The sequence below is a fragment of the Alkaliphilus pronyensis genome (assembly GCF_009017275.1).
In the GTDB taxonomy this organism is placed as follows: Bacteria; Bacillota; Clostridia; order Peptostreptococcales; family Natronincolaceae; genus Alkaliphilus_C; species Alkaliphilus_C pronyensis.
This window is the reverse complement of record NZ_WBZC01000056.1, coordinates 1-49,478: the sequence shown is the minus strand read 5'-3', so window position 1 is coordinate 49,478 and position 49,478 is coordinate 1. Positions and strand designations below refer to the sequence as shown.

General features: G+C 34.8%; 52 protein-coding genes. 43 read left to right on the top strand and 9 right to left on the bottom strand.

Annotated elements, in window-relative coordinates:
- Window positions 1–184 precede the first annotated feature (184 nt).
- The 15 genes from F8154_RS12750 to ade (F8154_RS12680) all read left to right on the top strand — a co-directional run bounded on the left by F8154_RS12750 (window position 185) and on the right by ade (F8154_RS12680) (window position 14,225).
- Window positions 185–1,543, top strand: a complete 1,359-nt coding sequence (locus tag F8154_RS12750; protein WP_151862006.1) for a UbiD family decarboxylase — start codon at window positions 185–187, stop codon at window positions 1,541–1,543.
- 15 nt (window positions 1,544–1,558) lie between these two features.
- On the top strand, window positions 1,559–1,825 hold the full coding sequence (locus tag F8154_RS12745; RefSeq protein ID WP_151862005.1) for a BMC domain-containing protein: 267 nt from the start codon (window positions 1,559–1,561) through the stop codon (window positions 1,823–1,825).
- A gap of 13 nt (window positions 1,826–1,838) precedes the next feature.
- Complete coding sequence (locus tag F8154_RS12740; protein ID WP_192930298.1) at window positions 1,839–2,246, top strand: hypothetical protein; 408 nt, start codon at window positions 1,839–1,841, stop codon at window positions 2,244–2,246.
- A 24-nt stretch (window positions 2,247–2,270) separates the two neighbouring features.
- Window positions 2,271–2,669 (top strand): BMC domain-containing protein, encoded by a 399-nt coding sequence (locus F8154_RS12735; protein ID WP_151862003.1) that lies wholly within the window; start codon window positions 2,271–2,273, stop codon window positions 2,667–2,669.
- An 11-nt stretch (window positions 2,670–2,680) separates the two neighbouring features.
- The gene (gene pduA / locus F8154_RS12730; RefSeq protein WP_151862002.1) at window positions 2,681–2,956 is read left to right on the top strand and encodes a propanediol utilization microcompartment protein PduA; all 276 of its coding nucleotides are present in this window, start codon (window positions 2,681–2,683) and stop codon (window positions 2,954–2,956) included.
- Between the two features lie 44 nt (window positions 2,957–3,000).
- Entirely contained in the window at window positions 3,001–3,795 is a 795-nt protein-coding gene (locus F8154_RS12725) for a flavoprotein (RefSeq protein WP_151862001.1), read from the top strand.
- A gap of 26 nt (window positions 3,796–3,821) precedes the next feature.
- Complete coding sequence (locus F8154_RS12720) at window positions 3,822–4,109, top strand: EutN/CcmL family microcompartment protein (protein WP_151862000.1); 288 nt, start codon at window positions 3,822–3,824, stop codon at window positions 4,107–4,109.
- Between the two features lie 17 nt (window positions 4,110–4,126).
- A complete protein-coding gene (ade, locus tag F8154_RS12715; protein WP_243141250.1) occupies window positions 4,127–5,941 on the top strand; it encodes an adenine deaminase in 1,815 nt (604 codons plus the stop codon).
- A 108-nt stretch (window positions 5,942–6,049) separates the two neighbouring features.
- Window positions 6,050–7,381, top strand: coding sequence for an NCS2 family permease (locus tag F8154_RS12710; protein ID WP_243141249.1), 1,332 nt, complete (start codon window positions 6,050–6,052; stop codon window positions 7,379–7,381).
- 148 nt (window positions 7,382–7,529) lie between these two features.
- Window positions 7,530–8,867: a 5'-deoxyadenosine deaminase gene (locus F8154_RS12705; RefSeq protein WP_151861999.1), complete on the top strand. Its 1,338-nt coding sequence runs from the start codon at window positions 7,530–7,532 to the stop codon at window positions 8,865–8,867.
- A gap of 64 nt (window positions 8,868–8,931) precedes the next feature.
- Window positions 8,932–9,798: an FAD binding domain-containing protein gene (locus F8154_RS12700; protein WP_151861998.1), complete on the top strand. Its 867-nt coding sequence runs from the start codon at window positions 8,932–8,934 to the stop codon at window positions 9,796–9,798.
- 15 nt (window positions 9,799–9,813) lie between these two features.
- Window positions 9,814–10,296, top strand: a complete 483-nt coding sequence (locus tag F8154_RS12695; RefSeq protein ID WP_151861997.1) for a (2Fe-2S)-binding protein — start codon at window positions 9,814–9,816, stop codon at window positions 10,294–10,296.
- Window positions 10,293–11,549: a xanthine dehydrogenase family protein molybdopterin-binding subunit gene (locus tag F8154_RS15565; RefSeq protein ID WP_151861996.1), complete on the top strand. Its 1,257-nt coding sequence runs from the start codon at window positions 10,293–10,295 to the stop codon at window positions 11,547–11,549. The genes F8154_RS12695 and F8154_RS15565 overlap by 4 nt, the downstream gene beginning before the upstream one ends.
- Window position 11,550: 1 nt before the next feature.
- A complete protein-coding gene (locus F8154_RS15560; RefSeq protein ID WP_151861995.1) occupies window positions 11,551–12,495 on the top strand; it encodes a xanthine dehydrogenase family protein molybdopterin-binding subunit in 945 nt (314 codons plus the stop codon).
- A 5-nt stretch (window positions 12,496–12,500) separates the two neighbouring features.
- Complete coding sequence (gene ade, locus F8154_RS12680; RefSeq protein WP_151861994.1) at window positions 12,501–14,225, top strand: adenine deaminase; 1,725 nt, start codon at window positions 12,501–12,503, stop codon at window positions 14,223–14,225.
- A 539-nt stretch (window positions 14,226–14,764) separates the two neighbouring features.
- Here the strand turns inward: ade (F8154_RS12680) and F8154_RS12675 are convergent.
- Window positions 14,765–15,355, bottom strand: coding sequence for a hypothetical protein (locus tag F8154_RS12675; protein WP_151861993.1), 591 nt, complete (start codon window positions 15,353–15,355; stop codon window positions 14,765–14,767).
- A gap of 238 nt (window positions 15,356–15,593) precedes the next feature.
- Here F8154_RS12675 and F8154_RS12670 point away from each other — a divergent pair, with 238 nt between their 5' ends.
- Both F8154_RS12670 and F8154_RS12665 read left to right on the top strand, forming a co-directional pair.
- Window positions 15,594–16,199 (top strand): DUF3137 domain-containing protein, encoded by a 606-nt coding sequence (locus F8154_RS12670; protein ID WP_151861992.1) that lies wholly within the window; start codon window positions 15,594–15,596, stop codon window positions 16,197–16,199.
- A gap of 69 nt (window positions 16,200–16,268) precedes the next feature.
- Window positions 16,269–16,481 (top strand): alpha/beta-type small acid-soluble spore protein, encoded by a 213-nt coding sequence (locus tag F8154_RS12665; protein ID WP_151861991.1) that lies wholly within the window; start codon window positions 16,269–16,271, stop codon window positions 16,479–16,481.
- Between the two features lie 52 nt (window positions 16,482–16,533).
- Here the strand turns inward: F8154_RS12665 and F8154_RS12660 are convergent, their stop codons facing one another.
- From F8154_RS12660 to F8154_RS12645, 4 genes are all read right to left on the bottom strand, one after another.
- Entirely contained in the window at window positions 16,534–17,820 is a 1,287-nt protein-coding gene (locus F8154_RS12660; RefSeq protein ID WP_207706886.1) for an ABC transporter permease subunit, read from the bottom strand.
- A 1-nt stretch (window position 17,821) separates the two neighbouring features.
- Window positions 17,822–18,862, bottom strand: a complete 1,041-nt coding sequence (locus F8154_RS12655; protein ID WP_151861990.1) for an ABC transporter permease subunit — start codon at window positions 18,860–18,862, stop codon at window positions 17,822–17,824.
- 1 nt (window position 18,863) lies between these two features.
- Window positions 18,864–20,468, bottom strand: a complete 1,605-nt coding sequence (locus tag F8154_RS12650; RefSeq protein WP_330577911.1) for a sugar ABC transporter ATP-binding protein — start codon at window positions 20,466–20,468, stop codon at window positions 18,864–18,866.
- An 87-nt stretch (window positions 20,469–20,555) separates the two neighbouring features.
- Window positions 20,556–21,740: a DUF3798 domain-containing protein gene (locus F8154_RS12645; RefSeq protein ID WP_151861988.1), complete on the bottom strand. Its 1,185-nt coding sequence runs from the start codon at window positions 21,738–21,740 to the stop codon at window positions 20,556–20,558.
- Between the two features lie 366 nt (window positions 21,741–22,106).
- Here F8154_RS12645 and F8154_RS12640 point away from each other — a divergent pair, with 366 nt between their 5' ends.
- Window positions 22,107–22,961 carry a CvfB family protein gene (locus tag F8154_RS12640; protein WP_192930297.1) on the top strand — a complete coding sequence of 285 codons (855 nt, stop codon included), beginning with the start codon at window positions 22,107–22,109 and terminating at the stop codon, window positions 22,959–22,961.
- A gap of 26 nt (window positions 22,962–22,987) precedes the next feature.
- Here the strand turns inward: F8154_RS12640 and F8154_RS12635 are convergent, their stop codons facing one another.
- Complete coding sequence (locus tag F8154_RS12635) at window positions 22,988–24,037, bottom strand: tetratricopeptide repeat protein (RefSeq protein WP_192930296.1); 1,050 nt, start codon at window positions 24,035–24,037, stop codon at window positions 22,988–22,990.
- A gap of 239 nt (window positions 24,038–24,276) precedes the next feature.
- Here F8154_RS12635 and F8154_RS12630 point away from each other — a divergent pair, with 239 nt between their 5' ends.
- From F8154_RS12630 to F8154_RS12560, 15 genes are all read left to right on the top strand, one after another.
- Window positions 24,277–24,801, top strand: a complete 525-nt coding sequence (locus F8154_RS12630; RefSeq protein WP_151861985.1) for an ECF transporter S component — start codon at window positions 24,277–24,279, stop codon at window positions 24,799–24,801.
- A gap of 154 nt (window positions 24,802–24,955) precedes the next feature.
- Window positions 24,956–26,563, top strand: coding sequence for a peptide chain release factor 3 (locus F8154_RS12625; protein WP_151861984.1), 1,608 nt, complete (start codon window positions 24,956–24,958; stop codon window positions 26,561–26,563).
- 18 nt (window positions 26,564–26,581) lie between these two features.
- Window positions 26,582–27,523 (top strand): phosphoglycerate dehydrogenase, encoded by a 942-nt coding sequence (locus tag F8154_RS12620; RefSeq protein WP_330577910.1) that lies wholly within the window; start codon window positions 26,582–26,584, stop codon window positions 27,521–27,523.
- Between the two features lie 97 nt (window positions 27,524–27,620).
- Window positions 27,621–27,806 carry a DUF378 domain-containing protein gene (locus F8154_RS12615; RefSeq protein ID WP_151861983.1) on the top strand — a complete coding sequence of 62 codons (186 nt, stop codon included), beginning with the start codon at window positions 27,621–27,623 and terminating at the stop codon, window positions 27,804–27,806.
- A gap of 180 nt (window positions 27,807–27,986) precedes the next feature.
- Entirely contained in the window at window positions 27,987–28,229 is a 243-nt protein-coding gene (locus F8154_RS12610; RefSeq protein ID WP_151861982.1) for a carboxymuconolactone decarboxylase family protein, read from the top strand.
- An 18-nt stretch (window positions 28,230–28,247) separates the two neighbouring features.
- On the top strand, window positions 28,248–28,514 hold the full coding sequence (locus F8154_RS12605) for a carboxymuconolactone decarboxylase family protein (RefSeq protein ID WP_151861981.1): 267 nt from the start codon (window positions 28,248–28,250) through the stop codon (window positions 28,512–28,514).
- A gap of 109 nt (window positions 28,515–28,623) precedes the next feature.
- Entirely contained in the window at window positions 28,624–29,397 is a 774-nt protein-coding gene (safA, locus tag F8154_RS12600) for a SafA/ExsA family spore coat assembly protein (protein ID WP_207706885.1), read from the top strand.
- A 174-nt stretch (window positions 29,398–29,571) separates the two neighbouring features.
- Window positions 29,572–29,958 (top strand): adenine nucleotide alpha hydrolase family protein, encoded by a 387-nt coding sequence (locus F8154_RS12595; RefSeq protein WP_151861979.1) that lies wholly within the window; start codon window positions 29,572–29,574, stop codon window positions 29,956–29,958.
- Window positions 29,959–30,040: 82 nt separating this feature from the next.
- Complete coding sequence (locus F8154_RS12590) at window positions 30,041–31,324, top strand: MFS transporter (RefSeq protein ID WP_151861978.1); 1,284 nt, start codon at window positions 30,041–30,043, stop codon at window positions 31,322–31,324.
- Window positions 31,299–32,282, top strand: coding sequence for a TIGR01212 family radical SAM protein (locus F8154_RS12585; protein WP_192930295.1), 984 nt, complete (start codon window positions 31,299–31,301; stop codon window positions 32,280–32,282). The genes F8154_RS12590 and F8154_RS12585 overlap by 26 nt, the downstream gene beginning before the upstream one ends.
- Before the next feature lie 48 nt (window positions 32,283–32,330).
- Entirely contained in the window at window positions 32,331–32,753 is a 423-nt protein-coding gene (locus tag F8154_RS12580) for an ATP-binding protein (protein WP_151861977.1), read from the top strand.
- Window positions 32,754–33,010: 257 nt separating this feature from the next.
- Complete coding sequence (gene gap / locus F8154_RS12575) at window positions 33,011–34,021, top strand: type I glyceraldehyde-3-phosphate dehydrogenase (protein WP_151861976.1); 1,011 nt, start codon at window positions 33,011–33,013, stop codon at window positions 34,019–34,021.
- 167 nt (window positions 34,022–34,188) lie between these two features.
- Window positions 34,189–34,992, top strand: a complete 804-nt coding sequence (locus tag F8154_RS12570; RefSeq protein ID WP_151861975.1) for a GTP pyrophosphokinase — start codon at window positions 34,189–34,191, stop codon at window positions 34,990–34,992.
- Between the two features lie 22 nt (window positions 34,993–35,014).
- Window positions 35,015–35,710, top strand: coding sequence for a metallophosphoesterase (locus F8154_RS12565; protein ID WP_151861974.1), 696 nt, complete (start codon window positions 35,015–35,017; stop codon window positions 35,708–35,710).
- Window positions 35,711–35,915: 205 nt separating this feature from the next.
- Window positions 35,916–37,385, top strand: a complete 1,470-nt coding sequence (locus tag F8154_RS12560) for a carbon-nitrogen hydrolase family protein (RefSeq protein WP_192930294.1) — start codon at window positions 35,916–35,918, stop codon at window positions 37,383–37,385.
- 13 nt (window positions 37,386–37,398) lie between these two features.
- On the opposite strand, the gene F8154_RS12555 is transcribed toward F8154_RS12560, so the two are convergent.
- Complete coding sequence (locus tag F8154_RS12555) at window positions 37,399–38,559, bottom strand: MFS transporter (protein WP_151861972.1); 1,161 nt, start codon at window positions 38,557–38,559, stop codon at window positions 37,399–37,401.
- Window positions 38,560–38,687: 128 nt separating this feature from the next.
- Window positions 38,688–39,617: a class II fructose-1,6-bisphosphate aldolase gene (gene fba / locus F8154_RS12550; protein ID WP_151861971.1), complete on the bottom strand. Its 930-nt coding sequence runs from the start codon at window positions 39,615–39,617 to the stop codon at window positions 38,688–38,690.
- A 329-nt stretch (window positions 39,618–39,946) separates the two neighbouring features.
- Between fba and pssA the strand changes: the two genes are divergently transcribed.
- The 8 genes from pssA (at window position 39,947) to F8154_RS12510 (ending at window position 46,168) form a co-directional block, all read left to right on the top strand.
- Window positions 39,947–40,465, top strand: coding sequence for a CDP-diacylglycerol--serine O-phosphatidyltransferase (gene pssA, locus F8154_RS12545; protein WP_151861970.1), 519 nt, complete (start codon window positions 39,947–39,949; stop codon window positions 40,463–40,465).
- Window positions 40,466–40,627: 162 nt separating this feature from the next.
- Window positions 40,628–41,179 carry a DUF6648 family protein gene (locus F8154_RS12540; RefSeq protein WP_151861969.1) on the top strand — a complete coding sequence of 184 codons (552 nt, stop codon included), beginning with the start codon at window positions 40,628–40,630 and terminating at the stop codon, window positions 41,177–41,179.
- A gap of 15 nt (window positions 41,180–41,194) precedes the next feature.
- Window positions 41,195–41,524: a DUF1904 domain-containing protein gene (locus tag F8154_RS12535; RefSeq protein ID WP_151861968.1), complete on the top strand. Its 330-nt coding sequence runs from the start codon at window positions 41,195–41,197 to the stop codon at window positions 41,522–41,524.
- Window positions 41,525–41,666: 142 nt separating this feature from the next.
- Entirely contained in the window at window positions 41,667–42,383 is a 717-nt protein-coding gene (locus F8154_RS12530) for a pseudouridine synthase (protein WP_151861967.1), read from the top strand.
- 74 nt (window positions 42,384–42,457) lie between these two features.
- Window positions 42,458–43,222, top strand: coding sequence for a class I SAM-dependent methyltransferase (locus F8154_RS12525; protein WP_151861966.1), 765 nt, complete (start codon window positions 42,458–42,460; stop codon window positions 43,220–43,222).
- 234 nt (window positions 43,223–43,456) lie between these two features.
- Window positions 43,457–44,818, top strand: a complete 1,362-nt coding sequence (gene rlmD / locus F8154_RS12520) for a 23S rRNA (uracil(1939)-C(5))-methyltransferase RlmD (RefSeq protein ID WP_151861965.1) — start codon at window positions 43,457–43,459, stop codon at window positions 44,816–44,818.
- Window positions 44,819–45,116: 298 nt separating this feature from the next.
- Complete coding sequence (locus tag F8154_RS12515) at window positions 45,117–45,752, top strand: Vat family streptogramin A O-acetyltransferase (protein WP_151861964.1); 636 nt, start codon at window positions 45,117–45,119, stop codon at window positions 45,750–45,752.
- Between the two features lie 50 nt (window positions 45,753–45,802).
- Window positions 45,803–46,168 (top strand): DUF4180 domain-containing protein, encoded by a 366-nt coding sequence (locus tag F8154_RS12510; protein ID WP_151861963.1) that lies wholly within the window; start codon window positions 45,803–45,805, stop codon window positions 46,166–46,168.
- 72 nt (window positions 46,169–46,240) lie between these two features.
- Here the strand turns inward: F8154_RS12510 and F8154_RS12505 are convergent, their stop codons facing one another.
- A complete protein-coding gene (locus F8154_RS12505) occupies window positions 46,241–46,456 on the bottom strand; it encodes a hypothetical protein (RefSeq protein WP_207706884.1) in 216 nt (71 codons plus the stop codon).
- Window positions 46,457–47,265: 809 nt separating this feature from the next.
- Here F8154_RS12505 and F8154_RS15200 point away from each other — a divergent pair.
- Together F8154_RS15200 and F8154_RS12500 are read left to right on the top strand one after the other, a co-directional pair.
- A complete protein-coding gene (locus F8154_RS15200; protein WP_192930293.1) occupies window positions 47,266–47,433 on the top strand; it encodes a hypothetical protein in 168 nt (55 codons plus the stop codon).
- Window positions 47,434–48,247: 814 nt separating this feature from the next.
- Window positions 48,248–48,745, top strand: coding sequence for a GNAT family N-acetyltransferase (locus tag F8154_RS12500; RefSeq protein ID WP_151861962.1), 498 nt, complete (start codon window positions 48,248–48,250; stop codon window positions 48,743–48,745).
- The last annotated feature ends 733 nt before the right edge of the window (window positions 48,746–49,478 follow it).

The window sequence follows — 49,478 nt, the reverse complement described above, 5'->3', positions numbered from 1 at the left end:
TCCTTCTCTAATGAAGCAGGGTTGGAAGTTAAGAGTTAAGAGTTAAGAGTTAAGAGTTAAGAGTTAAGAGTTAAGAGTTAAGAGTTAAGAGTTAAGAGTTAAGAGTTAAGAGTTAAGAGTTAAGAGTTAAAAATGAAAAGTGAAAAGTGAAAAGTTAAGAGTACTTATAGAAAGGAGGGAATAGATGGAGAGACAAATGCTTAGGGCTGCAATGGAACAGTTAAAAAGAAAGGGATATCTGCAAGAATGTAATGTTGAGGTTGACCCGAAATTCGAGCTGGGAGCAGTCTTAAAACACTATAAAAATGAAGTTCCTATCCTGTTTAATAAAGTAAAAGGCAGTAAAATGCCTGTAGTTGGAGCTCTTTTTGGCGAGAGGAGCATATACTACGAAATGCTGGCTACAACCCATGAAGAAAGGGTTTTTAAGCTTATGGATGCAATTGCAAATCCAAAGCCCACTAGAGTTTTAAATAAGGGACCTGTTATGGAAAACATAATTACTAGAAATATTGACCTTCAAAAAATGTTCCCTATACCTACTTTTCATGAGAAGGATTCCTCAAGCTATATAACTGCTGGTCTAGTGGTATTAAAGGACCCAGAAACAGGCCAGAGTCATGTTTCTGTAAGAAGGCTACAGGTTAATAAAGGAAATGAAATCAGCATACTAGTTGCTTCACCTCTAGCAACAAGACAATTTCTTGATATGGAAAAGCAAAATAAACCATTGGAGGTTGCAATTGTTCTAGGATATGACTATAGCCTATTATTAGCTTCTCAAATAAGTAGTGAAGTCTATGGGGTAGATAAATATGAAGTTGACAGTGCCTTAAGGGGAGAGCCAATAGAGCTTGTAAAATGTCACAGTATAGATGTAGAGGTACCTGCTTATTCAGAAATTGTATTAGAAGGAATTATGCCACCAAACAAAAGAGAAATAGAAGGACCTTTTGGAGAATTAATGGGCTATTATGGTGCCGTAGGACCCCATCCTATTGTTGAAGTTAAAACAGTAATGCATAGAAATAATCCAATATTCCAAACTGCATTTCCCTGTAGAGAGGAACATCTATCAAATGGTTTAGTTAGGGAAATAGAGTTATATAGCTCAGTTAAAGGACTTGTTGATGTTAATGATGTAAACGTAACTGTTGCTGGCGGATGTAGATTCCATGCCTTTGTTTCAATTAATAAAAAGACTGAAGGAGATGGCAAGAGTGCAATAATAGGTGCCTTAGCCAGCAGTAAAGATGTTAAGCACGTGGTTATTGTAGACAATGACGTCGATATATTTGATCCAACCGATATAGAATGGGCTATAGCTACAAGAATGCAGGCATCAAAGGATTTAGTTATTATCCCTGGAGCATTAGGGTCAGGCCTAGAGCCATCCCATACTGTTAAAGGGGTGACGGATAAGGTTGGAATAGATGCGACTAAGCCTCTTGGAGAACTAGCAACAAGATTTGAGAAGGCTATAATTCCTGGATATGAAAATATAGATATTAGTAAATACCTTCCAGGGTTTAAATTAAAGTAAGGGTGGTAATGCAGTATGAGGCAAGCACTGGGATTTATAGAAACACGTAGCTTAGTAGCTGCAATACAAGCTGCCGATACAATGGTTAAGTCTGCCGACGTAAAAATTACCGATTTTAACTATGTTGGCTCAGGTATTGTAGCGGTTGTTGTGACGGGAGAAGTAGCAGCTGTTAAAGCAGCAGTTGCCAATGGATTAGAGACAGCTGGTCAATTAGCAGAAATTATCTCATCCAACGTAATTGCAAGACCCCATGATGAGGTAGACAATCTACTGGACTAAGTAACTAAAACAAATGGTGGTGATAGGTTTGGCAAATCCATTAACAAGGGTTATAATGAATAACATTGCCAGTAAGAGCTTAAAAAAAAGCAATAATTATAGTGATCCACAGCAAACAAGTAATTTAAAGGAACAAGAAGAGAGATTATTAATTGACCTGATGTATAAAGGCAAGAAGGCTGAAGGCTTTAGGGATAAGGGACCTTCAGTAAGCAAAAGCTATAGCACTAAGCATACTTCATTGTCTGAGCTTGCTGCTAAGTCAGGTAAAGTAATAGAAGAAAGAGAAGATTATAAAAAGGCCAATAATAATAATCCTCCTGAAAAGAAAGAGGCTTATGTAAAGAAACATGTAAATACCGGTACCTTTATTGACTTGAAGTCTCTTAATTTCCTAGGAAATAAGGGTTCTTCTAAATAGGGACTGTAAATAGGAGGTGTTTCAATGAGGGCAGCATTAGGATTGATAGAAACAGTAGGTTTAACGGCTGCAGCAACAGCCCTTGATGCAGCAAGTAAGGCTGCAGATGTAAAGCTTGTTGGGTATGAAAAAGTGATTGGAGCAGGTAAAGCTGTAAGTGTTACTGTTCAAATTGCTGGCGAAGTAGCAGCAGTTAAGGCAGGGGTAGAAGCCGCAGAGGCAGCAGCAAGAAGGATAGGAGTGGTTTTATCCTGTCACGTAATTCCAAGACCCCATGAGGAGGTCGACTTGCTAATCAAGACCTTTGAAAAAAACATAAAAAATAAAAAGCAAGCTAATAAAAAGCAAACTAATACTAAGACAGAGAATACAAAAGCTACAAAAGTGGAAAAAACAGAAGCAAACAAAGAAATTAAAAAATAGGAGGAATTAAAATGAGTCAAGCATTAGGCATGGTTGAAACAAAAGGATTAGTTGGAGCAGTAGAAGCAGCAGATGCAATGGTTAAGGCTGCAAATGTTACATTAGTTGGTTATGAAAAAATAGGTTATGGTCTTGTTACAGTTATGGTTAGAGGTGATGTAGGAGCTGTTAAGGCAGCAACAGATGCAGGAGCAGAAGCAGCTAGAGTAGTTGGAGAGCTTCATTCAGTACACGTAATCCCAAGACCTCACACAGAAGTTGAGAGAGTATTATTAAAGGGAGAATAATTATTGTTAAAAGAGCTTCCTACCAATAAATAGGGAGGGAAAAAATGAATAGATATAATCATACTCAAAGGATTATTGAGCATTTAATGATAAAAAATATTAACTCCCTCCAATCTACTGGAAACAAACATCTATTAGTTGCTTTAACTGGTACCAATATAGGTTTGGAAAACTCTATTAAGGAATTAGTTGCCCTGAAGGAGCACGGCTTTACAATGGATATTGTCGTATCCAATAGTGGAGAAAAAATCTACAATGTAAAGGAAATATCTAGGCTACTAATGCCAAAGGAAGTCTATACAGAAGACCTTGATTTAGTCAAGGAGGAGTTTATAGAAGCTATAGATGGAATATTGGTACCTTTAGCTACACAAAACACAGCCTTTAAACTTGCATCAGGAATACAGGATCAGCTAATACCTAGGCTATTATGGCAAGCACTATGGCAAGAAAAGCCTATATGGATGAATCTAAAGGATTTAATGCAGTATAAAGGAAAAAAAACTAATAATTTGTTTTTGCAGGAAAAGATTAGAGAAGTCATTAAGCAATTAGAAGGCATGGGAGTTAAAGAATTCAAAACACCACTTATTGCAGAAGCGCTTTTATCTGAAGTAGAGGATAGGACAAGCAATATAAAGTCACTAAAAAAAGTTGAAAAGATTGATTTAGGTAAGGAAGATGTAAAGCTAGACAAAGGTCGAAGAGTTATAACAGAGAAGGATGTTTTAGCAGCTAATACATCTAATGGAGAAATGATTATTCCTTTGGGCTCAATCGTTACTCCCTTAGCAACAGACACTGCAAAGGCAATAGGAGTAAAAATTATTAAAAAATAACACTCCATTTAAAAGGAGAGGGTACAATGAATATCGGCCGAGTCATTGGAACTGTAGTAGCTACGCGAAAGGATGAAAGATTAATTGGCTGCAAGCTTATGCTTACTCAACCAGTTAATGTTAATGAAGAGACTGTTGGCGAGCCATTAGTAGCAGTAGATACTGTAGGTGCAGGAATTGGAGAGCTTATAATATATACAAAGGGAACAGCAGCTAGACATGCAGCAGAAAAGCTTCAATCCCCTATTGATGCAGCGATTATAGGCATAGTTGACAATATAGATTTATATAGAGACTTAACAAACAAAAAATAAAGGAGGGGGGACAGAAATTGTTAGATGCAAAAAAAATAAAACAAGCTATGGAATATAGAGAATTAATTGATGTTTTAATGTCTGACAAGCATTTTGCAGATATAGTATTGTACCAGGGTAATGTAATTAATGTTTTAACAAGAGAGATATACAAGGCGGATATTGCCATTAAAGGTAATTATATATTGATGGTTGGAGATGCAGATAAATTGATTGGACCTGAAACCATTGTAGTCGATGTGAAGGGCAAATATTTATCACCTGGGTTTATTGATTCCCATATGCATTTTGAAAGTAGTATGTTAACAGTTACAGAGTTTTCTAGACTATCAATTCCCTCTGGAACCACTACATTAGTTGCTGACCCTCATGAAATAGGTAATGCACTAGGCCCTATTGGAATGAAGGCTATGGCAGAGGAGGCTAGCTTGGTACCTAATCATGTACACCTAGTTGTACCTGCCTTAACACCTGATTGTCCAGGCCTTGAGACAGCTGGCTATGATGTAACCTCTAAGGACATGGCAGAAATATTAAACTACCCAAATGTTATAGGAATTGGAGAATTACAGGGCTTCAGTAATGCTAAACACGTATATCGAAATACACCAGAGGTAATAACAGACCTATTAGCATCAACAGTTTATGCAAGAAGCATTGGTAAAATAGTTGATGGAAATGCTCCAGAGCTTTTTGGAAATGAATTGGCGGCCCATATTATTTCAACTGCAGGTGAATGCTCCTGTCATGAAACTACTACTAAGGAAGAATGTGTTGAAAAGCTAAGACAAGGAGTATATGTCTTCATGAGGGAAGGTTCTACCCAAAGAAATATGGCAGAATGTATTAGGGCAGTAACCGAGGAAGGACTAGATTCAAGAAGATGTATTTTAGCAACAGATGATATGGTGGCAGAGGACTTAGAAAAGCTAGGACATATGAATGAAATAGTAAAAAGAACCATTGCAGAGGGTGTTAACCCAGTAGAAGCTATTCAAATGGTTACTATAAATCCTGCAACCTATTTTGGATTAAAGGATAGAGGAATTTTGTCTCCAGGAAACCTAGCTGATATAGCAGTAATAAGTGACCTAAATGAAATGAAGGTTGAAGCAGTGTTCTTAGAAGGTAAATTGGTTGCATCACAAGGTCAGCTACTGATAGATTTACCAAAATACACATACCCAGATAATGTTAAAAACTCAGTTAAATGTAAACCTTTAAAGGAAGAGGACCTAAAGATTAGTGCATCAGGAAATGAAGCTACTGTAAGGTGTATAGGTTTAATTCCAGATCAAAATTTATCTGAAAGTTTAGAATTAAGGGTAAAAACACAGCAGGGTGCAGCAATGCCTGACGTTAAACAGGATGCACTTGAAATTGTTTGCGTTGAGAGATATGGTAGAAATGGCAGTATAGGAAAAGCCTTTGTTAAAGGCTTTGGACTAGAACAGGGAGCTTTTGCCGAAAGTGTTGCCCATGACACCCATAATATTATGGCAGTAGGAACCAACTTAAAAGATATGGTTGCAGCAATTAATCATGTTATTGAAATAGGTGGAGGAATTGCAGTCGCAAAAAATGGTAGAATTATCGAAGATTTAAGACTACCAGTTGGTGGATTAATTACTGATGAACTGACAGGTCCTGAGGTGAGTAAAAAGATTGCCACCTTAGAAAACACAGTGAAAGAGCAGCTAGGTTGTAAAGTCCACGCTCCATTTATGCATTTATCATTTTTGGCTTTATCAACAAGTCCAAAATGGAAAATAACAGATCAAGGATTAATTGATGTAAATAACTTTGAGATTTTACCTCCAGTTGTTGAATAAGGAGGTAAAGGAAGGGGGGAGAAATAAAAATAACAGCTATTCATAAAGTCAGACAGCTTGGTGGGCATAATTGTTTTTTATCATTGTAAACCAAAAGGGGGCTTTAAAGTGAGTACAAAGTTACAAACGGAAAATAGCTTTTTAGAAAAGACCTTTAAGCTGAAGGAAAATAAAACAAATGTTAAAACAGAAATTTTAGCTGGTGTTACAACATTTATGACAATGGCGTATATTTTAGTAGTTAACCCAGACATTCTAAGCGCCACAGGTATGGATTTTAATGCATTGTTTACTGCTACTGCATTGTCTGCTGCAATTGCAACAATTGCTATGGCTTTTCTGGCAAATTATCCTTTTGCTTTAGCTCCAGGTATGGGTCTAAATGCATTCTTTGCCTTTACAGTAGTAATTGGTATGGGATACTCTTGGGAATTTGCTCTAACTGCAATTTTAATTGAAGGTATTATTTTCTTATTATTGACCTTCTTTAATGTAAGAGAGGCCCTTGTAAATAGCATACCACTTAATATCAAGCATGCTGTAAGTGTTGGTATAGGTTTATTTATTGCTTTAATAGGCTTCAAAAATGCAAAAATTGTAACAGCATATGAATCTACGCTAGTTACTCTAGGAGACTTAGGGAGTCCAGGTGTTTTACTTGCATTAGTTGGTCTTGTAATAACTGGTATTTTATTAGCTAAAAAGGTTAAGGGTGCTTTACTTATTGGTATCGTAGCCACAACTGCTATAGGTATTCCTTTAGGAATAACTCCAATGCCTAGCCAAATAATAAGTGCACCTCCTTCATTAGCACCAATTTTCTTTAAGTTTGATTTTAGTCAAATTTTTTCATTAGATATGCTTATAGTAGTATTTACCTTCCTATTTGTTGACCTGTTTGATACTTTAGGTACTCTTGTGGGGGTAGCTTCTAAAGCAGATATGCTGGACAAAGACGGAAAATTACCAAAGGCAAAGCAAGCTTTGTTTGCAGATGCTATTGGTACAACTGTAGGGGCCTGTTTAGGAACAAGTACAGTTACAACCTATGTAGAAAGTGCATCTGGTGTTGCTGAAGGTGGAAGGACAGGTTTAACAGCCTTAACCTCTGGTGTATTATTTGCATTATCATTATTCTTAGCTCCACTGTTTCTAATTGTTCCATCAGAAGCAACTGCACCAGTACTTATTCTTGTAGGATTATTTATGATGACACCTATTACTAAGATAGATTTAGAAGATTACACTGAAGCAATACCTGCTTTCTTAACAATAGTTATGATGCCATTTACCTTTAGTATCGCAGAAGGTATAGTATTTGGTATTATGTCATATGTATTCTTAAAGCTATTTACTGGTAAAGGTAAAGATGTATCTATTATAATGTACGCTTTAACTGGAATCTTCATATTAAAGCACTTTGTAGAAAAGCTAATATAATATAATATATGCTCCCATCCCTTGATGGGAGCATATAAATAGCATTATGGGTAGCTATTAAAAACAGCTGCAAAAGGCAAATGTAAACAGCTGTTTTTAATAAGTACCCATATAGAGGGGGATACATTACACAGGGAGGACCTAACTCATGAAGAAAAAACTAATAAAAAATGGAACTATTGTAACTATGAATGAAAAGAGAGAAATAGTTAAAGGAGATATTCTAGTAAACAAAGATAAGATTGAAAAAATATCTCCCCACTTAAATATTGAGGATGCTGAAATTATTGATGCTGAAGGAAAAGTTGTTATACCTGGCCTTATCCAAACTCATATTCACTTAACCCAAGCCCTATATAGGGGTCAAGCAGATGACTTAGAGCTACTAGACTGGCTAAAGGAAAGGGTGTGGCCCTTAGAAGGCTCCCATACAGCAGAATCCAACTATGTGTCTGCAAAGCTAGGCATTGCAGAGTTAATTAAAGGAGGAACAACATCAATTATTGATATGGGCACTGTAAACCACACAGACTCAATATTCGAAGCTATTGAAGAGGGTGGACTTAGAGCCCATGCAGGTAAATGCATGATGGACTATGGCGCAGGGGTGCCAGCTACATTAATGGAGGATACAGAAGAATCTATTAAGGAAAGTGTTAGGCTTTTGAAAAAGTGGCATGGTAAAAGTAACAATAGAATTAACTACGCCTTTGCTCCACGATTTGTTGTATCCTGTACAGAGGAATTACTTGTTAAGGTTAGGGATTTAAGTAAAGAGCACGGAGTAATGATACACACCCATGCTTCTGAAAATAGAGGGGAAATAGAACTGGTCCAAAAAGACAGAGGCATGAGGAATGTTATTTATCTCCATAAGCTAGGACTAACAGGCGAAAAATTAATTTTAGCCCATTGCATATGGCTTGATGAAGCGGAAATGAAAATATTAGCAGAAACAGGAACAAGAATCTCCCATTGTCCAAATTCTAACCTGAAATTGGCCTCTGGCATTGCAAAAATACCAGAATTGTTAGATATGGGTGCGGTAGTCTCAATAGCCGCCGATGGTGCTCCATGTAACAATAACCTAGATGTGTTCCAAGAAATGAGAAGCGCAGCACTAATACAAAAAGCAAGATTATTGAGTCCTACTGTAATGCCTGCCCATCAAGTATTTGAATTGGCTACTATTGGTGGAGCAAAGGCAATGGGCTTATCAGATAAAATCGGTAGCCTAGAGGAGGGTAAGAAGGCAGATATAGTCATAATGAATCTTGATAAATTACACTCCTTCCCAAGTGAAGAGGTTGATATAGTATCTAGGCTAGTGTATGCTGCACAATCGTCTGACGTTGAAACTACAATTATTGATGGGGAAATTCTCATGAAGGACCGTAGGCTATTAACGCTAAATGAAAAGGAAATATTAAAGGATGCAAATAGATTAATTAGTCAACAAATCAAGCTGGCAAATGTTAAAAAATAACTAATTTATATTTTAGATCATAAGGAAGCAAAGCTTCCTTTTCTTATAAGGAGGAATGATAATTATGGAGATAAATGAAGTTTTTAAGCCCAGTAAAGTTGAAGAAGCAATTAAACTTTTAGACCATTATCAAGAGACCTCAAAAATTATTGCAGGTGGAACAGACTTAATTATAAGCCTTAGAGAGGGTAAAGAATCGGCTTCAGTTATAATAGATATCTCATCAATTAAGGAGCTAAAAGAAATAACTAAAAGAGAAGACTGGATAGAAATAGGAGCAGGTGTTACCTTTACAAAGGTTGTAAATGCTACAATGCTACAGGAAAAATACAAAGGCTTAATTGATGCAGCGGCTTCAGTTGGTTCTCCACAGATAAGGAATGCAGCAACTGTTGGAGGCAACATATGTAATGCATCACCTGCAGCAGATTTTATTCCACCACTTTTAGCATTGGAGGCAGTTTTGGTTATTGCAGGGAGTAATGGCATAAGGGAGATTAAGCTCAATGACTTTATTACGGATAAGGGTAAGGTTGCATTGAGTAAAAATGAGCTACTAGTAAAGGTAAAGTTTAAAGAGCTTAAGAGAAATCAAGGGCTAGGATTTAATAAGCTTGGTTTAAGGAAGGCTTTAGCCATTTCAAGGATTTGCACATCAGTATATTTAGAAATATCAGAGGATTCAAAATGTAGGGATATGAGGATTGCAAATGGTTCACTTGGTAGACACGGATTAAGAGAGAAGGTAGTAGAGAACTATTTTAAAGGAAAACCCTTAACCAGCGAGACAATTGAAATAGGTAGCCAGCTTTTAGAAGAAGAGGTAAATAATCGCCTACAGGGTCGCTCAAGTGCAGAGTTTAAAAGAGAAGCAGTGAAGGGAGTATTTACAGTAGCACTTAACAAAGCCATAGAAAATTCTAGGCTTTAGAAGGGAGAACCTATAATGAAGAAAATAGCATTAAACATAAATGGTGAAGAATATGTAGTAGATATAAATGAAGATATGCGTCTTATAGATTTATTAAGGGATAAGCTTCATTTTACTGGCACTAAAGAAGGCTGTGGTGAAGGAGAATGTGGTGCCTGTACCGTTATTATGGACGGAGAAACGGTAAACTCCTGTATGGTTTTAGCCTTTCAAGCAGAGGGTAGAGAAATAATTACTATTGAAGGGGTAGGCAATGGTGAAGCTCTACACCCCATCCAAAAAGCTTTCCTAGAAGAGGGTGCAGTTCAATGTGGCTTCTGTATCCCGGGAATGGTACTATCGGCAAAGGCTTTACTTGATAAAAAACCTGCACCAACCAGAAATGAGATACGCGAAGGTATATCTGGAAACCTTTGTAGATGTACTGGCTACAATAAAATAGTAGATGCCATTGATAAAGCTTCTAAATATCTTAAAGAAGAGGGGGAGACAAAATGAAGCTAGAAACAGTTGGCAAAAACATAATAAGGGTTGACGGATTAGCTAAGGTAACGGGAAAAGCCACTTATCCTCAAGACCTGTACATGGACAATATGTTATATGGAAAAACTCTTCGATCAACAAAGCCCCATGCCAATATAAAGGTTGATACAAAAAAAGCAGAGAAAATACCAGGGGTAATAAAAATACTAACCTATAGGGATGTCCCCTATAATCATCATGGGGTGCTTTTTAAGGATCATGAGGTTTTTTGTGCTAAAAAGGTTAGGTCAATTGGTGACCCAATCGCTTTTGTTGTGGCAACATGTGAGAAGACAGCTACTAAGGCATTAGAAGAAATTGAGGTAGAGTATGAAGAACTGGAGGCAGTTTTTGACCCAATAAAGGCAATGGATGAAAAAGCACCAAAGGTCCACGATAAAAGTAATATAATATACAAATACCAGTTAAGAAGGGGAGATATAGAAGAGGGCTTTAAGCAGTGTGACGTTATTGTAGAGGAGGAGTACAAAACCTCAATGGTGGATCATGCCTTTTTACAGCCAGAGGCTGGTATTGCATATCTTGAAAACGACACAGTAGTAGTATGTGTATCAACACAATATCCCCATTTTGATCAACTGGAAATAGCAGAGGCACTTAAAATACCATTAGATAAAGTTAAGGTTATAAACCCTGCAGTGGGAGGAGCCTTTGGTGGACGTGAAGACATAACAATGCAGATTCACTTAGCTCTGGCTACAAGACTTATCGGAAGACCAGTTAAGGCAATATATACCAGGCAAGAATCCTTTGTTGCCCACTCAAAAAGGCACCCAATGATAATGAGGTATAAAACTGGTGCCAATAGGGCAGGAAGGCTTATAGCAATGGAGGCTACAATAGTTGGAGATACTGGAGCATATGCATCTTGGGCAATAAACATTCTTAGAAAATCTGGTGTTCATGCAACTGGGCCCTACGAGATACCTAATGTAAAGGTAGATAGCTATGCTGTTTATACAAATAATCCATTTGCTGGTGCAATGAGGGGCTTCGGTGCAACGCAGGTTCCTATTGCCCATGAACAACAGATGGATATACTGGCAGAAAGGCTAAATATTGATCCTATTAGGTTTCGTTTGGAAAATTGCTTTAAAAAGGGCTCAACTACAGCAACAGGACAGATACTTGAAGAAAGTATACCCCTAGAAAGAACCATAAAAGAGGTTGAAAAGCAGATGAAAAAATCCGTTGTAGGGGGTGTTTAAATTGAAGAAGCGAGGAATAGGCTATGCAAGTACATTTTATGGAACAGGATATGGAAATGGATTTCCTGATATTTCAAGAGCAATTGCAGAATTGGGTACAGATGGAAATATATATATATATGTTGGAGCTACAGAGGTTGGTCAAGGGGCCAAAACAATACTAAGCCAGATAGCAGCAGAGGCATTAGGAGTTGATTTCAGTAGCATTGTCTTTATCTGCGAGGATACAAGTATTACTCCCGATGCTGGAACTGCCGCCGCCAGCCGACAGACCTACAACACTGGAAATGCAATTAAGCTGGCATCAGAAAAACTAAGAAATGAAATAATTAATATATTAGAAAAAAGATATGGAATAAGTACAGAAAATATAGAAGACTATCTATTACAGGTGGCTAAGTTAAATGGCGACGAAGCCCTTAGAATGGATGGGATATTTACCGCCTCCACAACGGAGATGGATGCAGAAACAGGGCAAGGAAATCCATATTATCCCTATACCTTCTCAGTTTATGGTATTGAGGTTGAGGTTGATACAACAACAGGTATTGTAGAGGTAACTAAAGCTGTCTGTGGTCAGGATGTTGGAAGAGCCATTAATCCTAAGCTTATTGAAGGGCAGATAGATGGTGGCTTCTCTATGGGCTTAGGCTATGGAATAATGGAAGACATAAATCTACAAAGTGGAAGGATAAAGCATGATAGATTTACAAGCTACTTAATTCCCACTGCTTTAGATATGCCAGATATAGATAAAATAATTATTGAAGAACCAGAAGCTACAGGTCCCTATGGAGCAAAAGGAATAGGAGAGCCTGTATTGGTTGCAGTAGCACCTGCTATACTAAATGCCATATACAATGCAGTAGGAGTTCGTATGAAGGAGATACCTGTTACTCCTGAAAGGCTACTAAAGGCATTAAAAGTAAAAGAGAGGGGTGTGTAGTAAAAATGAAGGAAATGATCAAGAGAAGAATTGATGTTGCAGCAGGTAGAGAAAAAGCCCAATTAGTATTAAAAAATTCTAAGGTTGTAAATGTATTTTCCCACGAGATAATCGAGGGAGATGTAGCAATAGATAATGGATTTATTGTTGGAATAGGTTCATATGAAGGTGTAGATGAGTATGACGTTAAAGGAAAGTACCTAGCACCTGGTTTAATAGATGCTCATGTACACATTGAATCATCCATGGTAACACCGGGACAGTTTGCTCGGGCAATAGTTCCCAGAGGTACCACAACAATAATAGCCGATCCCCATGAAATAGCCAATGTATGTGGAATTAATGGGATAGAGTTTATTTTAAAGGCAAGTGAGGGTTTACCACTTAACGTATTTATTATGCTTCCCTCCTGCGTGCCAGCAACCTCATTTGAAAATGCTGGAGCAGTTTTAGAGGCTAAAGAGCTTGCAAAACTAATAGATAATGATAGAATACTAGGCCTAGGGGAGCTTATGGATTATCCTGAAGTAGTGTCAGCCAATAATAAAATATTGGATAAAATCATTACTGCCGGTGATAAGATGATTGACGGTCACGGCCCTAACATAGATGGAAAAGCTTTAAATGCATATGTGGCTGCAGGTGTAAGAACAGAGCATGAATGTTCAACATTAGAAGAAATGAAAAATAGACTTGAGCTAGGTTTATATATTTTAATAAGAGAAGGCTCGGCAGCAAGAAACCTAGAAACCCTCGTAGCTGCAGTTACTAAAGAAAACTCAAGAAGATGCTTATTTTGTACAGACGATAAACACCCTGATGATATATTAACGGGAGGACACATTGATAATAACCTTAGATTAGCTGTAAAGAAAGGTATACACCCCATAACAGCTATTCAAATGGCAACAATTAATGCTGCAGAATGCTATGGGCTAAAAAATATTGGGGCTATAGCACCAGGATATAAGGCAGATATCATTGTATTGGAAGACCTGCATAGCTTTAAGGTTAGTAAGGTATTTAAAAATGGTAAGCCTGTAGCAGAAGATATGGGAGCAACCTTTGACGTAGTCCCTCAGAATTACTCAGATGTTATAAATACTGTAAAAATGAAGGAGATAAATAAAGAGGATTTAAGGCTAGAGGTTAAATCAGATATAGTTAATGTAATTAAGCTATTACCCCATAGTCTTGTAACAGAAAGGGCTGTTAGAAAGGTAGAAACAGAAAATGGAGCCTTTAAATATCACAAAAGCTTAGATATTTTAAAGCTGGCAGTAATAGAAAGACATAGGGCTACTGGAAATATTGGCTTAGGATTAGTGGAGGACTTTAAGCTAAAGGGCGGGGCAATAGCTTCAACAATTGCCCACGACTCCCATAATTTAATTGTTATAGGAGATAACGATGATGATATACTACTGGCTATAAAAGAAGTAGAGGAATTAGGGGGAGGTATTACTATAACCTCAAATGGACAGGTTTTAAAATCCCTGCCATTACCTATAGGGGGATTGATTTCTGATGGAACTATGGAGGAGGTTAATCTTCAATTAAACCAAATGCTGGATATAGCATATAATAAGCTAGGGGTTAGTAAAGATATAGACCCCTTTATGACCTTATCCTTCTTAGCACTTCCAGTAATACCCGAAATAAAGCTAACAGATGTAGGCCTGTTTGATGTAAATGAGTTTAACTTTATAGATTTAAGTGTAACTGAATAAGTAATACTTTAAAACAAAAACACCCCCAAGTTTCACTGGAAATTGGGGGTGTTTAAGTCTAATATAATATGAACAAATTAGCTTATAAAGAAATTTAGATAATATTTGACTGAGGCATTAGAAGTACACATTGACGACTATTCAATTAGCGTAATTTTGCAGCATGGAGGCTGCAAAGCTGAAAACTAAGACAGGATGTTGCATTTTTCAGGTAGCTAATTTAATACAAAGTCAATGTAAAGTACTTCTTGACGAAGGAGGCTATTATAAGATATTTCTTTTAAGCTTGTTAGATATATAATTAGTTAAACCAAAAGCTCTAACATATTCTCTTAGTTTCTTATAATCCTTTTAGTAATATAGAAGGATTTTGAAGGTAACAAAGTACTTCTTGACGAAGGAGGCTATTATAAGATTTTTCTTTTAAGCTTATTAGATATATAATTAGTTAAATTAAAAGTTATAACATATTCTCTTAATCTCTTATAATCCTTTTAGTAATATAGAAGGATTTTGAAGGTAACATTGTGATTAGGAGATTAAACATCCTTAAAATGTAAAATCATCAATATATCACCATATACCTCACGCACTAATATGTAGTTATCAAATAGCCTTTCAACAGCACTAATAATTTTACCCTTACTATTGTTGTGAATATCATTTTTTATTTCATATACATCCACATGAACCCTATTCCAATTTAATCGCTTCAAGATTTTTATCTGTTCTTCATCATTTATAAGGGCTAATGGAAGGGTGGCGAATATATTACTACCATATACCTCATGGGCTTTCCAAAATCTATTATGAATATCTAAAACACCTGCTGTTTTCAAGTCAGAGGTTCTTATCATAGAGAATCTTTCTAGGTAATCACCCTCATATACGTCCTTAGCCATAACAGACTTGTATAGAAAGGTTTCCTCAGAAATCTTTTCGGTTATAATGTTTAAATCACCTGCACTATTAAATCTTAACTGATTGGTGGTTGGCATATTCATTAAGGTCTTTTTATAAGCTTCTGCCTCATTTACTAAATCCTGTAGTAGCTGTAGCTTTTCATTATTGCTTATGTTCTTTTCTAAATTATATACTACTGTTTTTATTCTATATAATTCATTAGTCAATTTAGTCACCATCCTAATAGCTTTTAGCAATGCTATTTACATTATAATACAAATTACATATTAATAAAATATGATATATGTCGCAATTTATATAATGCAATAGAGTTAAGAGTATATTTGTCATTGTATAGGTTGATTGATAAAAGCTATTTAATATTTTAGTAAAATAATGTATCCTAATGATATACTATAATAAAGTAAAGCTAATAAACAAAAATTAATATACAGGGGTGATAATATGGGCTTTTTAAAAGGGATTTTTGGATCAAGTAAAAATGAAGTATGGAAGCAATTAGCAGAAGAGCTAGGGGGAGAATTTATAGAAGGTGGATTTTTTAAAACTGATAAAGTAAATGCTAATATGAGGGCATGGACTATAACCCTAGACACCTATACAGTAAGCCATGGAAAAACTAGTTCTACCTATACAAGAATTATAGCACCTTTTGTTAATAATAAAGATTTTAAATTTAAGGTTTATAAAAAGGGATTCTTTAGTGATGTAGGTAAAATGTTGGGTATGCAGGATATTGAGATAGGTATTGAAGATTTTGATGAAAATTATATTATAAAGGGCAATAATGAGGGCTTAATAAAAGAATTATTGTGTAAAGAAGATGTTAGACTACTTATTACACAGCAGCCTAAAATATCTATAGAGATAAAGGATAAATTGGGTTTTTTCGATAAAACACCGGAGGAGGCTGATATACTATATTTTGAAGAAGCAGGAGTATTAAAGGATTTAGAGAGATTAAAAAAGATATTTTTACTATTTGCTTCAATATTAAATAACCTTTACTCATTAGGTGTAACAAGTGAAGAAAATCCAAATATTAAATAAAAACAGGAAGTATGATAATTAAAGAAAATCAAAAAATAATAGTACCTTATATGAAAAGAGGTGATATTAATGGCTGTTGATCCAAATGCAATGAGGGCCCTAAGAGATTTAAAGATTGAGATTGCCAACGAGCTTGGTATTAATAGCGAGTTTCCCTACCCTAGAGGCAATTCTACTTTAGCAACAAAAAACATATTTGATGGTGGCAAAATAGGTGGAAATATGACAAAGAGAATGGTTGAGATGGCAGAGAGGGGCTTAAGGAATAAAACAGATCTGTAGGTAAATTAAAGGATGTCTATAACTAGACATCCTTTAATAGTATTAATAGTAATTAAAGCTTCTTACCTTGAAGCTGCTTTTTCCATGCATGCATACCTAATGATAAGCCTATTACACCATAGGCAACAAAGGCTCTAAAGTATTCTCCTAATTGTGCATCTCCAAATAAATTTTTTCCAGCTATAGGAGATACAATAAACAGAGTGTGGAATAAAACGGTACCTAAAAGGGCGTGGCCTATATTGGCCTTAGTAACAGAGGCACCACCAATCAACAGTGCTGCGATAGCAAACATACCAACCTGTTCATGACTGCCATAGGTACTTAGAGTTCCTAGGTTTTGCAAGAAGAACAGCTGCCCCCAAGCGGCTAAAAGTGTTGAAATAACAATTGCTGTTACCCTTATTTTGTCTGATTTTATACCAGACACAGTTGCCACGTGCCTATCTTGGCCTACCGTTCTAAAGTCTTGACCAATTTTGGTTTTAGAAATAAATATATTAAATAGGCAAAGGAGTCCAATAATTACCATAGTTACAATGGGAACCCTAATATTATTAAGGAGAGAGCTGCCGTTGGTAATTACAAAGGAGTATATAACAAAAGCAAGTCCTGCTATACTATAGTTAATCATTCTTAGCTTTACTTTACTCTTCAAATAATTAGGAACCCCTTTAGTATATTTATAGATATTAAATCCTCCAATTAATATAGATACACATCCAATCATCATAAGGGTTCTAGGAAGGGTCCACCTTATTAAATCATCAATTGCATATTTTAATCCCCCAGTTAAATCTATTGAAACCCTTAAGCCAACCCCAGTACTAAGAAGTAAAGTTTCATTCTCCATAGGTATAATACTTCCAACCATTATTAAGAAAACCAGCTGATATAGGCCGTTGGCAAAAAAACCAAGAATAAGGCTGGTAATCATTTCTTGTCCCTTAGTCTTGTTTAAGAGCTTACCAGTTAAATACCCAAATATAATGGCTATGGGGGCTGATATTACAACACATATTAAAAAGCCCTGCCAACCAACAATACCCCAGTGGGTTACCATTATGATTGCCACCTGTCCCGCCATTGCTCCAAGAACAATTGCAAAGTTCAAGCCCATACCCGCCAATACTGGAATTATTAAGGCTAAAACAAGAAAGGCATTTCTTGCTATTCTTGTAATTAAATCATTAACAAAAAACGCAAAGGATAACTCAGAGTAGTAAAAACCAATATAGCAGATAATTACAAACATGATTGTTACCATATTGTTAAGGGAAAACCTCTTAATTTTATCCCATATTGTAGCTTTTTTATTTACTCCAATTAATTCTGCCATATTATTCTCCACCTCCCACCTGTGTCAATGCATATAGAATTATACCATTACTCACAATGATTCTAGTTATTTCAGCTAAGCTTCCTGCAGTTAACATTTTGTTTGCAACAGGTAGTGCTACAACAAGCAACCCTTGAAAAAGGAAGGTACCAATAAACACATGGGATATGGAGGCCTTTTTTACTGTTGCACCACCAATTAGGATGGCAGCCACAGCTGAAAAGCCCATAAACATTGGAGCCTGATAAAGCTGAATAAAGCCAAAGCTTTGGCTATAAACTATAATTCCTATTGCACCTAAAACAGTAGATAAAATTGAACCAAAGGTTCTGTATTTATTAACATTTAAGCCTGCTGCTGTTGCAAATCTCGGATTATCACCTACCGCCTTCATTGCAATTCCCGCTTTACTTTGAAGTATAACCCATACTATAAGATTCATGGCTATAAGGAATAATAATAGGCCTGTGGGAATAGTTAAATTACCAATGCTTATGGCGGCAAAATCATTTAGTATTTTATCATATCTTCCAGTAAGGGTTATTGTTGTTCTTAAGCCTCCCCCTATAATCCAGGCTATTTCATCACTCTTGAAGGGTAAGATCATCCAGCCAATACTCATTAAAGATACTGCTGAAAAGCCTGCGTATGTGGCAATTGTCATTTCAGAACCCTTAACCCTATTAAGTAAAACACCATAACCCCAACCTACTACAATCGCTATTGGTATTGATACAAGAATAGCAGTAGTAAAAGCTGGAAACCCTACTAAATCAAGCTCTATACTAACAAGTCCACCAATAAGACCACAAAGTATCCCTAAAGGCAAACCAAAGTTCAAGCCTATTCCACATAAGATTCCTGGTACCATTGCCAATACCAAGACTCCATGCATACCAGTTCTCACCAGTGTATCTGAAAGAAGACCTGCAATAGATAAATTATATATTACCGCCAGTACACAAAGAGATAGAAGGAAGGTTACTATAATAATCCGAGGCAATCCAAACTGCTTTATATATACATGTAGTTTATCCTTCATATTAAATTACCTCCTTACTCTTGAGTTTGTTATATTCACCTGACATCATTAGACCATAATCAGTATCACTGGCATCTGGCATAAGGATTCCTTCAATTTTACCCTCACTTACTATGGCAATTCTATGACAGATAGATCTAAGCTCAGCCAATTCGCTGGAGGTTATTATGATGGTAATACCCAGCTCCTTGTTTAGCTTAATAAGTGTATCTAAAACCAGCTTCTTGGCGCCTATGTCAATTCCCCTTGTAGGCTCTGAAACTAAAAGTATCATTGGATCAAGGGTTAAGGCTCTGGCGATACATACCTTCTGCTGATTACCACCACTTAATCTTCTAACAATTTGCTCAGGTCCAGTACAACGTATATCCAATTGCTTAATCATATCTAAGGCATGAGTTCTAATCTGCCTATGACTCTTCTGACTAAAAAGCTTATAATCCCTTAAAAATTTATTTTTGTTTTGCATAGCTGTTATGGCAATATTCATTTCAATAGATGTATCCAATAGAAGCCCAACACCTCTTCGATCCTCCGATACAAAGGCTAGGTTCCTTTTTATAGATTCCTTTGGGTTATTTAATGCTAAGGGCTGACCATCAATTAAAACATTACCCCGTGAAGGATATAGACCCATTATTCCATTGGCTATACCAATTTTCCCTTGCCCAGCTAAGCCCCCTATTCCAAAGATTTCTCCTTTGTAAATATCAAGATTTAAATCCCGTACCTCTTCACCTGGCATAGCTACATTAAACTTCCTTAAGGATACTGCAACTGGTTGATTCTCAATGTCTTTAGCCTCATGCTTTGCCAAGCTTTCTATTTGTCTACCAACCATTAATTCTGCCATTTCAAAGACGTTTGTATCATCCTTACTTTTTCTAGTTATAAATTGGCCATCCCTCAAAATTGTAATATTATCTGCCACCTCCATAACCTCGTCTAATCTATGGGTTATGAATATTATTGCAATTCCAGAGCGGGCTATTTTCTTCATGGCCTTTAGTAGGTTGTCGGCCTCGCTTTCAGTTAGCACAGCAGTAGGCTCATCGAAAACTAAAACCTTTATGTTTTGCTTATCAATTTCACGGGCAATTTCAATAAATTGCATATATCCAACAGGCAGTCCTGCAACCTTAATCCATTCCTCAATACCAATATCTAAGGTATCAAGGGCTTTTCTTGCTTCTTTATTCATTTCATCAAGGTCTATTTGCTTCAAGGATGTGGGCATTAAATTATTTATAAAGTCCTTTTTTATTAATTCTCTGTTGAGCTTTATGTTTTCAGTAATAGTATAGCCAGGTATAAGCATAAATTCTTGATGAACCATGCCAATACCCAAATCCATAGCCTGTAGAGGCGAGTTAATGTCTACTTTTTCACCATCCAGCTCTATTTCACCATCAAAGCCGCCTGTGGAATGAATAACAGACATTCCAAATAGTATATTCATAAGGGTAGATTTACCCGCACCATTTTCTCCAAGAAGTGCGTGAATTTCACCTGCCCTAATCTCTAAGTTAATGTTATTTAAAACCCTTGTGCCATAATATTCCTTTGATATGTTACTCATCTTCAAGACACTTTCCTGTGATTTCAAAGGGATACCTCCTTCAATAGTATTACTATTTTTAAAAATGCAAGGTTGCATATTAAGCAACCTTGCATAAAAAACATATTTTTGATACTAGAATATTATATGGTCTGATAGGTATAAGAAATAGTTGTCATAATCACCGTACTTGCTTAACTGTACCTTACCACCTGCAATGCTTTCTAGGATTTCAACTAATTTAGCTTCATCAACCTTATCACTGGTATTACCTTCTAGGTAGGCTCTAACGTATTCAACACCAGCTTCTATATACATCATATTAACTGGAACTGGCCATGTTGCAACTCTACCACCAGCACCTGCCGCCTTAATTTTACTCTCTAGCTCAGATCTAATAAAGTCAATGTCACCCTTCTTATCATCAGGAATGGAAACACCAAGGGCTGCAGGTAGAGCATGATATGGTGATGGACAACATTGAACTGGGAAGATTGCTCCTTCTTCAATTGTTGCTCTAATCATTGGTTCCATCATAGCACAATTGGTTCCAAAGAAGGCTGTATTCTTACCGAACTCCTCTACCTTTCTTGGTAGATCTTCAAGGATAAACTGCTGTGTTCCAGGAACTCCTGCATCGCCTGTTGGATCTGGAGCATCTGCTTCAACAAATGTTAAACCAATTTTTTCTGCTTCTTCCTTCATCATGTCTCTTCTCTTAGACAGCATCTCATAGGACATATGTCTTGGGAATGAATAATGGACTAGAACTTCAGCTCCCATTTCCTGAGCATGCTTAGCTATTTGTGGACCTCTTGCCAGGTCATTTGTTTGAAGAATTATATCTCCCTTGCTGGCTATCATATCTGGGTCTTCACCAGGAACCCCTAGGAAGAAGAAGATATCAGGTCTTATTTCTCTAACTCTATCTATAGCAGCCGCAGCACCAGGAACGGCCTGAACCATAACAATAGCTTTAACATCGGGGTCAGAAGCCATGGCCATCATGTTAGTAATGGTGGTTTCTTGCTCCTGCATAAATCTATCAGGATAAGTGGCAGTAATAATCATGTCTCCATACTTTTCCTTCATTTTTTGAGCCAAGCGGAACTCCTCTTCCCCTTGACTTACAGTACCAGTCATGATACCGATTTTGTATGCTGTTGCTGCTCCTTCTCCGTGCTTACCATCTTCGCAACAAGCATCTTCACAAGCACCCTCAGTTTCTTGATTTTCAGGAGCAGTTGCTGGTGCGCCACATGCTGCTAATCCAAGAACCATTAGTAAGGACAAGGTAATTACTAATAATTTTTTCATCATACTTAATTTCCCCCTTTAAATTTTTAAAAAAAGTTTATAATTTAAAATAACCACCCTTTTAAAAGGTTGATTTTTCAGAAACTAAAATCGTTTCTGAATTTTTAAATTAATAAACACTACTAATAATTATATAATTAGTTATATTAATAGGCAAGCTAATTTTATGCAGGAAAATGTATTAAAACACATAAAAAAAAATTAATACAGTTTACAAAATGTTAATAAAATATTTACAAATAAGTAATATCAATGGCTTTATATCCCTATAAATGTTACAAAAATGTAATAAATTTATGGATTTAATAGAATGCTATAGCCAATAGTGTGGTAGAATTAAGTTAAAAGAAAACGAATGAGGTGCTAAAATTGGGTTTAGAAATTGGAAAAATAAATCTATTAACAATTGATAAAATAACAGAGGAAGGTGTTTTGCTAAAAGCTGGTGGTGGAGTTAAAGAAACCATCAAGTTAAGTAATGATCAGTTTCCTGATGATAAAAAGGCAGGAGATACAATAGAAGTTTTCATTTACCGTGATTCTCAGGATAAAATTGCTGCCACGACAAGAAAACCATATGGTCTAGTAGGGGAATTAGCATATCTTAAAGTTATTGACATTACACCTATAGGTGCTTTTATGGATTTGGGACTAGAAAAGGATTTATTTCTGCCTAAAAGTGAACAAACTACTTCAATAGCTAAGGATAACAGATATTTAGTCAAAATATATGTAGACAAAAGCAATAGATTATGTGCCTCCATGAGAATAGACGATGATTTAAAATCAGGAGGAGATTATAAGCCTGGAGAAATGGTAAAGGGTACAGTCTATGGAGTTAATCCAAGGCTAGGTGTGTTTGTGGCGATTGACAACTTGCATTATGGGTTTGTACATATTTCGGAAAACTATAAAGGCTATAAAATTGGTGATAAAGATGTTTTTAGGGTAGTTAAAGAGCGTGAAGATGGTAGAATAAATTTATCCACAAGAAAGCTTGCCTATCAACAAATAGATGAAGATGCTAATGAAATTGTAAAGCTAATTATTAAAAACAAAGGCTTCTTACCATTACACGATAAAAGTACACCAGAAGAAATAAAGGAATATTTAAATGTAAGTAAAAACGCATTTAAAAGAGCAATAGGAAAGCTTTTAAAGGAGAAGATAATAACTCAAGATGAGTATGGAGTTAAGTTTACTGAAGGTAATAAATATAATTAACATAAAAACTAACCAAGTTTATTTGGTTAGTTTTTAGTCATTATTATGTCAATAATACTTTCTCCTTCAGAAATTCTATTCATTATTTCTCCTATGTTTTTATATTGGGTATTGGCACTATAAACCCTTTGAAAACGCTTGTTAGCCAAGGTAGACTTACCTAGATAAGTATATGCAACCCCCATAAAGTAGTGGCAATCAATAAAGGGCTCATCCATATTCCGCCTTTTACCGACAGCAGTTTGAAAAGCCTGTACAGCAGCTTCATATTGTTGTAAACCTAAAAAGCATAGGCCCTTAAAATAATTCTTCCATAATCTAAAATCTGTGTTTTCACCGGAGTTAGGAAAGCTTTCAGCAATCAGCAATGCTAAATCATAATTATTATTCTGTATAGATAATAAAATAGCATTTGCTTTAGGAGACCAGTATGTTATTGAGTCTAAGCTTACTGGGTCAATTTCATTGAAGAACTTAGCATATAATTCATAGGCTTGGGAAGGCTTATCTAGCTCCAATAGGCATTCTGCCTTAACTAATTCCAAGGCTGGATCAGCTTTAGGGTGCTTTAAGACAATATTTAATGATTCGATGGCTTCTTGATATTTTTTGCTATTAAACTCCTTATAGGCATTTTTGTATGCAACTAAAGCAGGGCTTGTTTTCTTTCTCCATATGTGATGTATGAATATTATTAATCCACCAATAAAAAGAAGTAACAGATCAATAAAACTAAGAAAAACAAACAATATACCAATAATTCCTAAAATAGATTGTAAAGGGTAAACCTTTGATTTTAGTTCAGAGGGTATGTCCCTTTTAAAGAATGGATGCACAGTGTTTTTAGAAACAATTTCAATTCTTTCTTCCTCATTTTCCTTCTTTTTAACAGGAAGTGGGAGGTTTTTTGAGAAGGATAAACCGGTTTTGCCTAAATAAGCAGTGGCTTTTATACCCCTTTTATTGGCATTTATTCGTATTTTCCCTACCCCCCCCTTTATAATAGGTCCGTTTTTTCCTAATTGTAATTCTAGTCCCTTACCTAAATGAATGGTTTTATTAAATCGCAACCCCATTTGAAGCACCTCCATTACCTAATTTTACATTTACATACATTATAGTCATATCATTGGGCAAAATCAAATTTTTTGTTCTTTTTAAGCAAATAATAGCGATGGGCATAATGAAAAATTGTATCGATACAAACAGTGTCAAACTATTGAAAAATAGGGATTTACATTTAATAAAAAAGATAGTATAATATTATTGTACCTAAGCATACATACAATGTAAATACAATTAAGGGGGATTAATTATGAGAAATGAATCACTTCAAAACCTAACAATTATAGGATTATTAACTGCACTTATAGCTGTTTCCACAATGATAATAACAATACCTATACCTGCAACAGAAGGATTTATTCACTTGGGAGATAGTATGATTTTTCTGGCAGCTATTTTGTTTGGAAGCAAAAAGGCAGGTCTATCTGCCGGTATAGGGTCAGCAATGGCTGATGTTCTACTTGGATATACCCATTGGGCATTACCAACCTTGATAATAAAAGGATTAATGGGATATGGTGTTGGAGTTATTGCAAATCAAGAAAATGATAATATTCTTAATACCAGAAACATAATAGCTTTAACCTTTGGAGCCCTATGTATGGTAACAGGATACTTCTTTACAGGTGCAGCCCTTAAAGGGAGCTTCGCAGTGGCACTAGCCAGTGTACCAGCCAACCTTATTCAGGGCTTTGGTGGAGCAATACTTTTTTTACCTTTAGGGATAGCATTAAAAAGAACTAAGATTATAGATAAGTATGCGATAAAGCAATAAAGGAAATACTCTTAGTCATAAGTCTTAGGATATGGTAGAAGCCATATCCTTTTTAACGCAGATTTTTTCCTGCATGATTGACATAGTACCTACAATAGGTTAAAATTTGAGGTATTGAAAAACAATAGATATAATACAAAGAAAGAGGATAAATATGACACAGCAAGACTTATCAAAGCAAATAAAGAGAAGAAGAACATTTGCAATTATATCACATCCAGATGCTGGAAAAACAACCTTGACTGAAAAATTATTACTCTATGGTGGTGCTATTAGATTAGCAGGCTCAGTAAAATCCCGTAGAAGCCAGAAACATGCTGTATCCGATTGGATGGAAATTGAAAAGCAAAGAGGTATATCAGTAACATCTAGTGTATTGCAATTCGAGTATAATGGGTATTGCATTAATATTTTAGATACCCCTGGACATCAGGATTTCAGTGAAGACACATATAGAACTCTAATGGCAGCCGATAGTGCAGTGATGGTAATAGATTGTGCTAAAGGAGTTGAGGAGCAAACTAAAAAACTATTTCATGTATGTAAGATGAGGGGGATACCAATATTCACCTTCATTAATAAGTTAGATAGAGCAGGCAAGTCTCCCTTTGAGCTAATGGAGGAAATTGAAAAGGTACTAGGAATTAAATCCTATCCAATGAATTGGCCTATAGGAACAGATGGTGATTTTAAAGGTGTTTATAATAGAAGCAAATCACAAATAGAGCTATTCAGCGATGGTAATCACGGTCAGTCGGTGGTATCCTCCATAGTTGGGGATGTAGGTGATGTAGCCTTTAAGGAGCATTTAGGGGAACAGCAGCATCAGCAATTAATGGAAGAAATTGAGTTGCTGGATATGGCAGGTGATGAATTTAATTTAAACAAGATTTTAAATGGACAGCTAACTCCAATATTTTTTGGGAGTGCCATGACAAATTTTGGGGTACAGCCCTTCTTAGAATCATTTTTATCACTTACAACTCCTCCAGCAGGAAGAACAAGTAATATAGGTGAGATTGATCCACTCTCAAATGAATTCTCGGGGTTTATATTTAAGATACAGGCAAATATGAATCCAACACATAGGGACAGAATAGCATTTTTAAGAATATGCTCTGGAAAGTTTGATAAAGGGATGACGGTTAACCATGTTCAGGGTAATAAAAAGGTTAGATTATCTCAACCTCAGCAATTTATGGCACAAGATAGAGTAATTGTTGAGGAGGCATACGCAGGAGATATTATTGGTATCCACGATCCAGGCATTTTTAGGATAGGAGATACTCTATGTCATCTGCAGGATAAAATAATGTATGAAGGAATACCAGTTTTTGCTCCTGAGCATTTTGCAAAAATATATGCCAAAAACTCACTAAAACGAAAACACTTTTTAAAGGGAATATCTCAAATAGCAGAAGAAGGAGCTATACAGGTTTTTAAACGACCACAGCTTGGTGTTGAGGAACTGATAGTAGGAGTTGTAGGAGCCTTACAGTTTGAGGTTCTGGAATATCGTCTTAATAATGAGTATGGTGTAGAGGTTGTTATGAATCAATTGCCATACAAATATATTCGTTGGGTTGAAATGGAAAACTTTGATGCCGATAGCTTTGGTGTTACAATGGATACCTTAATAGTAGAGGACGAAGACCAGCAGCCAGTTTTATTATTTCAAAATGAATGGTCAATTGATAGGGTCAAGGAACGTAATCCTAAGGCAGTATTAAAGGACATTTCATCAAGAAGAATAAACATATAAAATTGAAGGGGGGATATTGTGAAGGCTTTATTTACCTATGATTATGGCAAGGAAAGCATGGATAAAATCCGAAAGCTAGGCTATGATATATTAATTACTAATGAAAATGAAGCGGTTTTTACAAATAGCTATAAAGATGTTGAGGTGTTGGTTTGCTATAATCCATTCTCAACCCTAGACATCAGCTTAATGGAGCAGTTAAAATGGATACAGCTATCAAGCATTGGCATAGACCAGGTTCCTAATGATGTTGTACAAAATAATAGCATTGTTGTAACTAATAATAGGGGTGGCTACAGCATTCCTATGGGGGAGTGGATAGTATTAAAGCTTTTAGAAATCTATAAAAACAGCTATGGCTTTCACCAAAGAAAGCAAAAAAAGGAATGGTTTTTAGATAAGTCTCTCCTAGAGCTTTACGGAAAGAAGATTTTATTTATTGGAACAGGAACAATAGCTCAAGAGGCGGCTAAAAGATTACAGGGCTTTGAAATGGAGATACTAGGGATTAATACCAATGGAGAAAATGCCCCCTGGTTTAATAAGTGCTATCCTACTAATATGATGGCAGAAACAATTGCTAAAAGCGATATTGTTGTATTAACATTACCCTATACAGAAAAAACCCATCATATTATCGACTCAAATAGTTTAAAAATGATGAAGGATAATGGAGTACTTATCAATGTAAGTAGAGGAAGCATTGTTGATGAAGCAGCATTAATTGAGCATCTAAGCAATGGACATTTGATGGGAGTAGCCTTAGATGTATTTGAAAGGGAGCCACTTCCTAAAGAAAGCCCCTTATGGGACATAGACCGTGTATTAATTAGCTCCCATAATTCATGGATTTCAGAGATGAGAAATGCCAGAAAATATAAAATGATCTATGACAATATGAAAAGATTTATAGAAGGTAAAGAGCTATTGAACAAGGTTAATGTTAATAGGGGCTATTAACTTATTTAAGAAGTTAGTACCCATAAAGGTATATTAATAGTTATCTCCTCATATATATTGAAAAAGGGTCTTAGCCATTTTTAAGGAGGGGAATACTTTGTTTACATGGATAGCTTTAATACTTATAATTGTGGGTGCTATAAACTGGGGATTAGTAGGATTGTTTGATTTCGATTTAGTAGCATCAGTATTTGGAGGAAGAAGAAGCCCCTTAGCTCGACTTGTATATATTTTAATTGGGCTGTCGGGGATATTTACAGCAATAATGTTGCTTTTTAAGTGATCAAGCTTCTGGTTAAGTAGTATGGATTTATTCTATACTGCTATTTTTTTTGTTTAAAGCTGTTTATTTAAATAACACTATAGTAAAAATAAACTATAAAGCCTTTAGCAATAATAATGGTAAAGAATGCTATAATAGAAAAAAGTCAACTTTAATATGATTTACAAAGGAGAGATTAAAATGGCAAAAATTAAAGCCTTAGAGGTAAATGAAGTGGATGATAAAGCCAAAAGGATTTTTGATGAGTTTATGGAGCAAAGAGGAAACATACCTAATATGTTCAGAACACTAGCCTACAGACCTCAATTATTAGAAACGGCCTATGATCACTTCAAAGCCATACTATTTACAGGTACAGTAGATATTAAGCTGAAAGAAATGCTGGCAGTAAAGGTGTCAGTAATGAATGAATGTCAATACTGACTGGCTTCCCATACTGCTTTGGCAAAGCGGTTCGGAGTTTCTGAGGAATCAATTAAAGATCTTTTGGAGGGCTTAAAGAACCCCCAAAGCTTTACTGAAAAAGAGCTGGTGGCTTTAGAGTTCGCAGAAGTAATGTCAAAGAATCATAAAATGCCTAACCAATTATGGAAAAGGCTTAAAGACTTCTTTGAAGAAGGAGAGATAATTGAGATTACCTGTGTAGTAGGTATTTTTAACTACTTCAATAGGTTTAACAATATACTTGATGTGGATGTAACTAAGTAAAAGCCTGTTAAACTATCCCCTTTTCTAATGCCAATTATTTTTACAATCCTTTAACCAAAGAAAAGCATTCTCATATAATGTAATGAGTGAAAAGAAAAGGAGGATTAACATGTACTATAACTATAAAAGACAGAACCCTGTAAATAATTTTCCACCTCCACCCCCCTGTATCGGTGGAACTATTTATACGGTTAGACCAGGAGATACTATGTTTCGTATAGCCAATGAGTATGGAATAAGCCTACAGCAGCTTATCGAAGCAAACCCCCAAGTACAAAACCCCAATATAATAACTCCGGGACAAAAAATATGTGTACCAAGCAAAATTGTTCCACCTCCACCCCCAGAGTTTTGTACCGATGGGACCATTTACATTGTTCAACAAGGAGATTCAATGTTTACAATTGCCCGTAGGTTTGGTGTAACACTTCAAAGACTAATTGCTGCTAACCCACAGGTGGCTGATCCAAACGTAATCGAAGTAGGGCAACAGATTTGCATCCCAATACCAGATTTACCCCTTCCCGAAAACATATGCAAAGCAGAACTAAGGCCCTTAAGGGAAGGTGTTTTAGGTGGAACAGCCTTTATAAACGAGGCCACTCCAACGCTATGGATAACAACCTTTGGATTACCTGCACCAGCAGAAATTGATTCATGCTATTGTGTTTATGTTGCTTGGGTATATAATCCTGTGGCTGATGCATACGTAAAGACTAAGCTACAACCCACTGGCCTGTCAGGAATAGAAGGAGGTTATTCAACCTTCCCAAGTCTTATAACCTTTGAAGGTTATAAAGAAATAATTGTTACAGCGGAGCCAAGAAATATACCGGCAAGACCTAGTGGAGAAGTAGTATTATCAGGAGTAATTATTTGCTAATGAAGCCCTGCAGCATTAAAGCTGCAGGGTGACTAATGTAAAAGATTAAAGATTTTTCACATTTAATGATATTGAGCAATTTATTTCAAAATATAGTATAATAAAAATGTAGGTCTTTTCAGGGCACATAAAAAGTATAATAAATCATTAATATACACAGAAAGGGGCCCGCATATGAAGAATAAAAAGAATGTGATGGTTTGTGTTACACAGCAGGTTACTTGTGAACGTTTAATTAAGATAGGAGCAGATTATAGAGGTAAGGATTTAGGCAATCTTTATGTAGTACATGTTGCACCAGAAGGAGTAAATTTTTTGGGTAACTCAAAAGAGGGAGAGGCACTAGATTACCTATTTGAAATATCAAAGGAGGTTGATGCTGACATGACAGTATTAAGATCCTCTAATGTTGTTAAATCTATAGTTGATTTCTGTCAAAAGAATAATATAGGGAGAATTATTTTAGGTGAATCACTTGAAACCTCTTCAGAAAACAGTGTAATTACGAAGTTAAGTAAAAAGCTATGCAAAAATGTAGATATTACTGTAATTCCTACTTAAAAAAAGGAGATTTCTATCATAGATAGGAATCTCTCTTTATAAAGAAAACTAACACTAATATACTGTAAGGAGATAAACGGCAATGAGTAAAAATAATCCTATGAGAAGATGGAGCATTTGGTTTACATTAGTTTTGGCATTTGTAACAGTTTTTTTTCATCGTCTTGCCATTGGTGTTGTAGCAGATGACCTTTCAATAGATTTAGGTCTAACGGGGAAAAGCCTAGCTAATTTAACCTCCATGACATTTTATGCCTATGCTTTAATGCAAATACCAGTGGGAATAATGGTGGATTCAGTTGGAGTAAGAAAATTCTGTGCTTTGGGTACACTATTAACAGGTGTAGCTTCAATTATGTTTGGCTTATCATCTAACCTTGTTGTTAGCTATGCTGCAAGATTTATGGTGGGCTTAGGAACCTCTGTTATAATTATATCAATACTTAAAATTCAAATGACTTGGTTTAAACCAAAGCAATTCTCAACTCTCTGTGGGCTTACCTCCTTATTCGGTAATATGGGGGCTTTTTTAGCAACTTTACCACTGGCATACTTAGTAATTCAAGTTGGATGGAGAAATAGCTTTCATGTTATGGGGGCTATATCAATTTTACTATCATTGCTTATTTGGATTATAGTTAGAGACCATCCTGAAGGCTTAGAACCTGAGTATAAGTCCAGTAGAAATATGTTGGAGGGTATAAAAAAGGTACTGTTAAACCCTTATACATGGCCACCCTTTGCAATTATGTTTTTTATGGTGGGCTCCATGACTGCAATTCTTGGACTATGGGGTATTCCCTATCTGATGCATGTATATGATATATCAAAGGCCCATGCAGCAGGCTATTTATCCTTTGCATCTATTGGCTTTATGGTGGGTGGACCAATTGTAGGATGGCTCTCTGACCTATTGAATGGTGAAATAAAAAGAATATTGGCAGTTGCTATTTCAATATTTACAGGTATATGGATATATATGACTATAGCTGGAGGAAAGCCGCCAGTACAGCTACTGCCAATCATATTTTTCATGTTGGGATTCACAACTATCTGTCACATATTATCCTTTACCAATGTAAAAAATGTAAATGATCCTGCTTATACAGGAACTGCAACAGCAATAATAAACGTTGGTGAGTTTATAGGTGGCTCACTATTAAGCTTTAGTATAGGTGTATTCCTAGATTATGGCTGGACTGGTGCAATAAATAGTGGAAATCGAGTTTACGAGGCTACCCAGTATCAATATGTTTTTGCCTTTATCAGCTTGTTATCATTATGTAGTTTAGCATCACTTATATTTATGAAGGGAAAGGAAGCAAAAAGGAAGGATCTAAATGAAAAAAGTAACGTTGCCCTATAAAACTTATTCTGAGTACTTAAAAAGCAAATATAGTGAAAAGGTATATAAGCTTCCTGTAAATCTACCTACAACCTGTCCCAATAGAGACGGGCAATTGGGCATATCAGGCTGTAGCTTTTGTCCAGAGGTAGGTGCTGGCTTTGAAACCATATCAAACAGCATTTCCGTAAAAGAACAGCTTCAAAATAACATGAGCTTTATTAAAAAAAAGTACAAAGCAAAGAAATTTATTGCCTATTTTCAGAACTTCAGTAATACCTATATGGATACTGAATTATTTGCCAAATATATGGAACAGGCTGCAATAGATAATATAGTAGAAGTTTGTGTATCTACACGTCCAGACTGTATTACTACTGAGCATCTTAATATTTTAAAGGAAATAGGGGAAAAGCACCAATTAGAGATATCAATAGAGCTAGGTCTACAGACAGTTAATTATCATTCACTTCACAAGGTAGATAGAGGGCATACACTTGCAGAGTTTATTGATGCAGTCCTCCAAATTAAGGCATTTAACTTTCAGATATGTGCCCATTTAATTCTTAATTTACCATGGGATAACATGGATGATGTAGTTGAAAATGCAAAAATTCTATCTGCATTAAGGGTAGATCAAGTAAAGCTCCACGCTTTATATATTATGAAGGATACAAAGCTTGGTGAAATCTACGAAAAAGGCCAAGTTAAGCTTATATCTATGGAGGAGTATAAAGAAAGGGTTATAACCTTTTTGGAGTATCTGTACCCTAATATTATAGTTCAAAGATTAATTGGTAGGGCACCAGAGGAAAATGGTTTGTTTGTAAATTGGAATATGAGCTGGTGGAAAATTAGAGACTTAATTCATGAGGAAATGATTAGCCTCAATAGATATCAAGGTAAAAAAGCTACTTACTTAGGTGGTAAAGCATTAAATAAATTTAATAGCAGGAAAAATTCAGAATATATAGAATAATAAAGAATAAGGTAGAAAAAAATCTTTTTATTTTAGGGAGGTATTCTGATGATTAAGCTCTTTATGGGGAAAAAAGGAAGCGGAAAAACAAAACGCCTGATAGATTCGGCTAATGATTCAATAAAAAAGGTTAAAGGTCATGTAGTTTATGTAGATTATGATAATAGCCATATGTTTCAAATAGATTATAGGGTAAGATTTATTAGTACAAAAGAATATCAGATTACAGATGAAGAGGGTTTTTACGGCTTTCTTTGTGGCATAATAGCCTCCAATTATGATATAGAAACAGTATTTATTGATAGCCTATATAGTATAACAAGAAAAGAGCTTAAGGAATTAGAAGGATTTTTCTCAAAATTAGATTCTCTAGAAATGAAATATAATGTAAGCTTCATTTTATCAGTAAACTGTGATAAGGAAGAGCCTCCCATGTTTTTAAGCAAATATACAAGCATTACGCTAGATTAAATACTAATTAATAGCCATAAGCCAAATGCACCATAATTGTAAACAACAGATACAATGTTTAGGTGCATTTTACTTAGCTCTTTTTTAAATATACAATATGTACACAAAACATATGATTATTATGTTAAAAATTGGGCATCTTTAAGTATATACAATAAATCACTTTGTAATATTTAAGTGATAAAACTACTATGTGTTGGAAAAAAATTATTGTATAATGGTTGGTAGGCTTATTTTTACATAAGGAGGAGTTAGAATTGAAAATTAAAATTGGAATTAATGGCTTTGGTAGAATTGGGAAGGGTGTATTGAGGGCATCCCTAGACGGAGGCTCAAATTTAGAGGTTGTAGCAATTAACAGCACCAGTGGTCCAGAAAAGCATGCACATATCTTTAAATATGACTCATTATATGGAAAAATAAATGAAGAGGTTAGCGCCACAGAAGATGCATTAATTATTGGAGATAAGAAAATACAGTTTACTGCCCATAGAGACCCTGCCGAAATACCGTGGAAAGACATGGGTGTTGATATAGTTATAGAATCAACTGGTTTATTTTTAACTAAGGAAGCAGCTTCTAAACACCTTAAGGGTGGAGCTAAAAAGGTTATAATATCTGCACCAGCAAAAAGTGATGATGTTCCAACCTTTGTAATGGGTGTAAATGAGGAAAAATATAGGCCTGATGCAGACCATATTATCTCAAATGCCTCATGTACAACCAATTGCTTAGCACCTATAGCAAAAATATTAGAAGACAAAATTGGAATAGAAAGTGGGTTAATGACTACAGTCCATGCCTATACCAATGATCAAAATATCTTAGATCTTCCCCATAAGGATCTTAGGAGAGCCCGTGCAGCAGCGGAGTCTATTATCCCAACTACTACTGGAGCCGCTAAGGCTGTTGGTATTGTAATACCATCCTTAAAGGGCAAATTAAATGGAATGGCTATGAGGGTGCCAATTCCAGTAGTTTCAATTATTGATTTAGTGGTGCAGCTTAAGGAGAACACCACTGTAGAAAAGGTAAATGCTTTATTACAAGAGGCTTCTGAAGGACCACTAAAGGGTATTTTAGGATATAGCGAAGAACCATTAGTATCAGCTGATTACAAAAAAGACCCTAGGTCCTCCATAGTAGATTCCTTATCTACAATGATGGTGGGAGAAAAAATGATTAAGGTGGTTGCTTGGTATGACAATGAATGGGGCTACTCAAATAGGATTTTAGATTTAGCTGTATATATAGGAAATAAGCTATAGAGATATATCTCATGAAAAAATCTGCTATTTATAATAAATAGCAGATTTTTTGGTACAATAGCAATTTTTATTAGGATATCAATTACAATCTACGGTAAAATAATGATATAATAGTAAAGGAATTTTATAGCCCAACCATAAAACATAGAGGTAGCGGGGTGATTTTAATGATTCATAAAGACTGGAAAAAAATACTTATACCTTATGAAAATGCAGTAGAAGAGCTTAAGGTAAAATTTAAGAGTATTCGTAGCGAGCTACTATCACTGGGAGAGTATTCTCCAATAGAGTTTGTTACTGGTAGGGTTAAAAAGGTATCAAGTATTTTAGAAAAGGCAAAAAAGTATAATGTACATGAAGATGAAATTGAAGAAAAGATTGAAGATATAGCAGGCATTAGAATAATGTGTCAATTTGTAGAAGATATTTACACTGTTGTAGATTACATAAGGGAACGGGACGGTAATGATTTAGAAATATTCTATGAAAAGGATTATATAAACAATTTTAAGGATAGTGGATATAGAAGCTACCATGTAGTAATTAAGTACCCTATTCAAACCGCTTTAGGACCAAAGATTATTTTAGCAGAAATTCAAATAAGAACTTTGGCAATGAATTTCTGGGCAACTATAGAACATTCACTAAAGTATAAGTATAAGCATAACATCCCTAATCATATTAATGATAGGCTTAAAAAATCTGCAGATGCGGCATTTCAATTGGATCAAGAGATGTCTGAAATTCGTCACGAAATTAGACAGGCACAAAAAATGTTTGAGGTAAAATCCAATGTAGTTTCAGTTGTATTAAGAAATATTCAGCTGTTATATTCTTTAGGTAAAACGGATGAGGCATTAGAATATCAAGAACAATTCAACATTCTCTGGGAAAAGGGAGATGTTAGGGGCTTAAAGAAGCTTGGAGAAAAAATTGGAGCACGTGTAGAAAAATATGAGGTATTAGAATAATTATAACTGGGTGGGAAAGAAAATGGCTTTATATGCAATTGCCGATTTACATCTAAGCAACAGTACAGATAAACCAATGGATATTTTCGGAAGCCATTGGTTTCTTCATCATGAAAAAATTAAGGAGAATTGGTGCAATAATGTAGCTATAGAGGATACAGTCTTAATAGCAGGCGATATTTCATGGGCAATGAATATTGAAGCTGCAAAGGCTGATTTAAACTGGATTAACCAGCTGCCTGGTAAAAAGATACTAATTAAGGGAAACCATGATTTTTGGTGGAGCTCAATCACTTCATTAAATAGCCTATATGAAGATATTCATTTTTTACAGAATAATTTTTACACATATGAAGATTATGCAATTTGTGGAACAAGAGGCTGGCTATCACCTAATAAAACTAAGTTTACACAACAGGATGAAAAGATTTACCAAAGGGAGGTTCATCGTCTGATCCTCTCACTGGAGGCTGCAAAAAAAGAAGGCTATAGTAAGATTATAGTAATGCTACATTATCCTCCAACCAATGAGGACTTTGAGGCTTCCCTCTTTACAAAGACTTTAGAGGAATATAATGTTGAAAGGGTAATTTATGGGCACCTACATGGGGTAGACTCCTTTAAAGCAGGACTGCAGGGAATACATAGAGGTGTTGAATATCACCTTGTTTCTTGTGACTACCTAGATTTCAAGCTATTAAAGCTTATTTCTCTTTAGTAACACCCATTAACCTTATTTAAACAGTTCAAATAGCAATGATAAAAAACAGTAATTAACAATAGTGATTTAAATAAAACTCCCAAAATTAATATTATATATATATTACTTTTATTGGCATTTAAGGTTGATTATGATAAAATGTAAGAATACTATAAAGAGTACTAATAAAGTATATTTATTTAATAGGTGGGGGGACAATAGAATGGTTAGTATTACGGGGTTCAAACGTTTAAATGCTTTGAAAAATAAGGAAATGTATGGATATATGCTAGCAGGTACATCTCTTATAATTGGAACTATTTTTAATCAATTAAGCTTTCTTTTTTACTTTGCTATCGCCTTTTTAGGGTGGAAAAACCATAAAAAGGAGCTTGATGAAATTCAGCTTTATTACTTTATTATGCCCTATTCAATTATTATTGGATTTAGCGTATGGAACTATGGAGTTGCCCACTTCGTGGCGGTAGTTATTGGAATTCTAATAGCTATTGTTTTTTCAAAGGTTATGAAGGGTTTAATTAATTATATTGATATTAAATTTGGCATAATATTTCTATTACCTATAACTTTTTTTACATTAAGCTATTCCTTTGATAAATTACCAGCCTTAAATGTAATTGAAATCCCATCAATTTTAGCACCTATATATAATCATACCCCAATATTAAGAATAGCCTCAGTTATAGGGGTGTATCTAACAATTTTTACTATAGTGTTGCTTATCAATTCAATTATTGGTTTAATTCTAGATAAAAGCAATACTAAAATATATAAAGCTATAATAGCAATAATAATACTGTTAATAATTTCATCCAATGTACTATCAACTGGTGATATGTTGGTTATTGAAGAATCTAAGCCAATTAATGTTGCAGCCATACAGGGTGATGTTGTTAGCGTAGAGGGAAGACCCCTTGTTCTTGGAGAAAGATTTGATTTTGATTTTAATCATTATAAGAACATGTTGTCAAATGTAGAGGCAGATATATTTGTGTTTCCTCAAGTGCCATTAGGTATATATGATATCGAAAATAGAGCAGATCATCTATATAGACAGCGGCTTATAAGCTTAGCCAATGAAAAAAATGGTATTTTAGTAGGTCTACTAATTGAAAGCAGCAGCATTTACGGGGGTAAGCGACATAAATTTATTTCAGCCTACCTAGTATCTCCAGAGGGTTTTATAGGTAAAAGCAGTAAAAGAAACCTTAATTTTTTTACCCAAAGTATTATATTCTCTCAAAGCGATAACTACTCTACAGTATTCAGTGATTATGGAGAATTAGGAGTAACAATTTCAGATGATATAAGGGATTTAAATACGGTAAGATTATTAAAAAAGAATGGTGCTGAGGTAATATTATCTACATCAAATGACGATAACTTTGGAGTGACATTCCCAGCCAACTACAACCTATTCCCAGTAATTAATGCTATACAGTATAATATTCCAGTAGTTGTAGCTAACCAAGACGGTACATCTATGGTGGTTGATAAGTCAGGTAAAATTATAAGTCAATTAGATGTAAAGGAAAAGGGAGTACTTGTTAATGAAGTAAAAGTTCAAAAGACCATAAGCATATACTCGCTATTTGGTAGATATTTAGAGCTATTACTTGCTATATTTATTGCAGTATTAGTAATAAAATCAATAAGAAGATATTATTTTTAATCGCCTACTACTATTAATAGGCTTTATAGTAGTCTGAAGCATAGTGGTGAATAAGCCTAATTAAAGGTATACATAAGCTTATTATAAGAACACATGCAAACAGCAGGGGAGATATATTATAGTAGCTTCCTCTTGAAGTACTTGACATAGCGTATCCTGTTAGGGAAGATGAAACAATTAAAATATAATATAAAGAAAACATTAAACCTATATAGCCTTCAGCTACCTCCTTAAGTTTACCTAAAGTTGTAATAACTATAGAACCGTATGAGATGCCAACCAAAATTATTGGGATAAAAACAAAGTAGGTATTTTCAACAAGAGGAAAAGAGCTAAAGGCAAATGCCAGTAGTAATAAGCTTGATAATATTCCTTTAAAAATACCTATATAATCTGCAATAGTGGCAAGCTTAGTTATTAAAACTAAAGTTACAGATAGCATAAACACAGCTATCAAGAGTATTGTAGAGGGCTTATTGTTAAAATCATTAATAGTAATTAACTGGTGGTTTAGTATTCCCAGTGAAAAGCTACTGATGGTTATTGCTAAATAACTATAAAAAACACCAGGGCTCTTTAATGTTGAAATAATATCCGATGGAATTCTTTTGTAGGTTTTTCTTAAGGGATAAACCAAATAGTCTATTAAAAGAATAGATAGGGTTGCTATAAAAATCATCAAGAACATTGATATGTAAAAGCTCCAATAATCACCCAGCAAATTGCTAAGGTTGGGGCTAAAGGTAATTATGGCTAACGCAGGTATCGTGAAAAACAAGCCATAATAACTAATGGATTTTCTAATATTTTTAGTTGATATTAAATCAAATAAATAGATAGTGGTAGAAACCAATACAAAGGAAAGAAGGACACCATGAATAAGGCGAAGATATATTATTCCTTGAAAATCTTCAGTTATTGTGTAGCCACCATAGCATAAACCAATTAAGAATAATGCTATAGATACCATATAAAACTTAACCCTTGAGAAAACAGTGGTAAAAAGGCAACCGATTACAAAGGAAAGTGGAAATGCCAAAGCATATAATAAATGATTTAATATAGCTTGAGGATACAAAGAATTAATAGTTTGTAATCCTGTGAATTGCAAGTATAAATCCAAAAAAGCAATTGCAAGCACTAAGGATAATAGGCATTTTTGCAATGTTTTCATATGAATCCCTCCATAATTATAGTAAGCAACTATATATCTGTAGCATTACCACTTTTATGAAGTTAATGCATAAAATAAGGAAAACTAGAGTTCAGATGGAATAAAACTCCACCTGAACTGAGCTTTCCTTATAAAGTACAACTGCTTCCAAGTACATTTGTTATTTTGTGTAGCACCATATCCTTAATGGCAGTTCTTCCTAAGCCTAAATATTTTCTAGGGTCAAAATTACCTGGGTCCTCCTTTAGGGATTTTCTTATTGCAGCAGTCATTGCTAGTCTAAGGTCAGTATCAATGTTGATTTTACAAACTCCATACTGTGCAGCTTGTTTAAGCATCTCCTCAGGAACCCCTTGAGCACCAGGAATGTTTCCACCATATTTATTACACAAATCAACGTATTCAGGCAAAACAGTAGAGGCACCATGTAATACCAACGGATAACCATTAAGAAGGCTTGTAATCTTTTCTAATCTGGCAAAATCTAATTTGGGATCACCTTTAAACTTGTAGGCACCATGACTTGTACCTATTGCTATTGCTAATGAGTCCACCCCAGTCCTCTCAACAAACTCTACTGCTTGATCAGGGTCTGTATAGGAAGCATCCTTCTCACTAACATTAACATCATCTTCAATTCCAGCTAATCTACCAAGCTCAGCCTCCACTACAACTCCCTTATTATGGGCGTAATCTACAACTCTCTTGGTTATTTCAATATTCTCTTCAAAGGAATGATGAGATGCATCAATCATTACAGAAGTAAAACCATCATCTATACATTGCTTACAAATATCAAAATCCTCTCCATGATCAAGATGAAGAACTATAGGAAGGTCAGTATCTATTATTGCTGCTTCTACTAGCTTTTTTAAATAAGCAGGCTTTGCATACTTCCTTGCTCCAGCAGATACTTGAAGAATAACAGGTGATTTTGCTTCCTTTGCAGCGTCAACTATCCCTTGAATTATTTCCATGTTGTTGACATTAAAGGCTCCGATGGCATATTTACCATCATATGCTCTTTTAAAAAGATCAGTACTAGTAACTAGTGGCATATTTTATTCCTCCTATTTTTAGATGCATCTACCTAATTAATCCAGGTAAAAGAATCATCTTTTATGGTTTTATATATTAATCCATTAAATTTTATCATAGTATGTTAAAAATCGTCAATGAATACATATTTTGACCCATTTATTATCATCAATAATAATTAATACTAAAATTATAAAAAACATTGATTTATTACTAGGAATTTCCCTCAAAATAAAGTAAAATATTATAAAGGGCAGTCTATTTTTATACTAATCTTTACTAATCTGATATATACTATAACAAAAACAAATTATTATTATACAATATTTTATTGGTTAGGGGTGATATAATGATTAAAGTTAAAGCTCATATTCCAAATATGTTTACCTTTTTTAATTTATCCTTAGGAATTTTAGCTATTGTAAGTATACTTGGTGAAGCCTACACAGTTTCAGCATTGTTAATATTATTGGCTGCTTTTATGGATCGTTTCGACGGGAAATTAGCTAGAAAATTTGATGTAGAGAGCGAATTTGGCAAGGAATTAGATTCACTTTGTGACTTAATCTCCTTTGGTGTAGCACCAGCAATTTTAATATGGAGCTATCAGTTAAATAATATAGGAGTTCTTGGTTTAGCAATAATTTTACTATTTGCAATTTGTGGAGCTTATCGGTTAGCAAGATTTAATATTATAGAGTTTGAGGGCTTTTACATGGGTATTCCAATAACCCTATGTGGAGGTATTGTAGCACTGCTTACACTGTATTCCATCAATTACTCATCAAGTATATACTTTACAGGTTTAATCATGCTTTTCCTCTCCTATTCTATGATTAGCAAAAGAATTAAATTGAAAAAAAGATAATGCAAAATCGGCTCCTACAACGGGAGCTTTTTTAATAGTTTTCTATAGGTATTAAAAACCTCTATTAGTATACACTATATATTATTTACAGCTATTTGAATTTTTCATCAAATAAAGGTATAATCGTTACAGTAAGCAAATTACACGAATTGGGTGTTTAAATTGAGATATATTCCTGGGGAAAATATTTTTGACAAATTCTTTAATGAAAGAGAGTCTTTAATAGAACAGTTTAAAAAAGGAGACATTACTAAAAAAGAGTATATTGAGGAGGGCTATTACATTATAAAGCATATGGATATAAAGCCCTTTAAAATCGTAGATAACTTTCAAAAAGCAATTTTTAATTATCAATATTATAATACTATGGCGAAATATTTTTATCTTAAGGCGAACGAAATAAAGAAGCACGGAAAACACATTGAAAAATCAAAGGAGCTTTTAAAGAAGGTTGATAATTACTATCATAAAAAGGATAAGGCAACCTTAAGGGCAGTTGAAATAAAAGATTTTTTGGCGGTGGAAGTATACCATATACAAGTAAAGTCAAATTATCTAAAAAGAAGACTTTTTGAGATAATATTTAAAGACCATCCTGAAGTAATTTTACATTCAACCAGTGAATGGCTTTTAAATAGATTTAAGGAAGAAGGAATATTTAATGATAAATTAAAAAAATCACTAATCTCTAATTATGTAAATCAGAAATATTGAAAAGGAGTTGATGGTATGCCACAAATAAAAGTAAGAGGTATTCAATTAGATAAGCTGGCAAGCGGAAGCGAAAAGCTGGTAAATGAATTGGTTAAAATAGTAGAATGTCCAAAGGATTATTTTGAGCTGGAATACATACAATCGGTTGCAATAAGAGACGGAGAAATACAAGATGCATATCCATTTATTGAAGTGGCATGGTTTGATAGAGGCTTAGAAATACAAGACAAAGTGGCGGCTGCATTGACCAGATTTGCCCACAATATTGGTGTTGAAAATATTGATATTGCTTTTGTGACTTTTGAAGAACGGAAGTACTATGAAAATGGAAAACATTTCGGCTAATTAAAGAAAACTTAGTTCAGATGGAGTTTTAACTCAACCTGAACTGTAGCTCCGCTTACTTTCTAGCTTGGCGGCACTTATCTCCCGCTTTAGAAGAGGGAGTGCTAGTAACGCCGCTGAGATAAAGATATTGGAGGTAACAATGACTAAGGCAATAAGATTAGATAAAATGCTGTCTCATATGGGCTATGGAAGCAGAAGGGAAATAAAGAAGCTATGTAAGGAAGGACTTATTACAGTTGACGGCAAAACTATTGCAGATAGCAGTGTCCATGTAAACACTGATGAGCATGAAGTGAAGGTGGGCTTAGAGAGGGTTATTTATCGTGAGTTCATGTGTTTAATGCTGAGTAAACCATCGGGAGTCATTTCTGCAACTGAAGATAATAGGCATAAAACTGTAATAGATTTACTTGATAAAAAATACATGGGCTTTAACCTATTTCCTGTAGGTAGGTTAGATATTGATACTGAAGGACTTTTACTTTTAACAAATGATGGACAGCTGGCCCATAGATTACTGTCTCCTAAAAAACATATACCAAAAACCTACTATGCAAAAATTGAAGGAAGAGTAACACAAGAGGATGAAGAAAGCTTTAAAAGGGGAGTTATATTAGATGATGGATATAAAACCCTACCTGCAGAACTAGAGATTTTAAAATCAGATAATATTTCAGAGATTCAATTAACCATATACGAGGGAAAATATCACCAGGTAAAAAGAATGTTTGAAGCAGTAAATAAGAAAGTAATTTACTTAAAGCGTATACTAATGGGTAACCTCATGCTGGACGAAAAGCTTGCCCTCGGAGAATATAGAGAGCTTAATACTGATGAATTACAGCTATTGAATTAACATAAGCATATATTAAATAATAGCATGAAAATTGGGTATCATTACATTGTAGATTTAATTAAAGGAGGGGTTATATGTACAAAATAACAACTGCTGAAAAATTTCTATGGGATGGATTAACCTTAGACAATAAGCTGGTTTTAGAAGGGGGAACCAGCTGGGGAAATACTACTGATATTATAGCACAAAAGACAGCTGAACATGGATGGAAAACTAGGCTAATTTCAGTAGATGTTGATGACAGCCATTTTTCTGAAATTGAGAAGAGACTTGGCACTAGTTTTGTTGAATTAAATCTTAGAAAAGCAGACTTAGGTAACCTTGACTTTATAAATGAAAACACAATAGACGTAGTAATTTGTAATTATACATTATCCTCTGTTAATCAATTCCCCTTTAGAGGTGTAAAAGCCTTAAAAGAGTTCTACAGGGTTCTTAAACCAGGTGGAAAACTGTTAATAACAGAAGAAATGCCTATTTGGTCAGTAGACAGTAAAGATTATGAGTATTGGTCAAAGCGCTTAAGGATTATTAAAAGCATAAGTGTTTTAAAGGCTATGGCCCACTTTAATGAAATTCATCCACAGGATTTAGAGGAAGTAATGATTACTTTAGGATTCAAAAACATAAATAGACGTGAGTTTAAGGAAGTAATTGATGCAGAAATGGCAACCAAATTTTTGGATAAAAGAAAGCAAACCCTTATTAAAGGGCAAGATGATTTACAAAATCAACAGGTGACTAAAGGCTTTGTGGAATTAACAGAGAAGCTAGTTAAAGAATTCGAAAATGCAAAGGAGTTTTCAGCACCAGCATATATTATAAAGGCAGAAAAATAATAGGTCCTTTGATTTATATGCTAGTACAGGTTATAATATAGTGACTAAAAAAGTCACTATATTTTTTTAGTATTACATAAAGAAAGCTTAGTTCAGATGGAGTTTTAACTCCACTGAACTCTAGTTGCCCTTATTTCGAAGCTTGGCGGCACTTCACTCCCGCTTAAGAAGTGGGAATGTTAGTAACGCCGCTGAGATAAAATACTTGTAAGATTAATCTAGGAGTGAAAAGATATGAAGAGAAAAGATATTGTTGAGTTTGTGATCGAAGCTACAGAATTCGGAGGTAAAGCCTATGGAAGGTTAGATGGTGTTAAAATAAATGTAAAGCATGGAATTAAGGGACAAAAAGTAAGGGCTATTATTAAAAGAATAAAAAAAAATCAAGCAGAAGCAAGAATAGTAGAGGTTTTAGAGGCATCGCCACTAGAAGCAGAAGCTACATGTAAACACTTTGGTAACTGTGGTGGATGCTTTCAACAATCAATTCATTATGACAATCAGCTACAGGAAAAAGAAGAAAATGTTAAAAAACTATTTGAAGAACAAGGCTTAAATGATGTTAACTGGTTACCTATTGAAGGTAGCCCTATAACCTTTGGCTACAGAAACAAGATGGAGTTCTCCTTTGGTGACGAAGAAAAAGGTGGAAGATTAGCCCTTGGTATGCATAAAAGGGGCAGACACCATGACATAGTAACTGTAGATGAGTGTTTAATTATGGATGAAGATTATAGAAAAATACTGAAAACCATTTTAGAATACTTTACTAATAAAAAAATACCATTTTACCATAGCATGAGGCATGTTGGCTACTTAAGGCATTTAGTTGTAAGAAAGGCCCATTACACAGGAGAGATATTAGTTAATCTTGTTACAACTACACAGCTTCAACCTGATATTAGTAGCTTAGTAAAAGAGCTAAAGACTCTAGAGCTAAAGGGAGATTTGGTTGGATTTTTACACACCTTTAATGATAATCTATCTGATACAGTACAAAGCGATAAAACAGACATTCTTTTAGGTAGGGACTATATTATAGAAAAGCAATTAGGCCTACAATTTAAAATATCTGCCTTTTCATTTTTCCAAACTAATACTTTAGCAGCTGAAAAACTATACTCAATTGTTAGAGATTTTTTAGGTGATGCAAACAATCAAATTGTATTCGACCTTTACTGTGGTACAGGTACCATTGGACAAATAGTAGCATCAAATGCACAAAAGGTAATAGGTATTGAAATTGTTGAGGACGCAGTAAAAGCCGCCAGAGAAAATGCCGCCTTAAATGGTCTAAACAACTGTGAGTTCATTGCTGGTGATGTAGGGCAAGAGGTAAAAAAAATAAACTATAAACCTGATATTATAATTCTTGACCCACCAAGGGCAGGAATCCATCCCAAGGCTTTAAAGGATGTGATAAGCTTTGGAGCCGACAGAATCGTCTACGTTTCCTGTAACCCTAAAACCTTAGTAAAAGACTTAAAGGATCTGGTTAGTAGTGGTTATACAATTGTTAGGGCTAAATGTATGGACATGTTTCCCCATACGGGGCATATAGAGACGGTGGTATTGATGTCAAGGGTGAAAGAGTGAGTGTGCGAAAAAGCCTTGCATATCAAGGCTGCTAGCACATATGGGTGTGAAACCCATTAAGAGAAAACGAGATTTTTTCGCTTCGTGGGAACAAGTCTATAAAGGCCGTATTTAATAGTTAAGTGGTCAGGTTAGATGTCATAGCTCGGCGAGTGGTCGGGTTATATGTCAGCGTTGGCGAGTGGTCAGGTTAGATGTTTTTTCAGAAATTATTTAGGTTGTGTAGTCAGGTTGGATGTAGGCTCGAAAACTGATAGCTTATTTACAAAGAGAAATCGAAACTATAAGGAGAATTTTTATGCAATATGGACCAGATCCAAATTCCATTTACCCAAATGAAAAAATTAAAAGCGTATGCTACATCAAAAATGTAATCACACGCCCAAATATTATCGTCGGTGATTACACCTACTATGACGATATTAGTGGTGCGGAACGGTTTGAAGAGCACGTTACACATCATTATGAATTTTTAAGCGATAAACTTATCATTGGGAAATTCTGTGCTATTGCAAAAGGTATCGAATTTATAATGAACGGTGCGAATCATAGAATGTGCAGCGTCACTACTTATCCTTTTAACATTATGGGACATGGCTGGGAAAAAGCAACCCCAGTACTTGAGGATTTACCTTTTAAGGGGGATACTGTTGTCGGCAATGATGTTTGGATAGGGCAAAATGTCACTGTAATGCCCGGTATGCATATCGGTGATGGAGCAATTGTTGCTGCCAATTCAGTAGTTACAAAAGATATACCAGCTTATCATATTGCAGGCGGCAATCCTGTTAGAATAATAAATAAAAGATTCGATGATGATCTCATCGGCTACCTGCTGGAATTAAAGTGGTGGGATTGGCCTACTCACAAAATTTTTGATAACCTTGATATTCTGTGCAGTGGGGATTTAACAAGAATAAAGGAAATTAAGTAAACCTGAGATTGCAAAGCAACAAATACATTTGTTAGGAGTTGAATAGAATAATGAAGATAAAGAAAATTACGGCCAACGGCAATGAAATAGCAATTGTTAGCAGTGATGAGATTTTAATTTCAGATGTGCAATCCGCGCTGGATTTCATGATGTCTGTAAATTATGAAACAGGAAGCCATTCCATTGTAATAAACAAAGAGGCAATAACCCCGGACTTCTTTGTTTTGAGTACAAGGCTTGCCGGTGAGATTCTGCAAAAATTTATCACTTATCAATTTAAGTTTGCGATTGTAGGTGACTTTTCGGGTTATACAAGTAAGCCGCTTAAAGATTTTATATATGAAAGCAATAAAGGAAGAGATATTTTCTTTTTATCTTCAGAAGAAGACGCTATTGAGAAATTGGGAAGAGTATAAATACTTTTGTTTGAAAATTATGCAAGGCACCCTACGTTGTAATTTCGTAGAGTGCCTTGTTCGTTCTTACCCTTATCCTTCCACATCAATCGTCAAGCCGGACTTGAATTCCACGGCTAATTTATCCTCGTAGATTATGACTTTTTCAATCAACCGCCGGACAAGTTGGTCATCGTATTCGGTGAGAGCGGTGGGTTGCTTCTTTAGGAATATGCTCATATCAGCCATGCGCTTTTTAAATTCATCACGGTTTACGTTTTCAACCTGCAGAACCATGGGCAGAACCACGGGGACGGTTCCTGTGGCTAATATCTAAGAAAGCTAGAATAGCCTAGGGTGATAATATGCTTAATAATACTAGAATCAAAAGCAAGACAGAAATCTATCATATAGTTTTAAGGAGATTCAAGGCAGAACCATGGGGACGGTTCCTATGGTTAAGATCTAAGGAAGCTAGAATAGCCTAGGGTGATAATATGCCTAATAATACTAGAAACAAAAGCAAGACAGAAATCTATCATATAGTTTTAAGGAGATTCAATAAGTAAACAATAATCGAAGATAAAGAAGATAAAGAAAAGCCTTTAGAAAATATCTTAGAATGCAAAGATAAAAGTGAGTACAGGATATAAGCATACTTTTTAATGGGAAACCATATCCATACTTTGCTTATAGAAGAAAAATAACCACGGGGCCGGTTCGAGACCACTGAAAAAGTCATTAAACTTATTTTTAGTATACAACATATATAATCAGTATTAGTAGTGATTACTATATATTGTATAGCAGAATCTTAAATTGATACTTTTTCACTGGTCTCGGACGGTTCCTGTGGTTAAGATATAAGAAAGCTAGAATAGCCTAGGCTGATAATATGCCAAGAAATGCTAGAAAGAAAGTAAGACAGGAATCTATCATATAATTAAAAGGGAATTCAATAATTAAACAATAATCGAAGATAAAGAAGATAAAGAAAAGCTTTTAGAAACTATCTTAGAATGCATAGATATAAGTGTATACAGGATATATGCGTACTGTTTAATGGAAAATCATATCTATATTTTGCTTAAAAAGGAAAAGTAGATATAGGAATGACAATGAGACGAATAGGAGCAAGCTATGTATATTGGTATAACTTCAAATATGATCAAGTAGACCATTTGTTCCAAGATAGATATAAAAGTGAAGTAGTAGAGGAGGATAAATATTTAATTATCGTGTTAAGATATATACAACAAAATCCATTAAGTACTGGTATAGTGTAGCATATTAAAGGCTATGAATGGAGCAGCTTCTGTGAGTATACAAATAAAGCTAGAATTAGCTAGTGATTTATATTTAAGATATTTAATACTAATAGAAAAAAGCTATAAGTGAACTTGTTAAATTCCACGAAGAAAAAAGTGATATAGTGTGTTTAGATATAAATGAGAAAAAGCGAATTAAAGATGAGGAGGCAATCGAAATCATAGTATATACTTTATAAGAAAAAATAACCGCAAGAACCGTCCCTATGGTTCTTATATACTTTATAAGAAAAAATAACCGCAAGAACCGTCCCTATGGTTCTTAAATTCTTAAAAGAGAAAAAAATCAAAAGACAAAAGATTGAAAATCCATAGGACATAAAAAATATTTTCTAATACCGCGACTTCCTTCTTCTAGGGCAATCAAAAATTTTGCGTAGTTTGCTCAAAATATATAAAGACCCAAACACTAGCTATTTACTAATGTTTAGGTCTTTTTTAAGGGCAAAACTTCCGATTGAACCCTTAAAGAACCGTCCCTATGGTTCGGTGGTTCTGGTTCTGTGGAGATTTTCCCGCTCTAAAATGTGAGAGTATTATTTCTTGCTTATTCATTAAACTAATCATCCCCTTAGCCTCCCTATGAATTATCTCATAGGGTTGTTTTATAATTCTTATAGGGGAGTTTTCAATTATTATACTAGGGTAATTTTAGATTATCATAAACATCTTGACAGAAGACCATAACCAAGTATATAAGTTATATATACTATTGTTTTGGATTTCATAAAAAAATTTGTACTGCAAAATTTTGAAAGATGGGAGGGAGTTTATGTTGTTGACTATGAAGGAGTTGCAAAGGGAACATTGGGAGGAAGTAGCTAAAATTTACAAGGAAGGCATCGAAACTGAGACTGCTACATTTCAGACAGACATTCCTAGTTGGGGAGAGTGGGATAACTCTCATATAAAACAATGTCGCATGGTTGCTTTACTTGAAGGTAATGTGGTAGGATGGGTTGCATTAAGTCCTATTAGTAGTAGATGTGTATATCGTGGAGTTGCTGAGGTGAGTATATATGTGAGTATGAATTACCAGAATAGAAAAATTGGAACAAAGCTTCTTAAAGAGTTAAATGTGCAATCTGAACAGTATGGGTTTTGGACGTTACAATCCAGTGTTTTTGAACAAAATGTTCAAAGCTTAGTTATGCATAGAAATTGTGGATTTCGTGTAGTTGGTACTAGAGAAAAAATTGGAAAGACAAGTACCGGAATTTGGAGAAATGTAGTTTTACTGGAAAGACGTAGCGCTATAGTAGGATTTTAATGACCTAATAAAACTTGCTAACACTTGTTTAAGAAGAGACGTAACAGTTGTCTTATGGTATAAGAGTATTGCTAAGGCTTAATAAAACAAATAAATACAATATTAATGTTGTGAGGCATTTTCGGTTTTTTGTAACCATGTAACCACAGGGACGGTTCCTGTGGTTGAACTATTAATCTAAGTGTGTTGCAATAATCTAGGCTGATAATATGCCGAGAAATACTAGAAAGAAAAGTGAGACAGGAATCTATCATATAATTTAAAGGGAATTCAATAATTAAACAATAATCGAAGATAAAAAAGACAAAGAAAAGCTTTTATAAACTATCTTAGAATGCTAAGATAAAAGTGAGTACAGGATATAAGCATACTTTTTAATGGGAAACCATATCCATATTTTGCTTATAGAAGAAAAAGAAGATATAGGAATTACAATGAGACGAATAGGAGCAATCTATGTATATTAGTATAACTTCAAATATGATCCATTAGGCCATTTATTCAAGATAGATATAAAAGTGAAGTAGTAGAGGAGGATCAATATTTAATTATCGTGTTAAGATATATACATCAAAATCCATTAGGTACTGGTATAGTGGAGCATATAAAAGACTATGAATGAAGCAGCTACTGTGAGTATACAGATAAAGCTAGAATTATAGATAGTGGTTTTATATTTAAGATGTTTAATACTAACAGATAAAAAGCTATAAGTGTTTATGGTAAGATTAAA

Excerpts from the sequence above, each read along its gene's own strand:
- F8154_RS12515 (WP_151861964.1), top strand. The coding sequence starts at position 45,117 with ATGCAATATGGACCAGATCCAAATTCCATTTACCCAAATGAAAAAATT.
- F8154_RS12535 (WP_151861968.1), top strand. The coding sequence starts at position 41,195 with ATGCCACAAATAAAAGTAAGAGGTATTCAATTAGATAAGCTGGCAAGC.
- F8154_RS12580 (WP_151861977.1), top strand. The coding sequence starts at position 32,331 with ATGATTAAGCTCTTTATGGGGAAAAAAGGAAGCGGAAAAACAAAACGC.
- F8154_RS12660 (WP_207706886.1), bottom strand. The coding sequence starts at position 17,820 with ATGGCAGAATTAATTGGAGTAAATAAAAAAGCTACAATATGGGATAAA.
- F8154_RS12555 (WP_151861972.1), bottom strand. The coding sequence starts at position 38,559 with ATGAAAACATTGCAAAAATGCCTATTATCCTTAGTGCTTGCAATTGCT.
- F8154_RS12610 (WP_151861982.1), top strand. The coding sequence starts at position 27,987 with ATGGCAAAAATTAAAGCCTTAGAGGTAAATGAAGTGGATGATAAAGCC.
- F8154_RS12570 (WP_151861975.1), top strand. The coding sequence starts at position 34,189 with ATGATTCATAAAGACTGGAAAAAAATACTTATACCTTATGAAAATGCA.
- F8154_RS12735 (WP_151862003.1), top strand. The coding sequence starts at position 2,271 with ATGAGGGCAGCATTAGGATTGATAGAAACAGTAGGTTTAACGGCTGCA.
- F8154_RS12750 (WP_151862006.1), top strand. The coding sequence starts at position 185 with ATGGAGAGACAAATGCTTAGGGCTGCAATGGAACAGTTAAAAAGAAAG.
- pduA (WP_151862002.1), top strand. The coding sequence starts at position 2,681 with ATGAGTCAAGCATTAGGCATGGTTGAAACAAAAGGATTAGTTGGAGCA.
- F8154_RS12655 (WP_151861990.1), bottom strand. The coding sequence starts at position 18,862 with ATGAAGGATAAACTACATGTATATATAAAGCAGTTTGGATTGCCTCGG.
- safA (WP_207706885.1), top strand. The coding sequence starts at position 28,624 with ATGTACTATAACTATAAAAGACAGAACCCTGTAAATAATTTTCCACCT.
- F8154_RS12630 (WP_151861985.1), top strand. The coding sequence starts at position 24,277 with ATGAGAAATGAATCACTTCAAAACCTAACAATTATAGGATTATTAACT.
- F8154_RS12695 (WP_151861997.1), top strand. The coding sequence starts at position 9,814 with ATGAAGAAAATAGCATTAAACATAAATGGTGAAGAATATGTAGTAGAT.
- F8154_RS12565 (WP_151861974.1), top strand. The coding sequence starts at position 35,015 with ATGGCTTTATATGCAATTGCCGATTTACATCTAAGCAACAGTACAGAT.
- rlmD (WP_151861965.1), top strand. The coding sequence starts at position 43,457 with ATGAAGAGAAAAGATATTGTTGAGTTTGTGATCGAAGCTACAGAATTC.
- F8154_RS12560 (WP_192930294.1), top strand. The coding sequence starts at position 35,916 with ATGGTTAGTATTACGGGGTTCAAACGTTTAAATGCTTTGAAAAATAAG.
- F8154_RS12745 (WP_151862005.1), top strand. The coding sequence starts at position 1,559 with ATGAGGCAAGCACTGGGATTTATAGAAACACGTAGCTTAGTAGCTGCA.
- F8154_RS12670 (WP_151861992.1), top strand. The coding sequence starts at position 15,594 with ATGGGCTTTTTAAAAGGGATTTTTGGATCAAGTAAAAATGAAGTATGG.
- F8154_RS12700 (WP_151861998.1), top strand. The coding sequence starts at position 8,932 with ATGGAGATAAATGAAGTTTTTAAGCCCAGTAAAGTTGAAGAAGCAATT.
- F8154_RS12510 (WP_151861963.1), top strand. The coding sequence starts at position 45,803 with ATGAAGATAAAGAAAATTACGGCCAACGGCAATGAAATAGCAATTGTT.
- F8154_RS12720 (WP_151862000.1), top strand. The coding sequence starts at position 3,822 with ATGAATATCGGCCGAGTCATTGGAACTGTAGTAGCTACGCGAAAGGAT.
- F8154_RS12740 (WP_192930298.1), top strand. The coding sequence starts at position 1,839 with ATGGTGGTGATAGGTTTGGCAAATCCATTAACAAGGGTTATAATGAAT.
- F8154_RS12585 (WP_192930295.1), top strand. The coding sequence starts at position 31,299 with ATGAAAAAAGTAACGTTGCCCTATAAAACTTATTCTGAGTACTTAAAA.
- F8154_RS15200 (WP_192930293.1), top strand. The coding sequence starts at position 47,266 with ATGAGACGAATAGGAGCAAGCTATGTATATTGGTATAACTTCAAATAT.
- F8154_RS12525 (WP_151861966.1), top strand. The coding sequence starts at position 42,458 with ATGTACAAAATAACAACTGCTGAAAAATTTCTATGGGATGGATTAACC.
- F8154_RS12725 (WP_151862001.1), top strand. The coding sequence starts at position 3,001 with ATGAATAGATATAATCATACTCAAAGGATTATTGAGCATTTAATGATA.
- F8154_RS12705 (WP_151861999.1), top strand. The coding sequence starts at position 7,530 with ATGAAGAAAAAACTAATAAAAAATGGAACTATTGTAACTATGAATGAA.
- F8154_RS15565 (WP_151861996.1), top strand. The coding sequence starts at position 10,293 with ATGAAGCTAGAAACAGTTGGCAAAAACATAATAAGGGTTGACGGATTA.
- F8154_RS12665 (WP_151861991.1), top strand. The coding sequence starts at position 16,269 with ATGGCTGTTGATCCAAATGCAATGAGGGCCCTAAGAGATTTAAAGATT.
- F8154_RS12595 (WP_151861979.1), top strand. The coding sequence starts at position 29,572 with ATGAAGAATAAAAAGAATGTGATGGTTTGTGTTACACAGCAGGTTACT.
- fba (WP_151861971.1), bottom strand. The coding sequence starts at position 39,617 with ATGCCACTAGTTACTAGTACTGATCTTTTTAAAAGAGCATATGATGGT.
- F8154_RS12590 (WP_151861978.1), top strand. The coding sequence starts at position 30,041 with ATGAGTAAAAATAATCCTATGAGAAGATGGAGCATTTGGTTTACATTA.
- F8154_RS12645 (WP_151861988.1), bottom strand. The coding sequence starts at position 21,740 with ATGATGAAAAAATTATTAGTAATTACCTTGTCCTTACTAATGGTTCTT.
- F8154_RS12530 (WP_151861967.1), top strand. The coding sequence starts at position 41,667 with ATGACTAAGGCAATAAGATTAGATAAAATGCTGTCTCATATGGGCTAT.
- F8154_RS12635 (WP_192930296.1), bottom strand. The coding sequence starts at position 24,037 with ATGGGGTTGCGATTTAATAAAACCATTCATTTAGGTAAGGGACTAGAA.
- F8154_RS12625 (WP_151861984.1), top strand. The coding sequence starts at position 24,956 with ATGACACAGCAAGACTTATCAAAGCAAATAAAGAGAAGAAGAACATTT.
- F8154_RS12500 (WP_151861962.1), top strand. The coding sequence starts at position 48,248 with ATGTTGTTGACTATGAAGGAGTTGCAAAGGGAACATTGGGAGGAAGTA.
- pssA (WP_151861970.1), top strand. The coding sequence starts at position 39,947 with ATGATTAAAGTTAAAGCTCATATTCCAAATATGTTTACCTTTTTTAAT.
- ade (WP_151861994.1), top strand. The coding sequence starts at position 12,501 with ATGAAGGAAATGATCAAGAGAAGAATTGATGTTGCAGCAGGTAGAGAA.